Below are 46,135 nucleotides of genomic sequence, written 5' to 3'. Positions count from 1 at the left end.
TCGCGTAGTGACAACGGAAACGGACAGAATGCTATCGCTTCACCGCTGAGCAGTAATGCTCAGCAGTGTTCAGCGTAAATGTATCAGCTTCCCTGACTGGTTTCCGCCGTGGGTTGCACGGTGGCAGCATGCTGAGACAAGTCAGTGAAGCGTGAAGCCGGTACGCTATCGGTTCGCGCAGCGTGGCGTCACCCATGTTTGAGGGTCGGGAGTCATCCCCCACCTAGTTTGCAGGAACTGCTCAACGCTGAAAGGGATTTTGGTAGGGGTTGGGGTTCTGGCCCTTGTTGCGGTACTTGGGATTGATGGTCAAGGTGCCGGATCCCAGGCCCCGCTGCGCCAGAAACTCCAGGTTGCGGCGGCGCATGGTGGTGTCGTAGTCGTTCTTGACGCGATCTTCCAGGATGGCCACCTGCTGCAACGCGCTCAGCAAAATGGCAGCCGCCTGTTCGGAGGTGTAGCCATTTTGGGAGGCGTAGCGCACGGCAAACTCGTCGGCTGCCACCTGGGCCTTCTGGCCTTTCTCTGCTTTGCGCAAAAGAAACACCGCCGACGCCGCCAAGCCGGCTGCCAAGCCCACGCCCAGGTTATCCCCCATCTGCAACTCCACCAAAATGCCCATGCTGCCGGCCCCGATCAGCGCGGGATACAGCAACAGGGCCGACCAGTTATCCCCCAAGGCCAGCTCGGTGGCCATCACCGCTTCCCGCAAAAAGTAGATCTTTTGTTGGTCAGGGCTCAGCTTCTGCCAGCGGCTGAGGTCAATGGCGAAGCGGGTGTACTTCTGCCAGGGGAAGCGCCAGAGCGGCTGCACAACCCGAGATTGGTCAGGGGTGCCGATCTCGATCTGCACCTCGGGGCGGATCTCCACCGGGAGAAACTGGATCAGGCGATCGAACTCAGAGATAGTGTACATACTGGCACGGCAGAGTCGCGGCTGGAGATGGAGATCATCCCCATAGTAAGGGATCCTAGCTTTTTCTGCAGACTGGTTCCAAGAGAGGCTGTGGCGATGGGATGGCGAGAGCCGGGATCGCTCTGCACCAATCCTTATCATCAACCAGGGATCCCCCCGACTTTGTATCGGCTCTCTATCGGTAATTGACAAATTGGAGCGCCACCGGGTAATCCTGCTGCTTGAGCATTTGAATGACCGCCTGCAGCTCATCTTTGTCTTTGCCGGAAACCCGCACCAGATCCCCTTGAATGGAGGGCTGCACTTTTTTGAAGTTGTCGCGGATTTGTTGGGCAATCTGCTTGGCCAGCGCCGCATCGATGCCCTTTTTCAGCCGAACCACCTGGCGCACCCGGTTGCCGCCGGCACTCTCCGGAGGTTGAAAGTCGAAGATCTTTAGGGAGAGGCCCCGCTTGGCCGCCTTGGTGAGGAGGAGATCGCGAATGGAGTTGAGAGCCATCTCGCTGGCGGTGGTGATGGTCAGGGATCCCTCCTCCAGCTCGATTTCTGTCTGAGTATCCTTGAGGTCATAGCGCTGTTTGATCTCCCGCCGGGCTTGATCCACGGCATTCACCAGTTCCTGCCGGTCGAAGTCGCTGACGATATCGAATGAGTAGGTAGAGGCCATAAACTGTATCTTCGCTACCGCTCCGTATCTTAAGCCCTCAGGCCAAGCAGGGATCCCCAACCCCCAAAGAAGCTACAACAGGTAAAGGGATCCCAGTCCAGATTTGCGGAGAAGCAGGATGGCCGATGTTGTTTTAATTACAGGCGCTTCCGAAGGCATCGGCAGGGCCACGGCCTTTACCTTTGCCCGTGGCGGCTACCGCTTGGCGCTGGCTGCCCGTACCGCCGAAACCCTGAGACAAACCGCCATCGAGCTGGAGCAAAGCCTAAACGCCGAGGTCTTGGCCGTTCCCACCGATGTCACGCAGCCAGAACAGGTGCAAAACCTGGTGGAGAGAACCCTAGAACGCTATGGCCGCATCGATTGCCTGATCAACAACGCCGGCATCTGCCTGAAGGGCCCTTTTTTGCAAACCACCCTGGAACACTGGCAGGCGCTGATGGCGGTCAATTTTTGGGGCTACCTGTACACCATCCGGGCCGTGCTCCCCGATATGCTGAAGCGCAAAAAAGGTCAGATCATCAACGTGGGATCGGTCGGCGGCAAGATGCCCCTGCCCCAAATGAGCGCCTATTGTGCCAGCAAGTACGCGGTCAGTGGGCTGACGGAGGCGCTGCGGCTGGAACTGCAACCCCACGGGATCCAGGTGATCGGCGTCCATCCGGGCATTGTCAGCAGCAATTTTCTCAAGCGAGCCATTTTTTTGGATGAGGGGGGGCCGGAGTCCTCTCCCGATGGCCAATCGCAAGCCTCAGGTGGGAAAGCCCGCGAGCAAATGCAACAGGCGCTGGAGAGTTTTTGGGCCAGCCGGCCAGAAGAAGTGGCCGCAGCCATTTGGGACGCCGCTCGCCAGTCCAAGTCGGAGGTGGTGGTGGGCATGGCCCAATGGGCAGTAGGAGCCTATGCCCTTTTCCCAGAGCTGGTGGGCCCGCTGCTGCAAAGGGCCGCTGGCCGACCTTGAGATTTGGCAGGTCATCTTAGGCGATTCTGCAGCTCTGCCAATTCTGGAGTCGAGCTTCTATTCTATAGTATGGTGCTAAGGTTAGATTCGGGCAGTTGCAGCGGAAGGGATTATGGTTGATTCTGCGCCTTCTCCTCCGAGTGCTCAGCAGCACATCTTGGTCGTGGAGGATCGAGATGGCCGCCGCAGCCAGGTGCTGACCTCTGCGAAATACTTCATTGGTCGCGACCTGGCCAACGACATCTGCCTTAACTCCCAGTACGCCTCCCGCTACCACGCCATGCTGCTGCGCGTTCCTGCTGAGAAGGAGGGAGAGTACTACTACCGCATTCTCGATGGCGATCTGGAGGGTAGGCCCAGCACCAACGGCCTGCTGATCAACGGCCAGAAAATTTCTACCCACCAACTTAAGTCGGGGGATGTCATCAGCTTTGGTCCGGACGCCAAGGCCACCTACATCGTCAAGACCTCCTAGTTCGAGCTGGGTTGGCCTCCCTCTGGAAAGCGCAATTGCTGTCGAATTAGCAGCAGCAAGGCCAGCACCAGCGCCACTTCTGAGAGCAAGGTGGCCGAAGCCGCCCCTCGCCAACCCCACCTCGGGATCCAAACCGCATTCAAAAGCCCGTTGAGCCCCAGAGCCAGCAGTTGCAGGCGGCTGCGGGGCTTTTGCAACCCTGACCCGGTGAGCAGGTGAGACAGCAGCAGGTGGATCCCCTCCAGCAAGATCACCGGGCTAAGCCAGCGCAGGATGAGGGCCGTCTCTTGGTAAGCCGACCCCAGCACCCAAGGGATCCCGTAAGAGCCCAATGCCACCCCCAAGGCGGCCAAACTGCCGTAGCCCGCCACCCAAGGGGAAAGGTGCCAGGCGTAGCGGCAGCCCTGCGGCAGGCTTTTCTGTCCTTGGCGGCACAGCTCGGCAAAGTGGCTGGTGAGCAGAGCGATCATCGGCGTTTGCGAAAAGTTGATCACCCGGTAGGCAGCGCTGTAGAGCCCCCCCGCTGCTGCCGAGGCCAGGCGGGGCAAAAGCAGCTTGTCCAGGTCGGTGAAGGTTTTGGCCGCCGCCAGCCCCACGGCAAAGTCCCAGCCCGCCACCAGCCGTTCCCCCAGATCTCTCCAGGCCAGGGGGGGAGAAGGCTTGCTCCACCGTCCCATCCCCCGCGCCATCAGCAGCAGCACCGCCAGCACCATCAGCCCGTAGAGAATGGCCCATTGGGTTAGGGATCCCCAGCCCAAGGCCACCGCCAGCAGCACAGCCCCCAATCGCCCCAGCGCCATGCCGGTGTCGATGAGGGCCACGCCGGCAACTTGCTCTTGCCCAATCAGGATCCCTCGGTACACCTCAGGAATGGCGATAAACAGCAGGTCGCTGGCCAGCAGGATCCCTACCAGCAGGGGAGAAGTCTCCGCCAGCCAGAGGCTCAGGAGGGGCGCCAACAGCAGCGCCATCCCGCCGCAGCCCAGTCCGGCCAGCCACAGGCTGGGACTGATCTCCGGGGCAGCCGCGACAGATCTCCGGTTGCTTAGGCGCTGGATCAGCAATTCCGATTGGCCCCAGTAGCCAAAGGGGGCAGCTAGGTTGCTGCAGGCCAAAATCGCGGAGAACACTCCAAAAGCTTCCGGCCCCAACAGCCGCGCCAGCAGGATGAAATAGGCCCCGGACAACCCCAGGCGCAGGCCATTGCCCACCATCAGCCAGGCAGCCTGGCGCAGCCGTTGTCGTTGCCCTGCCCTATCCACGCGGCCCTCCTGGACGAAGCTTGCCGCAGCCGGGGATACTGGAGGGAGGCCGAGACGGCCCGCCCAGACGTGTGACGTTGTGCGCTGGGTGGATGAGTTGCAACTTTTGCAGCAATTCTTCATGGCCAAACTTTACCCTGTTGGCGGCCCCGCCTCATCGGCGGGACGGGATCCGAAGACCCTGTTTTCTCTCCACTCCAGGCCCCCCGACCCGCGCCGCGTCCTTCCCCCGCCGCCCAGGAGCCCTCGCTGGCTGGGATCCCCGCCAGCCAAAGCGGTGGGCCAGGGCTACCGAGCTGTTGTCTTGCTCCTGCTGGCCAGCGTGTTGCTGTTTGGAGGGCTGGGATCCCGCCTGGCCTACCTGCAACTGGTGCGCACCCAGTATTACCGCCAGTTGGCCGATACCAACCGCATTCGTCTCTTGCCCCAGCCGCCGGAACGGGGGCGCATTGTGGATCGCAACGGCGTGTTGTTGGCGGGCAGCCAGCTCTCCCACTCGGTCTTCCTGTGGCCGCTGGTGCAATCGCGGCAGGGCTGGCAGGAGACGATCCCCAAGCTGGCCCGGTCCTTGAACATGGCTCCCGAAGAGATTGCCCAAAAACTGGAGCGGGCGGGCTATCGCTCCCCGTTTCCGGTGCGCATCCTGCGCAACGCCAGCCCCCAGGTGGTCACTCAACTGGAAGAGATGAGCCGCGAGCTGCCGGGGGTGATGGTGGAGGCAGAGACGGTGCGGTTTTATCCCCATGGCGACCTGGCCGCCCACCTGCTGGGCTATACCGGCGAGATCTCGCAGGAACAACTGCGGGCCGATCCCAGCTATCGCCTGGGGGATATCGTCGGCCTGATGGGCGTGGAGGAATTGTTCGAGAGCCATCTGCGCGGCCAATGGGGCGGGCGCCAGGTGGAGGTAGACGCCATGGGAGAAGTGCTGCGGGTGCTGGGAGAGCAAGCGCCTCGACCGGGCAACACCCTGCAGCTGACTTTGGATGTACGCCTGCAGCAGGCAGCGGAGCAGGCCCTGGGCCAGCAGAAAGGAGCAGTGGTCGCCATGGATCCCCGCGACGGCTCGATCCTGGCCATGGCCAGCTATCCCACCTTTGATCCCAACCTCTTTTCCAGCCGCATCACCCAAGCCCAGTGGGAGAGCCTGCAACAGCGGGACTTCCCCTTCCTCAACCGCGCCCTGCGGCCCTATCCCCCCGCCAGCACCTACAAAATCATCACCACCGCCGCCGGGATCGAGTCGGGAGCCTTTCCCCCGGATACGGTGCTGCAGACCGGCCCCTACATCCAGGTGGGCGGGTGGAGGTTCTGGGACTGGAACCGGGCCGGTTTCGGGCGGCTGAACTACCGCCAGGCGATGGCCTACAGCAGCGACACCTTCTTCTACCAAATTGCCCTGGGCACCAAGGCCGCCCCCCTGCAAGAATGGTCGCGCCGCTTCGGGCTGGGGCAATTGACCGGGATCGGCCTCAAAGGGGAAGCTGCTGGGCTGGTGCCCGACGCCGAGTGGAAACAGCGCCACTGGCGCGAGCCCTGGTACATGGGCGATACGGTCAACATGTCCATCGGCCAGGGATTTATCACCGCCACGCCGCTGCAGATGGCGGTGGTAACAGCAGCGGTGGCCAACGGCGGCTGGCGGGTTCGCCCCTTGCTCTCGCAGCAGGTGATCCCGGAAAGCCCCGTGCCCCTGCGGCAGAAGGTGGGTCTTTCCCCCGCCACGCTGGAGATCCTGCAGCAGGGGTTGCGGGATGTGGTGGTCTACGGCACCGGCGGCAACGCCAACCTGGGGCCGGGCTTTCCCCCCACCGCCGGCAAAACCGGCACCGCCGAGGATCCGCCGCGGCGCTCCCACGCCTGGTTTGTCGGCTATGCCCCCTACGACCGGCCCGAATTGGTAGTCGTGGTCTTTCTGGAAAACAGTGGCGGCGGGGGTGGATCCCGGGCCGCCCCGATCTTCCGCGAGGTGATGCGGGCCTACTTCCAACGTGACTCGTGAGGCCCTGGGCGCGACTTGCCCCGGCATTCGAGGGGAGTGGATATTAGGATTATCGGTTGATCTCTCTTTGTTCCCAAAAAATTCCACTCAGCCCCCCTAAAATCCCTTCTCCAACCGGCTTCTGCCCTAACTTGGCTGTAGAATATGTCAGTGATTTGGAGCCAAACTGCCACAATCCTGCCATTCGCGCCAGCGGCGCCTTGGCGCAGTGCAGGGCAAGCCCCGCTCCTAAAAACTGAGAACACTCTGGGCCGTGGTTGCTTCGCAGCACCTCGCAAGTACGCGGCCAGAGTCTGTTTTAACCCTATTGCCTAACTCACGAGGAGATCAGGATGAACAAGGCAGAGCTTGTGGATGCCGTCGCTCATCGCGCCAACGTAACCAAAAAAGAAGCTGAAGCTGTCCTGACGGCGGCGCTGGAGATCATTGTCGAAGAGGTCGCATCCCGCGATGAAAACGGTGAACCCAAAGGAAAGGTGACCCTGGTGGGCTTCGGCTCCTTTGAGGCCCGCAAGCGCAAACAACGGGAAGGTCGCAACCCGAAGACCAACGAGAAGATGGTGATCCCAGCCAGCATTGTCCCGACTTTCACTGCAGGCAAAACTTTCCGCGATGCGGTGGCAGGTGGCCACAAGTCTTCGGGAGTTTGACGGGATCCCAGCCGTTCGCGCTCCTCAGGCGGAGTTCTCTCAGCGAACCTGGGCTTTGGGATGGACAGGCGTGCAACGGCCTCAGCATGGTGGCAATCGCGCTTGGGGGGCAGCCATTGCCGGCTGCCCTGCCGAGGCTATTTTGGATTTTTCGGCCAGCCTCAACCCCCTGGGTCCGCCGCAGTCGGTTTTGCAAGCTCTGGCTCGGGCCCTGTCGGCGTCGGATCCAGTTGCGATTAGCCGCTATCCGGATCCCGACTACCGCGAGCTGCGGGCCTGTTTGGCGCAGCGCTGGGCGGTCGATCCGGAGTGGATCTTCGTGGGCAACGGGGCGGCGGAATTGCTCACCTGGGCGGCCCGCGATGCCCAGGGACGGGAGGTTTGGCTGCCCCGGCCGGCTTTTGGGGACTATGAGCGGGCCCTGCGGGCGGCGGGTGTAACCCTCAGGGGTTTGGATCTTTTGCCCTCTCAGGGATCCCCCCCCTTGGCCTTGCTGCAGAAAGAGATCCGGGCGGACAAGACAGGCCGGGTGCTCTGGCTAAACAATCCTCACAACCCGACGGGCCGGCTTTTCCTCCGGCAAGACATCTTGCCCCTTCTGCCCCAGTTCGAGCAGGTGGTGGTGGATGAGGCTTTTATGGACTTTTTGCCAGGAGACGCCCCGCAGGAGCTGCCCCCTCTGGACGCCAGCTCAGAGGTGGGAGAGCTGCCCCGCAGCCAGACTTTGATCCCTCACCTGGAGGCCCACCCCAACACCATCGTCATCCGTTCGCTGACCAAGTTCTTTACCTTGCCCGGCTTGCGCATCGGCTTTGCTGTGGGGCATCCGGATCACTGGCGGCGCTGGCGGCAGTGGCGGGATCCCTGGAGCGTCAACGGATTGGCGGCGGTGGCGGCGGCGGCGGCTCTGGCAGATGAAGACTTTCGCCGGCGCACCCTGGCCTGGCTGCCTACGGCGCGGGAGCATTTGCTGAGAGGTCTACAGGGGCTACCCGGCTGGGATCCCTGGCCCGGCCAAGCCAACTTTGTGCTGGTGCGCTGCCCTGGCTCCGCTACGCAGATTCAAGAAAAGCTGTTGCGGCAGCACCGCATCCTGGTGCGGGATTGCCTGAGCTTTCCAGAGCTGGGGGATCGCTATCTGCGCATTGGCCTAAGAACCCTGCCGGAGCAGGAGCAGTTGCTATCGGCCTGTCGAGAGATCTTGGAAAATAGCTAGAGAGCTTCTTTCTGGCGAGAGGGATTATGGTTGAGGTGGTGACTCCCCTTTGGCGGGAGTGCGAGGCCTCTATCGTGAAGGGGGTGGCCCACCACAGCGATCTGGAACTGCTGCGAGCCTTTCAACGGCAGCCGCAGGCGGCGCGCTACTTCATCGCCCTGTTTTGCCGCTACTGCGCCTGGGTGGATGGGATCCTGGCCGAGCATCTGCCCCCGGAGCAGCGGGCTGCTTGGCGAGAGGAGGTTTGGCTGCGCCTGTATGCGCGCCTTCAGCATCTCGATGTCCGCACGCTCCAGAGCGAGGGGGGCGGGGATCCGGTGCTGGCACCCTGGCTGGCGGCGCAAATCCGCGAGCTGATCTGGCCTTTTGCGGGGCGGTCTGACGGCGCTGCTGAGGGTGAGGCTGCCCCTCCTCAAACTGCGAGCGCTGGTGCAGCGAAGCCCCCTCTTTCGCCGGCATTGGCCTGTTACCTGAGCGCGGCTCTGGACAACTTGCCGGGAGATATGCGCTTTATTCTGCTGCTACGGGATCGGTTTGGTTGGTCGCCGGAGCGCATCGCTGCCCAGCTCAAAGCTGACAGGTACTACCTCGCCCCAGAGGAGGTGGATGCCATTGTTGCCTCCGCTCGCCAGCTCCTGCTTCAGCATCTGCCGGCAGATGTGCGCGCCCTCTATCTTGCGGCCAATCCCTAGAAGAAGGCCTTCGGCTTGTGGCATGGTAGTGATGGCTTGCCTTTGTCCCTGGGGTTGGCTCTGTGGTTAAGCGGTTCTCGGGTTCAGCACCGGATCGGTTCTGCTGGCTTCCTAGCTCTTAGTCTAGCGAGGGTGAGTTGCCTATGAGTTTTTCTCCACTTCCCTCAGATGCTACTCGACCCCTACCGAGGGCCCCGCAAGCCCAGCCGACTCCTCAACTGACGCTTCAGGAAGCGCTGAGCTGCTTGCATCTGGATGAGCTCAAGGAATTGGAGCGATTTCGCCTCTGGCAACGTTTGCAGCGCAGGCCATCTGTCCCCTTGCCGTGGGCAGATCCCCTTGGAAGCGATATCCCCGTGGAGCGCTCTTCACCTGTGCTGATGCAAGAAGTCGTGGAAGACTTGGAGGAGGAAGAAACGCCACGGCCGGCGGGGGTGCTCTCCCCTCTTTGGGTCTTGCTGGTGTGGGCCCTCTCCTGCGCGGGGATCGGCTTTGGGGTGCGCTGGCTGATCTGGCCGGAAGAGCTGTCGCTTCCCCAAACCGCTGTCCTGGCCCACAAGACGGAAAAAGGGATCCCTGCCCAGGTGGATTTGGCCCGGTTGCCCTTGCTTCCCCTGGAGCCGCTGCCAGGACAGGTAGGGGAAGAGTTCTATTCAGGTGGGCTGGATCCCAGTCAGTTGGCGCTAGGGTTGGCCAACACTCCCAATCTGGAGGAGCTGCGGGTCGATCCCCTTCAGGATGTCGCCAACTTGTTGGACAGCCTACAAACCAACTTGGCCGCGGCTGCACAGAAACCTGCTCCTTCCCGCCCGAAAACAGTGGAGAAAGTGGCAGCCAGCCTGGAGCGCCCCTCCCAGCCCAAAGTGGCCACTGTTTCAGAATCTTTGCTCACGGTGCCCCTGCACAGCAACGATCTCGATTCCTTGGGGCCTAACCGCGGCGAAGGAACTTTTTTGGTGCTGACCACCTACTCCGGAGAGGAAAGCTTGGCGCGAGCTCGGCAAGTTGCCAATGACGCTTTTGTAAGAGATGTGAACGGCCAGAAGTTCGTGCAGTTGGCAGCATTTGAACAACTGGAATATGCCCGCTACCACGCTGAAACTTTGAAGAACAAGGGCTTCAACGTCACCATTGCCGAGCAGTAGCTTTGGCCAGCGGTCGGCAGGATACCCGAAGGTTAGTTACAGCCATTCATTGACAAGTAGCAGTGGAGCAGTGAGATGCCTAGTCCCCCTCTCCCAAAGGGAGAGGGTCTGGGGGTGAGGGCCTTTGGCAGAGCGGAACGGTCGGCAGCCCCCTCCAAACCGATGCAATCCCCTCCCCCTTCCCTTTTTTGCAACCTGACCTAGCTTTTGTAATAGGCAGTGCCTTTATTGACAAAGTCCAACGTGTAGGCGGCTTGGTAGTTAATGGTTGGCTCAAAGACACCCGCCACTGTCATGCTCTCGAAGAAGCTTTGCCAACGCTCGTGGGTCATGGCGCCAATGCCCTTTTCCAGGGCATCGCCAGACAAAATGATGCCGTACTCCTTCAGCTTCCCAAAGCTGTAGGCCAACTGCTCATCAGTCATCTCCGGGTTATCCTGCTTGATGAGGCGGTAGGCGGGGCGGGGATCCTCCAAAAAGCTGTACCAGCCCTTGATAGAAGCATCCACAAACCGCTGCACCAAGTCAGGCTTGCTTTCCACCAGTTGGCGCCGCGTCTCGATGGTGGTGGCATAGGGGTTGTAGCCGTAGTCGGCCAGGAGGAAGACCACTGGCTTAAAGCCTCCTTGTTTTTCAATGGCAAAAGGCTCAGAGGTGAGATACCCCTGCTGGGCCGAGCTGGGATCGGCCAAGAAGGGGCCAGGGTTGAAGTTGTAGGGGCGGGTTTGGTCGTCAGTAAAGCCGTACTTGGCTTTCAGGAAGGGCCAGTAGGTGGTAAAGGCCCCCTTGGATACGAAAATGGGTCGGCCCTTGAGCTCCTCCAGGCGCTGGGTGCCGGGATGGGCGAGGAGAACCTGGGGGTCTTTTTGGAAAATAGCCGCCACGCAGATAAGCGGGATCCCTTCCCGCACAGCGTTGATGACCCCTGCGCTTCCCCCCATGGCAAAGTCGGCGGCTCGGCCAGCCAAAATCTGGGTGATGTTGACGCCAGGGCCACCCATTTTGATGGTGACGTCTAGCCCATACTCGCGGTAAATGCCTGTGGCCACCGCCTGATAAAAGCCGCCATGCTCGGCCTGGGCATACCAGTTGGTAGCATAGGAAACTCGCTCGAGCTTGGATCTCTGGGCCACTATCAGAGTGGGGGAAGCCCGTCGTTGAGCCTGAGCCCCTGCTGCGGCCAGCCAACTGCCTCCAAGAGCGGCAGCTCCTGCTTTGAGCAGCTGACGACGGCTGAAGGTGCCGCCCTTGGGTCTAGAGGATCCAACCGAGGCCATAGGTAACTAAAGCGAAAGATGACGCAAGTATTATACATCCCGGAGGAGACCCTGTGTGCCTGGCTACAAGAAGATCTCGGCCACGGCGATCTCACCAGCGAGCTGACCCTGCCCCCCAGCGTTGAGGGGGAGGCGGTGATCCTGGCCAAGGAGCCAGGGATCCTAGCTGGCCTGGAAATTGCCAGGCGGGTTTTCCGGCTGGTGGATCCCCAGCTAGCGTTCGCCTCCCAGGTAGAGGAGGGAGCCTCTGTTGTCGCTGGCCAGGAGGTAGTCCAGATCAAGGGATCCCTGCGGGGCATTCTGGCGGCAGAACGGCTGGCGCTGAACCTTCTCCAAAGGCTTTCCGGCATTGCCACCCTCACCCGCACCTACGTAGAGGCGCTGCGGGGAACCTCAACCCAGCTTCTGGACACCCGCAAAACTACCCCCGGCTTGCGCGCCCTGGAGAAATACGCCGTGCGGGTAGGGGGCGGCAAAAACCACCGCTTTGGCCTCTTCGACGGCATCTTGATTAAGGAAAACCACATTCGCGGTGCCGGCGGCATCTTGGCAGCCGTCCAGCGGGCCAAAGCAGGTGCCCCCCACCACCTCAAGGTCGAGGTTGAGGTGCGCAACCTCCAGGAGCTGGAGGAGGCTTTGGCGGCAGGCGCCGATCTCATCCTTCTCGATAACTTCCCCTTGGAGCAGATCCGGGCTGCCGTTCAACGGGTAGGGGGGAAAGTTCCCCTAGAAGCCAGCGGCAACATGAACCTAGAGCGCGCCCGGAAAGCGGCGGAGGCAGGCGTTGACTACATCAGTGTGGGGGCCCTGACTCACTCGGCCAAGGCCCTGGATCTCTCCTTGCTCGTGGTGCGGCCCTGAGGTTTGCCCCAGGGAGCGCTGTTTCTAATGCTAGGCTAGGTAACGATCCCGCCTAAAGCAGGAAGGCCAGTTGCTGCCTGCTGGCAACTTCTCCTTAGCCCCGCACCAGTCCAGCTCTGCACCCGTGGCCGGCCCAGCCAAAACAGAAGGTTCACCATGACCCAAGAAACCCTTGTCCAGGAAATTGCTCGACTCAAGCAGGAAAGGCAGGCCGTTATCCTAGCCCACTCCTACCAACTCCCCGAGGTGCAGGAAGTGGCGGACTTTGTGGGAGACTCCCTGGGCCTGGCCCGCGAGGCCCAAAAGACAGATGCCCAGGTCATTGTCTTTGCTGGCGTCCACTTCATGGCCGAGACAGCGGCTATCCTCAACCCGGAAAAGACGGTGCTGCTGCCGGATCTGGAGGCGGGCTGCTCTCTGGCCGACAGCATCCGCCCAGAGGACGTTCTGCGCTGGAAGGAGGCCAACCCCGAGGGGCTGGTGGTGGCCTATGTCAACACGGCCGCCGAGATTAAAGCCATGGCCGATGTCTGCGTTACCAGCGCCAACGCTGTGCAGGTGGTGGCCAGCCTGCCGCCGGATCGCCCCATCTTCTTTGTGCCGGATATGTTCCTGGGGGCCTATGTAGCCCAGACAACGGGGAGGGAGTTGGATCTGTTCCCCGGCGAGTGCCACGTCCATGTGGGCATTCGCGAGGAGCACCTCAAGGCAATGGCAGAGAAGCACCCGGAGGCGGAGTTCCTCATCCACCCCGAGTGCAGTTGCGGCTCCAGTTGTCTATTTCTCAAGCCGGACGCCAAGCTCCTTTCTACCGAGGGGATGGTGCGTTATGCCAGAACTTCGGCCAGCCGCGAGTTTGTGGTCGCCACCGAAGTGGGCATTCTCCACCGGCTGCAAAAAGAGGCCCCCGATAAGACCTTTATCCCCGTCAAGGCGGACGCCGTCTGCGAGTATATGAAAAAAATTACCCTGGAGAAGATCTACCGCTCCCTAGTGGAGATGCGCTACGTGATCCAGGTGCCGGAGGCGGTGGCCGAAAAAGCCCGCAAGTCCATCCTGGCCATGCTGTCAGTGCCCGCCGGAGCCTAGAGGTGGAGGGGAAGAACGGGGCGCCGCCCTTGTTAGAAACAGACCTGTTGATCCTGGGAGCAGGGGTGGCGGGGGTGTACGCAGCCCTGTGGGCCGAAGCCCAGAGGGCGACAACTCTGGTGGTAAGCAAGGATCCCCTTCCCTCTGGCTCTACCCCTTGGGCGCAGGGTGGGGTGGCTTTTCCTGTGGATGAGGCGGACGTAGAAGCCCATATCCAAGACACCTTGCAAGCGGGCCGCGGCCTGGTGGAAGAAAAGGTGGCTCGCTCCATTGTGGAGGAAGCACCCTTGCACCTGGAGAGACTTTTGCGCTGGGGCCTTCCTTTCCATCCCCAACCTGTCCGGGAAGGGGGCCACTCCCAAGCGCGGGTACGCCATCTGGGGGGGGATCGGAGCGGACTGTGGCTTCTGAGAGGTTTGCTGGCTCGCCTCAACAGGCTGCCTTTGCAGGGCTACACAGCCCTAAGCCTTTTGCTGGCGGGGGACAGGGTAGGGGGGGCCTTGCTGCTTGGCCCTGAAGGGCCGGTGGAGGTGAGGGCCGGGGCAGTTCTCCTGGCTACGGGAGGATTTGGCAGCCTTTTCCCCGTCTCGACAGCTCCCCCGGGGGCCACCGGCGACGGAATGGTGCTGGCCTGGCGGGCAGGGGCCACTCTCAGGGATCTGGAGTTTGTGCAATTTCACCCCACGGCCTTGCCCAATGGAGCGCTGGTGAGCGAGGCAGTAAGAGGAGAAGGGGCTGTTCTCCTCAACGCCTTGGGGGAGCGTTTTATGCCTCGCTATGCGGAGCTGGGAGAGCTGGCGCCGCGGGATGTGGTAGCTCGGGCCGTTTTCTGGGAGCGGCAGCAGACAGGGGGAACCTACCTGGATCTGCGGGTCGTCGAACATCTGGAGGAGCGCTTTCCCACCGTTGTTGCCTCTGCCCGCGCCTTGGGGCTGGATCCCACGAAGGATCTGCTCTCAGTTGTTCCCGCGGCTCACTACGTGATGGGTGGGATCCGAACGGACACTTTCGGCTTCACCGGCCTGCCGGGCCTTTATGCTGCTGGAGAGGTGGCTTCCACGGGCCTGCACGGGGCCAATCGCTTGGCTTCCAACAGCCTCTTGGAAGGGCTGGTCATGGGCAAGCGGGCCGCCTTGGCTGCCTTGCAAGATTTGGGAGAGGTGAGCTTTCCCCGACAGCTGCAGAGGCTACCCGTTCTGGCGACGTCTCCCGACATCCTGCCGGCTCTCAGGCATCGAGTTGGGGAAGCTTTGGGCGTTGTGCGGGAGGGAACACGGCTGCGGGCTTTTCTGACCTTTGTCAAGGCACTTCCCCTGCAGGAAAAGCCTTGGGCCACCCGGGAAGAGGCCGAGGCAGGCAGTCTGCTTTTGCTGGCCCGTCTGGTAGCTCAGGGGGCGCTGCTGCGGGAGGAAAGCCGCGGGGCCCATTTCCGCGAGGATTTTCCTCAGGAAGGGGAGCCTTTCCATACGGAGGTGCGCGGTTCAACTTTTTTCCGGAGACCTCTTGATGCTACGCATTGCTAACGGCAACAGGCATTCCACTCATGGTGAAAGACGCCCGGCCTGTCGATGCGCTCGAAGGTGTGGGCCCCGAAGAAGTCCCGCTGGGCTTGGGTGAGGTTCTGGGGCAGGTTGGCGGTACGGTAGCTGTCGTAGTAGGCCAAAGAAGCGCTGATGGCCGGGAAAGTGCTCCGCACCACTGACGCGAACGGGATTCCCAAGGCAGCCGCTGTGGACACCACCCGCCGCCAGGATCCCTGCCGTTCCTGGAGGGCCTGCTTAAACTCCTCATCTGCCCAGTCTACGCGGGTGTAGTGTTTCTAGTATCGACGAAATCTTCAAGTAGAGCCAGTATAAGCTGCCTCGGTGAGGGAGGATTCCTGGTAAAGGCGGGTGGCAGGAGGAAATCCACAGGCGCTGCCATCTTTGTGGATCACTTTCTCTTCCCAGGGCAGGCGATAGGCCCCATTCACCAAATCCTGCATGTAAAATCCTGCATGTAGGTGTAGGGGCAATCTTGGGCTCCGCCTTTGACGGCCACATAGCCACGGTGTCCGAATTGATAAATGTTGTTTTCCACACCCCAATGGATGCGAGCTTCCCGCACCAAATCTGGGCGCACTTCGCCAGTAATGATTTCATCAGGGCGATGGGATCCCATGACCAGGGGGGTGCCATCAAAGTTGCAGATCATGCCCTCCCCCATAGAATCAAACGTGCCATCCGACCCACACATACACACCGAGGCCGTCACCATCAAATTGCAAAAGGCATTGGCCTGATTGGTAATTTGCCAACTGTGGCGAATGGGGGCAGTATATCCGGCAGTGCGCAACATAATCTCGGCCCCTTTGTAGGCACACTCGCGGGCCATTTCTGGAAACATGCCATCATGACAAATGATCAGGGCAATCTTTGAGCCATTCGGGCCATCACAGACAGGGATCCCTAAATTTCCCGGCTCCCAAGGTTCGACGGGAACCCAAGGATGCAGCTTGCGATAGTACAGTTGTAGGTTCCCTCGATTGTCGAGAATAATGCCGCTGTTATAGGGATTACCCTGCGGGTTGTATTCCATGATTGAGAAGCAGCCCCAAATATCGTTCTCTCAGCAGGCGGCACTGAAGGCAGCTACCTCTGGTCCATCCAGTCGGCACATGATCTCCGGATTAGTGTCCATCGACAGGCCGTGCAGAGAGTACTCCGGAAAGACCACCAAATCCATGCTGGGCATGCTGCGGCGAGCCTTCCCCACCATACTGACTATCTTTTGGGTTTGCGCCGCCAGATCATCGGGAGTAACCACATTGGGTAGCTGCAGTTGCACCAGTCCCAATACAACACCGTTGGGAGTTTTATTCAGGCCACCGAGTCCACTCATGATCAAATCCTTTGCTGATGAAGATGGAATGGGTTAGAGAGTTAGTCGAATGGATTTAAGAACTTGTAAAAGCCGATGTATCGATTTGCTATCTAGCAATCCCAGCTTAGGTAGATAATGGTAGGTAATGGGTGAACCTTGCTGTAACAAGATAAATTGGTAGTCTTCTCCATTTGTAGCTAATCCCCAAACAAATTCTTGATTTTTTATTCCTTTGTAAGCATAGGTCAATAATTGGGGGATGGCCAGGCTTGTAGCTACTGTTCCTCCCTTGGTTTCTATCACGAGGATCCAAAAGCTCTCTCTTGCTCCTCTTCTAATGGCGAGTAAGTCTACACGACCTTTGATGGCAACTTGGCCTTCTTCCTCCTCAACGATAATATCGGCAATATTTTCTTCTAGATTAATTTTGATGTCGCTCGATAGAAAGCCTGCCAGTTTGAGAAGTGGAGAAACAAACAGAAATTTGACTTGCCCTTCATTCAGAGTGTCATCGGCCAGATAGCTAAAATACAATTCCTGGAGTTGGGTCAGCTCCTCAATCTCCCGTTCAGTCAAAGGGGGTAAGTCCAGTTTTTCCTCGAACTCTAAAGAATCTCCCCGACACAGCCCTAAGAGCTCGTGAACCTCTCTCAGAGTCAGGGTATTGGCAGGTCGGGTTTGTACAGCGGTCATAACCAGGGATCCCTAAATCGGGTTCACTTCGACTATAGCCAGTCGGCTACTTCCCGGTGCCCAAGGCCCCAGGCATGCCTGCCAGGGTTCGCCGCGGAGAACTGGTCAGGATCATGATCCCCAAGGTCAGCACGTAGGGAGCGGCATTCCACAGGTAGTAGTTGGACTGCACACCCACCGACTGCAAGGCTGGCCCAATCGCCTGAGCTCCGCCGAACAAAAAAGCAGCCAATAAACACTGCAACGGGTTCCACTTGGCAAAGATCACCAGGGCCACGGCCATCAAGCCTTGTCCGCTGGAAATGCGTTCTGTCCAACTGCCGGGGTAGTATAGGGACAGGTAAGCTCCTCCCACGGCTGCCAAGAAGCTGCCTGCCATGATGCACAGAGCCCTTACCTTGGGCACCGAGATCCCCATGGCCCGTGCTGCATCGGGGTTGTCGCCCACAGCCCGCACGAATAGGCCCCAACGAGTGGAGCGAAAGAACCAGTGCATGACAAAGGCCAGGAGGATCCCCAGCAGCAGAAGTGGGCTCAGTTTTAGGGCAGCTTGAATGGCAGGACTGCTGCTCCAATTTCCCAACTCAAAGGCAGGTAGCCGGGGGGCTGCGGGCTGAATGAAGGGTTTGCCCAGGTAAAAGGCCATTCCACTGCCAAAGATGATCATAGCAATGCCCACCGCAACATCGTTAACCCGAGGTTGTTGGGCCAAAAAGGCGTGGATCCCTCCCAAGGCTAAACCGGCAAACCCGGCCACCAATACCCCTAACCAAGGCGCGACCACACTGCCTGCCGTGTTTTGGGTGAGGAAGGAGATGGCGTAGGCGCTCATTGCCCCCATCAACAGGGATCCCTCTAGGCCGAGGTTGATTTTGCCGCTTTTTTCCGTCAGACACTCCCCCAAGCTGACGAACAAAAAAGGCGCACTTCCCCGCAAGGTTCCGGCGATCACCGCCAAGGGGATCCCCCACCATCCTAGGGCTTCTGTTTCCATCTGAGTTTTTCTCCTGACCACTGAATTGGTTACTTGACCAAATCATTGCTACTTCGGGGGCCAGTTATCTAGGCTGGTTCTGAGGGTTCTCGATCCCGAAAAAAGTCGAAGCGCCCGTAGAGGGATTCGCTGTAGAGAATCAGCAAAAAGACAATGCCCTGAAACACCAACACAGTAGCATCCGGCAAATTGTGGGAGCGCTGCAAAATGCTGCCGCTGGCCAGGATCCCTCCCAGGAGGATAGCCATCGCCACTGCTGCGGCTGGGTTTTGTCGAGCGACAAAGGCCACCAGAACGCCGCTGTAGCCATAGCCCACAGTCAAGGACTCATTGACCCGCCCGTGTACGGCAGCCACCTCTACCATGCCCGCCAAGCCGGCACAGGAGCCGGCCAGAAAGGTGATTAACAGTGTGAGTTTACCGACAGCAATCCCCACCATTCGGGCCACCTTTGGGTTACCCCCTATTATGCGCACCGAAAAACCCAACGTGGTGTGTTGAATCAACACATAGGCAACCAGGCAGGCAACGATGCCATAGACCAAGCCGAAGTGGATGCGGGTGCCCCATAGCCGACCCAACATGTTGACCTCGTCAATGGCAAAGCTGGAGGGCTTGCTCAAGAAACTGGGATCCCGCAGCGGCCCCCCCACCCAATGGTTCATCAGGGCAATGGCAATGTAGTTCATCAACAGGCTGCTGATGGTTTCATTCACACCCCGGTAGTGGCGCAGTGCCCCCACCACCATGATCCACAGGCCACCGGCCACCATGCCCGCCAAGGCCATCAGGAAAACGACCACGGGTGGAGCCAGGGATCCCGCCCACAGCCCCATCGCCACAGCTGCCACCCCCCCCATCACCAGAGCTCCTTCATTGCCGATGATCACCAGCCCCATGCGGGCCGGCAGGATGGTACACAGGGAGGTGAGCATCAGGGGAGCCGCCCGTTGCAGAGTATTTTGCCAAGAGAACCAACTGCCGAAGGCAGCTCTATAGATGGAGCCATAGACGGCGAAGGGATTTGCGCCGGCCATGGCACAAAACAAGCCGAAGATCAACAGCGAGGCCAACAAAGCCCCAAAGGGCAGTAGGATCGGCTCAAGGCTGGAGCGCCACCGCAGCGGAACCGAGCGGGAAACAGCAGAAGAGGTGGTAGCCATCAGCTAGAGATACTCCCGATCACGCCTTCCACCAGGTAGTCCATGGATTCCAGCTCGATTGCCCGCTGGCCGTATTCCACTCCGGCAGGGATCACCTCTTTGCCGGTATTGTCTTTGAGAGGGCCTTTGTAAATGACCAACGAGCCAGCTTGCAACTGGGCAAGGGCCGCTTCTCCAGCTTTTTTGGCCTCATCGCTGGCTGCCGGTCCCCAGGGAGAAGTTTTAATGAATTTCTCTTTGATACCCCCCCGAATGAGGTGGGGGATCCCACCGTTCATCAGGGTTTTGCCCGCCTGGATGGCTTCGGCAAGCTGGGTATAGACGCTTGTCCAGTTGTATTCAGCGCCCGTCAAATAGCCCTTGGGAGCCAGCGCCGCTTGGCTGGTGTTGTGACCACAGCTCATCAGACCTCGCCGCTCTGCTGTTTCGATAACGATTTTGGGACTGTCCACATGGCAGGTGAGCACATCGATGCCTTGGTCGGCCATGCTGTTGGCAGCTTCTGCCTCTTTGACAGGTAGAGCCCAATCTCCCGTAAAGATCACCTGAGTGGTGATGTTGGGGTTGACACTCTTGGCTCCTAAGGTAAAGCTGTTGATGTTGCGCAACACAATGGGAATGGGTTTGGCGGCGATAAACCCAAGGCGGTTGCTTTTGGTCATGGAACCGGCCAGCACCCCGTTGATGTAGTGGCCTTCATCCAAGTAGCCGAAGTAGCTACCGACGTTTTTCGGATGCACTCCCTCAATGTAAAGTCCACCGGCGTGAAAGAATTGTACCTCTGGATATTCCTTGGCTACCCGCAGGATATGGGGATCGTAGTAGCCAAAAGAAGTGGGAAAGAGTACCGTTGCCCCATCTTGCTCGATCATGGCCCGCATGGTTTCTTCCACGGCCACCGTTTCCGGCACATTTTCTTCTTCAACGGTTTTCACCCAAGGTAGGCTGGACAAGCCAACTTTTCCCTCTGCATGGGCCTGGTTCCAGCCAAAGTCATCTTTGGGGCCAACGTAAATAAAGCCGATGGTGATCTCTTTCTTGTTCTGGGCCTGGGCACGCCACAACTGTGAGGTCAAGGTGATGGCAGCGGCGGCAGCACCAGAGCGAAGGAGCTGCCTACGAGTGTACAGATGACGAAACAATGGCCGGCTCATGTTGAGAATCCTATTCGTGAATAAGCTTTCTGGAAAGACGAGACCCAGCAGACTCGGTGAGGTTCTGAACCTCTGCTGAACCCCTGGCAGCAACTACTGGATTTATATAGCCTCTATCGAGAAGTTTTGGTAGTCTAAATTACAGTTTTCTCGATTCTTTGATGCTTCACTTTATGCTGGCAAAAGTCCTTCCCGCTCACCCAAAGTTCGGTTAGCCCGTTTTTGGCACTGATAACATTCTCAAGTCTGATGAGTTTTGCGAGTGGGTTTTATGGGTTTTCAATGGCAAGAGGTTGTTGTTCTGGCCGGCCCGGATCTGGTTCCCCATCGCTGCTCCCGCTTCGGGGTAGAACAAGACACCGTTACCTGCATGGAACTGGGGGATCCCATTGTTGGGTTGGGACAGGGATCCTGGGTGATTTTGCCGGCTTTCACCAACAGCCACACCCACATAGGGGATAGCTGTCTGCCGGATGGGGCGACAGGCCTGACTTTGGAAGAGGGGTTCTTCCGACCTGACGGCTACAAATATCGAGAGTTAGCCAAACAGTCGCCGCAACAGCACCTGGAACACATCGCCGCTCACCTGCGCTACATGGCGGCAACGGGCACCATCCGACACATCGATTTTCGCGAGCAGGGGGTCTACGGCTGCCAACTGTTGCGGGAAGCTGCAGCCCAAACCGGGATCCACTCAGTGATCTTGGGCCAGTTTGAGAGCCTCCCTTTCAGTGAGGAGCAATTGCGGCAAAATCGGGATCCCTTAAACCCCCAAGCCTATCAAGAATTGCAAGAGATTCTGGCAGTAGCAGATGGATTTTCCGAGAGCACCCTGAACGATTTGACGGAACCCGCCTGGCGGCAGATCCACGACCTGACCGAGAAAATGGGCAAGCTGCGGGCCATCCACTGTCTGGAAAATGAGGGGTATCGAGAGGTCAGTCTGGCCATCGCCGGACGGGGAGATTTGGAGCGTGCTCTTGATTTTTACCGTCCCCATTTGGTGATTCACGCAACGGTGGCCAACGCAGCGGAAATTCAATTGCTCTCCCGGCATCGGGTGAATGTCGTTTTGAACCCACGGGCCAATGCCAACTTGGGACTGCCTCTCCCGCCGATTGCCCGCCTGCTGGAGAGTGAGGCCAATCTCTTGCTAGGCACCGACAACGGACTTTTGAATAGCCCGAACCTTTTGGCAGAGCTGGATTTCACCTACAAAGTGGCCAAAAGCCAGTTTGGAGATGCGGTGCGCCCTGATCCAGTCGAGATTTTGAAGATGGTGACCAGCAACATCCGACATTTACGGCCTCTACTGGGATCCGATGTGTACGGCTATTTGGATGTGGGGCTGCCCGCCGATTTGGTGGTGCTGGACTTCACCCGTCCTCATTTGCGGGCCAGTCGTCATCTAATTGCGTCGATTCTCACTCGGGTTACCCCGGCAGATGTGGTGCTGACGATGCGGCAGGGCCAGGTACTGTGGCGGGATCCCCAGCGGGTCAACTGATGTCGAAGCTGCGACTGGGAAAAGCTGGTGAAATGCGATTATTCCTGTCTATTTCTGGAAGCGATGTAGGCTCGCCACCCCCCCCAAGCGGTGATGTCCAATTGCCCCTCACACAGGTAGGGTTCGGCTAGGATCCCCAGCACTTCCTCCCCTTCTGCCAAAAGAATGCGGCCCACTGACAAGCCTGGCGGCTCTTGCAAAAGGAGTTGACCCAACCCATGGGCAGGGATTTCCCAAATCTCCAGAGCAATTGCAGAACCGCCCTGGCAAACCCGTACCATGCCTGGATAAAGACCGTCGATGGACCAAAGCCGATAACAAGCGGCTGTTTGGGCTTCCCGCACAAAGCGACCCCCAATTTGCAGTAGGTTCTCATTGAGGGGTAGCCCCCGCATCAGGGTGCCATTCACGGCCAATTTAATGTCCATATCAAATCAAACTCAAACAGATTCTCCTTCGCCTCCAGATCCCCGGCCAGAGAGGGATCCCAAGACCTCCTCATGCTACCCGTTGCTAACGGGAACAGGTGCTCCACTCATGGTGAAAGACGCCCGGCCTGTCGATGCGCTCGAAGGTGTGGGCGCCGAAGAAATCCCGCTGGGCCTGGGTGAGGTTCTGGGGCAGCTCGGCGGTGCGGTAGCTGTCGTAGTAGGCCAGGGAGGCGCTGATGGCCGGGATCGGGATCCCCAAGGCTGCTGCAGTGGCCACCACTCGCCGCCAGGATCCCTGCCGTTCCTGGATGGCCCGCTTAAACTCCTCATCCAAAAGGAGGTTGACTAGCTCCGGATCCCTTTGGTAGGCCGACTGGATTTTGCCCAGGAGGCGGGCGCGGATGATACAGCCCCCCTTCCAAATGCGAGGGATCTCGCTGAAGGTGTACACATAGCCGTGGGCAACGGTGGCTTGCCTGAGCAGGGCCATCCCCTGGGCATAGGAGCAGATCTTGGAACAATAGAGAGCGGCGCGCAGATCCTGAAGGAAGCTGTCGGGATCCCCTTCCAAGGTTGTTCCTGGCCCTGGCAACTGCTGGGAGGCGGCCACCCGTTCCTCTTTCATCGACGAGAGGATGCGAGCCTGCACTGCCGCCTCAATGGTGGGCACCGGCACCCCAAGATCCAGGGCGTCCTTGACCGTCCACAGGCCCGTGCCCTTCTGCCCCGCCTTGTCCAAAATGAGATCCACCAGCGGCTTGCCCGTCTCCGGATCCAGCGTCCCCAAGATCTTGGCGGTAATCTCAATCAAAAACGACTCCAGCTCCGTCTCGTTCCAGGCCTGGAAGATCTCCTGCATCTGGGGGGCTGACAGCTTCAGCCCCCTGCGCATGAGGTCGTAGGCCTCGGCAATCAGTTGCATGTCGCCGTATTCGATGCCGTTGTGCACCATCTTCACGTAGTGCCCACCCCCTTTAGGCCCCAGGTAGGTGACGCAGGGGCCATCGGGCACTTGAGCGGCAATTTTGGTGAGGATGGGCTCCAGTTGCCGATAGGCTTCCAAGCTGCCGCCGGGCATGAGGCTGGGGCCGTTGAGGGCACCTTCTTCCCCGCCGCTCACCCCCATGCCGACAAAGTGGATCCCGCTGGCTTCTAGGACCTCGGCGCGCCGGTCGGTGTCCCTGTAGAGGGAGTTGCCGCCATCGATGAGGATGTCGCCTGGCTCCAGCAGGGGCTTAAGCTCGTCGATGATGGCATCCACCGGCGGGCCTGCCTTAACCATGATCAAGATTTTGCGGGGCCGCTCCATCAGTTGCACCAATTCCGGCAAGCTGTAGGCGGGGGTAATCTGCTTGCCTTGGGCCCTCCCTTGGATAAACTGCTCGGTTTTGGCGCGAGTTCGGTTGTAGACGACAACCGGAAAGCCATTGCGCTCGACGTTGAGGGCCAGGTTTTCCCCCATTACCGCTAGGCCAATGACCGCGAAGCTGGGCTTGCTCATGGTGGGGCAGGGTAACACCTCCCCCAATCTAAGGGGCGATCCGGCCAAGAGGGTTCAGGGATCCTGTTTTCTTCACCTTTTTTTGCCGGCTTTCAAGGACAGCCCAGACTCGCGCGGGTGGAAACCCCGGTTATGGGATGGGATCCCTCTGCTCGCTGGCACAGTTGCCGCAGGGCTGCCCTATCCACGTAGGCGTCGCTAAAGTCGGCGCCGGCAATCTGCGCCCCATCCCAAACGGCCCGCGCGGCGATTGCCCCCCTGAGGTTGGCCCCCCTGAGATCGGCGCCCGCTAGGTTGGCCAGATCCAGCAGGCTGTTGCTGAGATCTGCCCCCGCCAGCTTGGCTCCTGCCAGGTTGGCTTTGGTGAAGGCCACGCCGGCCAGGTTGGCCCCCTGCAAGTCGGCACCCTGCAGGTTGGCGCTGACAAAGCTACTGCCCCGCCAGTCCTGACCCGACAGATCCTGCCCCTGCAGATCGGCGTTGCTGAAGTTGAGACGGGTCTGGCCACCCGCCGGGGATCCCCACAGGCCCCACAGCAGCAGCGTTGCCCCCAGCAGGATCCCTAGAAGGATGCAAAGTGTTGACGGCATCTGGGATCCCCCCTTTAGTACCTCAGGACGCTTCAAAGGGCTCAACTCCTTCCGCAAGTTCTTATCAGAAAATCTAGGTCTAAAACCCTGCCCTCTAGGGCAGCTTTTCTTGGTTTTGGATGTAGGCCACTAAGAGTTGCAGAGGAGCACCCCCAACACTAGAAGCCAAGTAGCTGGGACTCCACAAGGCATTCTTGCCGCAAGGTTTAGGTAGTTTAGCTTGCCCGTACTTGCGACTCGAAACTCCCTTAAGCACATTCACCATTTGAGAGATAGACCACTTGGGCGGGTAGGCAATTAGAAGGCGGACGTGGTCTGCCTCGCCGTTAAACTCCAAGACCTCAAAGTCCATCTTTCGGGCAACACTCTTAAACGCCTCCGCAATCAAGTTCAAACTCTCTTGAGTGAATATCTTTCGCCTGGATTTGTGACAAACACCAAATGGGCCTGCAGGCTAGAAACACTGTTGCGGTCTCTCCTTAATTTCATGTGCTATCTTGGAAATGCCAACTTGACTCTAGCCCATGAAAGCTCGATACAGGTATAGGTTCTACCCCACAGACCAACAGCGGCAGAAGCTTGCCAAGTTGTTTGGCTGTGTCAGGTACGTCTGGAATGAAGCCTTAGCCCACTGCCAAGCCGTTGGGAAGTATCCAGGGTACAACGCTTTGGCCAAGCGCCTAACCGAGCTCAAGCAATCGATTCCGTGGTTGGGCGAAGTTTCAAGTGTTGCTTTACAGCAATCTCTCAGACATTTGGACAAAGCTTACCAGCGTTTCTTTGCCCAGGAAGGAGGTGCGCCGCAGCTCAAAAAGAAAGCAGCCAAGCAGTCAGCAACGCTAACTAGGGGAGCTTTTTCTATCAACGGTAAGCGGGTTTACTTGGCCAAGGTGGGAGCCATTAAGCCTATTTGGAGCCGACCTTTGCCGAGTACCCCTAGTTCCGTCACTGTAATTAAAGACACTGCCGAGCGTTACTTTGTCAGCTTTGTGGTGGAGACGGAACCTGTTAGCATCCCTGCTCGCTCACCCAGTATTGGAGTGGATTTGGGGATTAAGACCTTCGCCGCCACAAGCGATGGGGCCAAGTTCCCCAGTCCCAACTATAGGCCTCTGTACAACCGTATTGCCCAGCTGCAAAAGCAGCTTGCCAGGCGGGTGAAGGGATCCCATCGGTGGGAGCGAACCCGGCTGAGGATTGCCAAGCTGCACAACCGCATTGCCGACATGCGGCTCGACTTCCTGCACAAGTTGTCAACCCAGCTCACGGTCGAAAACCAAGTCGTGTGCTTGGAAGACCTCAACGTTAGCGGGATGTTGAAAAACCGTCGGTTGTCCAAGGCGATTAGTCAGCAGGGGTGGCATACCTTTCGGGCTCTCTGTGAGGGCAAAGGTGAGAAGTACCAGAGGGAAGTGCGCCTCATCGACCGGTGGGAGGCTACAAGCCAGTACTGTTCGGCTTGTGGCTGGCACTGGGGCAAGTTGGATTTGGCTACCCGTGTGGTGGTCTGTGACGGTTGCGGGGCAGTGCATGACAGGGATGTGAATGCCGCCAACAACCTAAAGCAAGTCGGGATGGGGCATCGCCCGACTCTAAAACGGACGTGGAGACTGCGTAAGACTGGCTAGCCAGCAGCAGTCTGTGAAGCGTCAAGAATCTCTCGCCTTTAGGCGAGGGGAGTATGTCAAGTCAACATGCTTTGGTATGAAAGTAGCTTACTTTGACTGCGCAGCGGGCATTGCCGGCGACATGTGCCTGGGGGCGCTGCTGGATTGCGGGGTGCCCCTGGAGTATCTCAACCAGCAGCTCCAGGCCTTGGGCATCGGGGGAGAATACAGCCTGCAGGTGAGTCGCGTGCAGCGCTGTGGGCAGCCTGCCCTGCAGGCGGTGGTGGAGGTGCTGGACGGATCCCCGCCCCCCCGTTCCTGGTTGGAGATCCAGGCTTTGATTGCCGGATCCCACTTGGCCCCCGCAGTCAAGGCCCGCAGCCTCAAGGTCTTTGAGAAGCTGGCCCAGGCGGAGGCAAAGGTTCACCAGGTGCCCCTGGAAAAAGTGCATTTCCACGAGGTGGGGGCCGTCGATGCCCTGGTGGATATCGTCGGCACCTGTGTTGGCCTGGAGTGGCTACAGGTGGAGCGGGTGATCTCCTCTCCCCACCCCATTGGCGGCGGCTGGGTGGACACTGAGCACGGCAAGCTGGCCGTGCCGGTGCCGGCGGTGATTGAGCTGTGGGAAATGGGACGGGTGCCAGTGTTTAGCAATGGCGTAGAAGCCGAGCTGGTCACCCCCACCGGCGCGGCCTTGGCGGTGGCGCTGGCAGAAGCGTTTGGGCCCTGTCCGCCGCTGCGGTTGGAAAAAGTGGGGCGTGGGGCCGGCAGCCGCGAGCTGCCCATTCCCAACATCTTTCGTCTCTGGATTGGCCAGTCCCAGGGGGAAGAGCCGACCGAGATCGTCTCGGTGTTGCAAACTCAGATTGACGATCTCAACCCTCAAGTGATTGCCTATACCTGCGAGCAGTTGCTGGCCCTAGGTGCCTGGGACGTGTTTACCCAGCCCATCACCATGAAGCAAGGGCGGCCGGGAGTGTTACTGACGGTGATCTGCCCGCCGGAGCGGGTGCCGGAGTGCCAAGATCTCATCTTCCGGGAAACCACCACCCTGGGCATCCGCCACTCCCAGCAGCAGCGCACCGTCCTGGAGCGAAGGATCGAGCGGGTGGAAACCCCCTACGGCCTGGTGGACATCAAGGTGGCCTGCCGCCACGGCCACATCGTCAACGCCCAGCCGGAGTTTCGCGACTGTGTGGCCCGCGCCCAAGAGTTCCGCGTGCCGGTCCAGACGGTGTGGCTGGCAGCCCAAGCGGCCTGGCAAAAGCGGCTGCAGGGGGATCCCGCCTAAGAAGGTTGGGCCTTGGACAAGCGCATGCTCGTGCATAAGATCTGGCTGGATATAAGGATTTATGGAGCCAGATCGGAAATGTTCCAGAGTAGGCAACGGGGCTCTTCCTCAGATTCCCGATGGATTGGCTCCTGTTGGACAGAGATGCGGATCCCTGACCTGCTAGCCTGAAAAATATCAATACCCCGCGCTCTTGCCGACAACCGCAACCATGGAATCCCAAGCCGCCCAATTTAACTTCGACCGCCAACTCTGGGATCGCTTTATCAGCGTAGCGCAACCCTACTTCTACCCGCGGGTGCGCTACGGGGGCTGGATCTTCTTCGGCTTGCTAGCAGCATCCATGGTGTTTGTGGTTGCCCTCATGTTTTTTGTCGAGATTGGGGTAACCCTGGTTGGACAGGCTCTTTTTCCAGAGTTCTTCCGCACCCTAGCAGCAGGCTTGGTCGAGCAAACAGAGAGGAATTTAGCCTCGCCGGTGCTATGGGTGGCCGCAGCCAGTTTGGCCCTGAGCAGCCTGGCCTTTGGGCTGGTGTGGCGCCAGATTTGCCGCCGTTGGCTGCAATGGGTGCTGCTGACCTTTTTGCTGTTCCTGTCGCTAACGGTAAACCGGCTGAACGTGATGATCAGCTTTATCTTCCGGTTTATCGACACGGCTCTGCAGCAAAAAGAAGAGAGCACCTTCTGGCAATTTTTGATCATCTATGGCGTGCTGATCATCTCCGCCATCCCCATTTTGGTTATTTACCGATATACACGGCTAAAGCTGGCCCTGTTTTGGCGGGAATGGCTGACCGACTACTTTCTGGATCGCTACTTTGATCGGCGGGCCTACTACGAGCTGGATTCCAACGCCGCTAACACAGAGATCGATAACCCTGACCAGCGCATCTCGGAAGATGTACGCTCGTTTACCGGCACCACTCTTTCTTTTTTGTTGGATATTCTTGACTCCATCCTCACCCTCTACGCCTTTACTGGGATTCTCTACAGCATTTCCCGCCCCCTAGCGGTGGGGCTGGTTATCTATGCTACCATCGGCACCGGGATCGCCATTTTGGCCGGCCGCAAGCTGATTAAAATTAACTTCGATCAACTGCGCTACGAGGCCGACTTCCGCTACAGCCTAGTCCACGTGCGGGACAACGCCGAGTCCATTGCTTTTTACCAAGGGGAAGACCTGGAGCTGAGACAGATCTTGAACCGCTTTGCTGCCGCCTTGCGCAACTTTAATTTGCTGATCATCTGGCAGGCCATTATCGACATTTTTCAGTACGCCTATAACTATTTCACTCGCATTGTGCCCTACGTAATTGTGGCCCCCCTTTACTTTAGCGGCGTGCGCGATTTCGGCACCATTACCCAGGCTACCATCGCCTTTAGCCAGGTGCTGAGCGCCCTTTCGATTGTGGCCAACCAGATCCAGAGCATCTCCAGCTTTGCCGCCGGGATCAACCGCCTGGGATCCTTTTACGAAGCTTTGGAGAATCCTGCCCTGCGCCAGCTGCGCCCTCGAGAAAGTACCATCCAAACCCGCATTGCTCCCCAACTGGCCCTGCAGCAGGTGACTTTGCTAACGCCTAATTCGGAACGAACCCTGGTGCGGGATTTGTCCTTGACTTTAGAGGCGGGCCAACGGCTGCTGATTGTGGGAGCCAGCGGCAGCGGCAAGAGCTCCCTCCTGCGGGCCATTGCCGGCCTGTGGAACAACGGCCAGGGATCCATTGCCCGCCCCGATACCACCGAGATGCTCTTCCTGCCGCAAAAGCCCTACATGCTGCTGGGATCCCTGCGGGATCAACTGCTCTACCCGGGCCGCCGCCGGGATCTTAGCGACGCAGATCTCCTCCGGGTTTTGGCCCAGGTGAACCTGGCCGATTTGCCGGAGCGGGTGGGCGGCTTCGACGTGGAGAAAGATTGGGCTAGCACCCTCTCTTTGGGCGAACAGCAGCGCTTGGCCTTTGCCCGCATTTTGATTACTCAGCCCCGCTACGCCATTTTGGACGAGGCCACCAGCGCCCTGGATGTGGCCAACGAAAAGCTGCTCTACCTGCAACTGCAGCACCTCAACACCACCTACGTCAGTGTCGGCCACCGACCCACTCTCCTGGCCTACCACGATCTGGTCTTGGAGCTGCAGGGCAACGCTGCTTGGAAGCTCTGGTCGGCGGCAGACTACGGCGCCCGCCTGGCGCTGGCCGGCTAGAGATGCTGCCGCAGCTCTCAATCTGCGGCGGCACCCCTCACCCCCATCCCCTCTCCCTCTGGGAGAGGGGGGCAGGCTGTTCTAACCCCAACCCACAGAACTGGACGCGACCCAGGGGAGATGCTACCCTGTTTCACAGGTATTCCGACCGGATTACTGGAGAATCAGATGACTCCCTTTGCCGCCTCTGAGGCCAAGCGCTCCAAGGTGGAGCAGATCAAAGCAGATAGCCACTTCCTGCGGGATCCCTTGCGGCAGGAGCTGGCCCAGGACACCACCCACTTCAGCGAGGCGGCGGTGCAGGTGCTCAAGTTTCACGGCGCCTATCAGCAAGACGACCGGGATCTGCGGCAGCAGCGGAAGCAGGAAGGTCTGGAGCGGGCCTACCAGATGATGTTGCGCACCCGCATTCCAGGGGGGCATGTGCCGCCACAGCTTTACTTGACCCTGGATCGGCTGGCGGAGGAGTACGGCAACGGCACTTTGCGGGCCACCACCCGGCAGACCTTTCAATTACACGGGATCTTGAAGCAAAACCTCAAGGCCACCATTGGCAGCATCATCCGGCAGATGGGATCCACCCTGGCCGCCTGTGGAGACGTCAACCGCAACGTCATGGCGCCGGTCGCCCCCCACAAAAACCGGCCTGCCTACCGCTATGCCCAGGAGTATGCCCGCAAGCTGGCGGATCTCTTGGCTCCGAAGACTTCTGCCTACTACGAGCTGTGGGTGGATGGGGAGGCGGTTCCCATCCCGCCGGTGGATGCGGAAGTCCGGGAAGCGGAGCAGTTTGTCGGCAACGGGGTGAGGCTGGAGGGGCCAGAACCTCTGTATGGCCCGGTCTATTTGCCCCGCAAGTTCAAGACGGCCATCGCCGTAGCTGGGGAGAACACCGTCGATGTGTACTCCCAAGACCTGGGTTTGATCGTGCTCACCGACCGCAAGGGCAACCTCAAGGGCTTCAACATCGTGGTGGGCGGCGGCATGGGGCGCACCCACGGCAAGGAGGAGACCCAACCCCTTTTGGCCCAGAAACTCTGCTTTGCCCCGCCGGAAGCGGTGTACCGGATTTGCCAGGCGGTTTTGGCGGTGCAGCGGGATCACGGCAACCGCTACGACCGCAAGCAGGCGCGGCTGAAGTATCTGGTGCGCGACTGGGGGATCCGCAAGTTTCGCCGCGTGGTCGAGCAGTACCTGGGGGAAAAGCTATTGCCCTTCCGACGGATGCCCAAGTTTGTCCCCAATAGCGACGACTACCTGGGCTGGCACGAGCAGGGGGATGGCCGTTGGTTTTTGGGCCTCTCCATTGAAAATGGCCGCATCCAGGATACGCCGGAGCGGCAGCTGAAAACGGCCCTGCGCAAGATTGTGGAGGAATTTTCCCTGCACCTGCGGCTTACCCCCACGCAGGACGTGATCTTCATCGACATCGAGGAGGGCCAGCGAGAGGCCATTAACCAGATCCTCAAGTCCCACGGGGTGCTCTCCAAAGAGGAGATCCCGGAGCTGGTGCGGCTTTCCATGGCCTGTCCGGCGCTGCCCACCTGTGGCTTGGCCATTACCGAGTCGGAGCGGGCCCTGCCCACCCTGATCCGCCAGTTGGATCAGGTGTTGCGGGAGCTAGATCTGCAGGATTCGCCCTTTTTGGTGCGCATGACCGGCTGTCCCAATGGCTGTGCCCGCCCCTACTTGGCAGAGCTGGGACTGGTGGGATCCGCTCCCGATCACTACCAGATTTGGCTGGGGGCCAGCCCGCAAGGGGATCGCCTGGCTCAGCCGTTTCAGGATCGGGTGCACATCAGCCAAATTGTGCCTTTGATGAGGATTCTCCTGCAGCTCTACAAACAGGAGCGCCACCCCCAAGAGCGCTTTGGCGACTACTGCCACCGGGTGGGGATCCCCTACCTACAGGCCCAGGTGCAGCGGCTCCAGCAGGTTCAAAGCTAAGGGGACTGCCCCTCCCTTCCTCACTGAGGGCAAAGTGGGTCACTGGTTCAGGAGGCTGCTAGGCTTCCAGGGGAGCGAATGATAGAGTACAAAGAGGTTTTGTGCGAGCCCCTTCATGCCTCAGTCCAAACCTGACGAACCTTTCGTCCGCAAGGTCTTCAAAGCGCTGGTGCTGGTGGTCGGCGCAGCGATGTTCCTAAGCTTCTCCTTTGGCCCCATCCTCCAGGCGCTGGGGCCTTCGGACTCGCAAGACACCGCCAACTTGGTTACTGAGCAACTGCGGGCCCAGGCGGACGGCTACCGGGCTGTGCTGGAACGGGAGCCGGATAACCCCATCGCCCTGCGGGGGTTGATCGACACGCAACTGCAGCTCAACGAGCCGCAAGGGGCCATCGAGCCGCTGAAGAAGCTGGTGGAACTGGAGCCGGAAAATCGGCAACTGCGAGCTTTTTTGGCCCAGATTCAGCAAGATACAGGGGATCTGGAAGGGGCATTAGAGCAGCTCCAGATCCTTCACGAGAAGGATCCCAAAGATAGCCAAGTCCTGCAGGAGCTGGCCGACGTTCAACTAGCGCTGGGCCACCCTTCTCAAGCCATTGAACTACTGGAGAACTATCTGAAGGAAGTCCCGGAAGATAACGATGTCCGTCTGCGCTTGGCCTTTATCTACGTCCGCAATAACCAGACGGAAAAGGCTGTCGCCCTCTACGACGAGATGATTGCGGCGGATCCCAGCGACTTTGCGCCCGTGTTGGGCAAAGCAATAGCCCTTAGCTCCGCCACCGATGAAAACCTACGGGCAAAAGCCCCGGAGCTATTTGAGCAAGCAGCCCGCCTGGCCCCACCCAAGCTGCGGGAGCAGATCCGGCAAGAGGCCGAGCTCTCTGCCCAAAGAAACCAGCCTCAGGCTGTTGAGAGCCAGGAGACTGCTCCCTGAGGAGAGTCGTCCCCCTCAAGACTCGGAGACCTCCTTGAGGGCCGCTTCCACCGAGGGATAGATCTCGAAGAGGGAATCTAGGTGGGTAACCTTGAGAACCAGCTTCGCTTGTTCTCCCAGGCTGCAGAGCTTGAGAGGACAGCCGGCAGCGGAACAGAGGCGTCTTGCCCACACCAAAGCCGACACCCCCCTACTGTCGATCAGCGGAACCTGACTTAGATCCAGCAAGAGATGTCTTGGTTTCTCGGCGAGAACCGTGCCCAGCTTTGGCGCACCAGAACCGGATCCAGCTTTCCTGGCGGAAGCTTGACGAGGGTAACAAGGGATCCCTTGGGGCTGAGCCGGGTGGAAACATTCACAAAAGGCTGAGAAAGTCAAGGGCGGGAGCCACATTGATTCTGAACCAAAGCCGCCGGGTTGGGTTCCGCCGGGCAACTTTTATTTGAGATGTGGGAAGGTAGCTCTAATGGATACGCACGGGATCCCGGATTGGTTGGGGGATGCGGCTGCCCTGGGTTTGTTGGCCCTGCAGATGCCGATGGCGGCGGTGTTGCTGGCGCGGCTGCTGCCCTCTTTGTGGCGCCCTTCCCCTCTGCCCCCTGGCCAAGCGGGGATCCCCTTCCCGACGGGCCTGGTCAGCGTCTTGCTGCCCACCCTCAACGAGGCCGAGCGCCTGGATCCCTGTCTGGAAGGGCTGCACCGCCAGGGAGCGGTTGTGCGCGAAGTTCTGGTGGTGGATAGCCGCTCCCAGGATGGCACCCGCGAAAAAGTGCTGCAAATGGCCGCGCGGGATCCCCGCTTTCGCCTCGTTACCGACGATCCCCTGCCCAGCGGCTGGGTCGGTCGCCCTTGGGCGTTGCACTATGGATTTCTCCAGTCGGATCCCGCCTCTGAGTGGATCTTGGGCATTGATGCCGACACCCGCCCCCAGCCGGGCCTGGTGGAGCGGCTGCTGGAAACTGCCCAGGCCAAAAAGCTGGATCTCATCACCCTGGCGCCGCAGTTTATCCTGCAGCACTGGGGGGAAGGCTGGCTGCAGCCAGCTCTTTTGACAACCCTGATCTACCGCTATGGGGCGGCAGGGGAGACTCCCCACTTGCCGGAGCGGACGATGGCCAATGGGCAGTGTATGTTGGTGCGCCGCTCGGTGCTGGAAGCCATGAACGGCTATACCCTGGCGCGGGCCTCCTTTTGCGACGATGTCACCCTGGTGCGGCAGATCGCGGCAGCCGGCTTTAAAGTAGCTTTTTGTGACGGTCGGCACCTGCTCAAGGTGCGCATGTACACCTCTTTGGCCGAAACTTGGCGGGAGTGGGGCCGATCCCTGGATTTGAAAGACGCCACCCCCAGGGCCCAACTGTGGGGGGATATGGCCCTGCTGGTGCTTACCCAAGGGATCCCACTCTTGGCAGTGGGGGGGCTGGGGATCAAGGCCGGGCTGGGGTTCCCCTTTTCCCTAACAGAGCAAGTGTTGTTGGGGCTCAACCTGGGCTTGCTGGCCCTGCGACTGGGGGTGCTGATGGGCATTCGCGGCTCTTATCAGGATCCCCCCTGGACGTTTTGGGCTTCGCCGCTGGCGGATCCCTTGGCTGTCCTGCGGGTGATCTTGTCAGCCCTCAGCCGCCCCCGCTCTTGGCGCGGGCGCACCTACTAGTCGACTGCCTCAGGATCTCACCTGCCCCGCGAAGCGCAGCGGAGTGACAGCAGGCGCAAGCGAGTGTTGGGTGGCCCTCAAATAAGGCAACCCCTGATCGAGTAAGCCTAGCTGCACCGCTCTTTCAACAGGGTAGTTTGTGATCACTAGCTCCGTGATTTTGCCTCGTTTTGTCCCCTTGCAGTTGATAGCCCGGTTTGCTTGAACTTCATCAATAGCAAAGAAGGGCATAGCGTACAAAGAGCGAATGATTGCGGTGTCAGAATTAGAAAGCATGATGTACACCTTATTCTTGCTTAAGTCAATGCAAATGTCTCGTAATCGCTCTTGATCCTCTAGGCCGAAGCCACTGGCATGATAGGAGGTAAAGTTTGATGTTTGCGAGACAGGAACGTAAGGCGGGTCGAAATACACCCAGTCGCCTGGCTTGGCCCTCTCAACAACCGTATCAAATGGCACGCACAAAATTTCAACATTTTGTAGAGCAAGGGATGCAGCTAAAAGATTGTCCTTGTCTAGATACTTTGGAGCTTTATATCGCCCAAAAGGAACATTGAACTTTCCTTGCCGATTGACGCGATACAAACCATTATAGCCTGTCTTGTTCAGGTAAATCATGCGCGCTGCTCGTCCTACAAGACCCATTGACCAAGGATCTTTCTCTCGAATCTGGTAATAAAAACTTTCATTGTGTGGAAATTCGGAGAGTAGTTGAATAACTTCCCAAACATGATCGCGAATAGCCAGGTAAGTATCTATCAGCTCAGCGTTGATATCGGAAAGGATCGCCTGTTTGATTTTGCATTCTCTATACAGGCGAAAGAAAAGCGCGCCACTCCCAACAAAAGGCTCGTGGTAAGTTCTGAAATAGACCGGCATCCGCTCTAATAGGGCGTCTGTCAGTTGTGTCTTGCCACCGGCCCATTTTAGAAAAGGTCGCGGAAGAAGCAAATCGCTCATGTTACAATCCAAAATACAAACGTAACCAATCTTCTAAATCGCTGAACCAAACCACTTTCTCAGTAGACATCAGTTATCCTTGCATGTTCTTTGAAAACCCTTCGCCGTCAATTACCTCGATCCCTGGAATAGGCCAGTGCTCCATATCTTGAATGGTTGCAGGGATCTTCTCTTCCGCTGTGCCTGACGTCGCCTGAAACTTACACTCCACTCCCAGTCGCTTGCCGCTTTTTTCATCGCTAATGACCACATCAATATACCGCTGTTGCCCCCACAGCCTTCGTGCTGGTCTTCAATCCAAGAGATTGTGCCAGAGCAACAACTCGCTGCTTTAATTCGTCACCACTTTTAGGCGCTGTTCTTTTTCCTGACATAGAGAAAACTCCTCACAGACAATCAGCTTCGTTTGTTTTCACCACCCCTGCGCTCTCCCATCGCCACCCAACTCCCGAAGCTTTGCGGCTAGGCGCTGCTGTTCCTGACGGACTTGGGCGAGGGCTGCTACTGCCGCTCCTGCCCTACTTGTTCAATTCCCCCAGAAGCAAATTCCCGTCGGCAGTCCACCACTGCAAGTAGGTGGCTGTGGTTTCTACTTTTTGTCGGTGCCACACCCTCAAGAACCAGCCGATCTCCGGAGTCCAGTAGCAGTGGTTTTCATCTGCTGTTGCAGAAGCACATAGCAACCTTAATACAGATTAGTGATCGGGGGCAAGATGGATTTAATGCAGGGGCTCGTGGATTTCGTAGACAGCAACCCCGATCTCCGAGAGCTGGGGCAAGCCTTAGCTGTCAAAACAACACTCCAAGGCCATACTCACCCCTAGGTCTGTGACGTGTTGCAAGTGTCATCAAGCTTTATCAGCAACCGGAACTTATACTCCCAAACCAAGGAGCTGCTGGACTTGCTCTAGCTTATCGAGGCTCAAAGCCCTATCTCTCTCCCGAATAAAAAGCTGCTGCTATTGCGATGAGCTGAAGGAAAGTTTAGAAGAGGCAGTCCCAGAAGAATGAGGAAGCAGTTGCTCAAAAAAAGAGATACGGCATAAGGCAAAAGAGTAGAAGCTCCTGATGGACAAGGGGGAGCTAACAGTGTTTATGGTAGATGAGCGTCACCCGCTATGAGGTTACCTTTGTGGATAGAGGTGGGGGGTAAAGGAGAACAGATTGCGGCCGATATTAAGAATATCAGGGGGAGGCGAAGTTACTTTGGGGCATTAGATTATGACAAGAGAGAGTTTCTGTTGCAAGTATATAATAAGGCAGATTCTCAAAGCATGAGAGCGTTTATAGAGTACTTAAGACTTGAGAAAAAAGAACAAAGGATAGCGATTTTTTGGGATGGGGCGGACTATCGTTGCTGTAAATAGGTTAGGGCGTATTTAGAAGAAGTGAGCCAGAGGTTAAGAGAAGAGGAGTGGCCAGTCAGGTGCATTCTTTTTGTTCCTTATACAACGGAACAGAATTTTGATTTTCCTATCATGAATATCTTAGGAATGCTACGATCAGCAGGGAAGTTACAGGAGCTATGCTATGCTGGGGTGTTAGTCATCGAAATCAGCATGCGTGTCCATTACTTACAACATGTGCCCTTTGAAGGTCTGGGCTATATAGAGTCCTGGCTCAAAGCCAAGGAATACCCTGTAACGGGCACAAGGTTTTTTGAATCGACGAGATTGCCGAGCCTAGATGAATTTGACATGCTCATCGTCATGGGTGGCCCCATGAGTGCCAATGACGAAAGTGCATTTCCTTGGCTAGGTCAGGAGAAGGAGTTTATCCGCAATGCCATCGAGGCCGGCAAGTCCATTTTGGGCATCTGTCTGGGGGCGCAACTGATTGCCAGCGCAATGGGTAGCCGAGTGTTTCCAAATCGTGTTAAGGAAATAGGCTGGTGGCCGGTACGAGGGGTACAGCCCCCTGATGAGCTAACCTTTCGCTTCCCGCCCTCGATTGAGGTTTTTCACTGGCACGGGGAAACCTTCGAGCTGCCCCCTGGTGCAATTCACCTTGCCAAAAGCGAAGGCTGTGAGAATCAGGCCTTTCAGCTTGGACGCTCAGTGATCGGCCTCCAGTTTCACTTGGAAACCACGCCAGAATTGGTGCAAGGGCTTGTCTCCCACTGCCGCAACGAACTGTTGCCATCTACCTATGTGCAGTCGGAAGCAGAGATCCTCTCAGCCTCCCCTGAGAAGTACCAAGCCATAAACCGTCTAATGGGCGAGGTTCTCTCCTTTCTCTGTCGCTCCGATCCCTAGGCCCCGCGCTGCGCTCTAGAGAGCGGCCAAAGCCGTAAGATGCAGATCTGCAAGCCAAAGTTCCAAGAGGATAGACGTGGGCCATCAGGTTTTGGGACTGGGGATCGCGGGTTGGTCGGCTGCACGGCTGCTGCGGGCCCAGGGAAAAGAGGTGTGGGTCTGGGACGAGCAGGATTCGGAGCTCTTGCGGCAACGGCAGGCGGAGCTGGAACGGGAAGGGATCCCTGTCCACTTGGGCCAGCCTTTTCAACTGCTGCCAGGGGTGGAGCAAGTGGTGGTTAGCCCCGGCATTGCCTGGGATCACCCGCTGCTGCAAGAGGCGCGGCGGCAAGGGATCGAGGTGGTGGGAGAGGCGGAGCTGGCCTGGCCGTTTCTTGAGCACCTGCCTTGGGTGGGGATCACGGGCACCAACGGCAAAAGCACCACCACGGCCCTGGTGGCGGAGATGTTCAAGGCGGCAGGGCTCGAAGGGATCCCCTGCGGCAACATCGGCTTACCTCTGTCGCAAGTGGCTCTAGAAACCTGGCAAGGGCGGCGGCAGCCGGCTTGGATCGTGGCAGAGCTGAGCAGCTACCAACTAGAAGCCAGCCGCCACCTGATGCAGAGCTCCCCCGGCAGCCCGCCCCGCATTGGGGTGTGGACAACTTTCACCCCCGATCACCTAGAGCGGCACGGCACCCTGGAGCGCTACGCCGGCTTTAAGGCGCGGCTGCTGCAGCGGGCCCAGTGGCGGGTGGTCAACGGCGAGGATCCCTACCTCTTTCGCCGCCGGCAGGACTGGGAAAACACCTACTGGGTTTCGCTGCAAGATCCGCAAGCGGATGTTTTCCTGCGGGGGAGCACTCTTTACATCCAGGGAGAAGCGGTAGCCGAGCTGGAGGATTTTGCCGAGCGCTGCCCTGGCTCGCACAACTTGCAGAACCTGCTCCTAGCGGCAGCGGCTGCTCATCTGGCCGGGATCCCCAACACTGCCATTCAAGGAGCCATCCGCTCTTTTGCCGGCATGCCCCATCGCCTGGAGCGGGTAGCCCAAATCCAGGTGGGATCCACCCCCATCCGCTTTGTCAACGACAGCAAAGCCACCAACTACGAGGCCGGCTGGGTCGCGCTCAACGCCCTCTCCCCGCCCATTATCCTCATTGCCGGTGGAAGGGCCAAACAGGGGGACCCCTCAGCCTGGCTGCGGCTTATTCAGGCTAAGGTGGCCCGCGTGTTGCTCATTGGGGAGGCTGCCCCTGCCCTGGCCCAGGCCCTCCAGGAGATCCGCTATACTGACCTCGAGATCCTGCCAACGCTAGATGTGGCGGTGGAAAGGGCTTTTGTAGCTGCTTGCTCCCTAGCGCAAGCCCTGGACAATCTGGCCCAGCCCATCACCGTCTTGCTCTCGCCTGCTTGTGCCAGCTTTGACCAGTACTCCAGCTTTGAGCACCGTGGCCACCACTTCCGCGCCTGCTGCCAAGCCCTTGTGGGATCCCTGGAATGCTGAAGCCCGCTGGCTGCGCTGGCTGACGCTGGTCTGGTTGGGGATGGGACTAGCGATGCTGTTTTCCGCCTCCTACCCGGTGGCGCAGCAGACTACCGGCGATGGCCTCTATTTCTTTAAGCGCCAGGTGCTCTGGTCAGGGCTGGGGCTGGTCTGCTTCACCATCCTAGTGCGCATCCCCTTGCAGCGCTGGTTCCCCTGGGCGGGGATCCTCTGCCTGCTGGGCATTGGCTTGGTCTGGGCCACCCACGTGCCAGGGCTGGGGGTTTCCCGCCTGGATGCCAGCCGCTGGCTGGATCTAAAGGTGATCCCGATTATTCAGCCTGCGGAATTGCTCAAGCCCCTGTTGGTGCTGCAGGGATCCTGGGTGTTTGGCCGTTGGTTTTACCATCCCCTCTTGTTTCGCGGCGTCTGGGTCGGGCTCTTTGCTTTGGCGCTGCTGGGGATCCTCATCCAGCCCAACTTGGGTACCACCGCCATCTGCGGCCTTACCCTCTGGGTCATGGCCTGGACGGCTGGGCTCCCCCTTTTTACCCTCTTGGCTACCGCGGGACTGGGGATCTTGGCGGCTGGGGTGAGCATTCTCAGCAAAGACTACCAGCGGCGGCGCATCTTAGCCTTTTTGGATCCCTGGGGGAATGCTCAGGGGGACGGCTACCAGTTGGTGCAGAGCCTTTTGGCTATTGGCTCAGGTGGCTGGTGGGGCAAAGGCTATGGTCTTTCCCTACAAAAGCTGTTCTACCTGCCCATCCAGTACACGGACTTCATCTTTGCTGTGTATGCAGAAGAGTTTGGCCTGGTGGGATCCCTTTTCTTCCTGGGGCTATTGAGCGCCTACACCTGGGTCAGCTTGCGGGTTATGCGGCGCTGTCTCGACCTGCCTGCCCGGCTGGTGGTCTGCGGCTGTCTGATGTTTTTGGTAGGGCAGGCACTGCTGAATATCGGCGTGGTCAGCGGCCTACTGCCGACTACAGGGGTGCCCTTGCCCCTGTTTAGCTACGGCGGCAGCTCGATCCTGGCGGGGCTGATCATGGCGGGGCTGTTGGTCCGGGCCGCCCGCGAGGTGGGCTAAGGCCTGTAAGCTTCTCACTCGGCAGCCAGTAGATAAGGACTTGGGGGTTCAGAGGGGATCAATCGGTAGGGATCCGCCTGGTTAAACTCTCGACAGAGGTGAGCAAAAGACTGGAGACCTTCGAGGCGCTCCGTGAGCTCGCTGAGGATATCCAAGTATTCGGCCAGGGCAGCTTGGGCAAGATACCAAGATTTGTCCAGCTCTTGGAAATAGGTCATCTGGAACTCGACGGAGAGGTTCTTTTCTCTGAGGAAGCGCTGCTCCGGCGTAAGGGCTCGGTCGAAGGGAGAAAGACGAGCAATGCGCTGGATGCGCTCGCTAGAGATGCGGCCAGCAAAGCCGGGAGCTTTGTACGTGTAGGCCGTCCGGAGCTGAGGCCGATCCGCTGGCAAGAGAGCTGCACACCACCTTTCGCTCAGTTCCCGGAAACGAGGGACCTCGAAGTTTAGGACATCAACAGCATCTTGAAGGTAACCATGTTTAAGCAGAAGCTGGGATTCCGCCGCTAGGGAAACTGCCCAACCCTTGAGAGCAATATCGCTGAGCAATAGGCAGTGGGCCTGGCGCTCAACAGAGATCTGATGGGCTGGGTCAGAGAAAAAATTCGGATATTTCCTGTCCTCCCTCGATGCTGTTCTCGAGGTTAAGTAGCCACGACCTCAGCTCCTTATCACCTCTCGTAGAGGCTTTAATGAAGTTATAGCAGTCTTTAATAAAGAGAGCTGACCATTCACCGCCTGGTACTGGGATCTACATCCGACGCTTCAGAAGAGTTAGCTCCCCAGGCACATTGAGCATAAAAGAGTGCAATAGCAGAAAGAGGAACGATGCAAGGCGGCTCTGGAAGAGCCAGAATCTCCTGAATTTCCTCCCTCAGCTCCTCGATCCTTTGCTCTAGAGGGTTGTCGGTTTGATTCCGCATGTCAACCCTGTTGAGCAAGAAGACCATCAAACTGGTTTGACCTCTGAGAAACTCTACGACATCCTTTAGCTCTCTCAAGAGAGTTTCCCGTCCTTGCCAATCTGTCTGAGAGTAATCCAGTGCAACAAAGCTAAAGCACTTGCTGACATGCTCTTGGATAATCCTAAGGCTTGTTTATCTTGAATTGAGTTTAGGCCAGGCAAGTCATAAATCTCGACCTGTAAGCCCTCAGGCAGGCCTAACAGAAAAGGATTTCTGACCGGCAGCAGCGGACACTCAACGTCTACCTGAGGGATGCCCACCTCCGCTTCATCCCTCTTCTTCCTCTTCTTTCGCCGCTCTTGGTGGTAGGCCTCCATCGTCAGCTTGAGCCGGCTGTAGATTTCTTCGTCCCTCTGGTCTTCCCACGTGCCGCATTCCCAGGTAGCTCCTTCGGTATTGTGGATAACTAGCCTGCTCCGCTCGCTGTGCCTAATCCGCAGGATCCCGGCACTCATCTCCTGGGCCTCAATAGGCGCGATTTTCCGGCCAATGAGGGCGTTCACAATAGTGGATTTACCCGAAGAGGTGGTGCCAATGGTGGCAATCTGGAAGGAGGGCTTCTGTAGGCGGGCAACAGCCTCTTCGTAGACAACCCGAAAGGCCTGCAGCTTTTCCAGCAGCACAGAGCTGCTAATGACGTCGTGGTATTCGCTGAGGATCCCGGCAGTGAGGTTGCCAAGGGTGAACAGTGACTCTCCTGCGATCCGCAGGGCTACCGAGGGATCCGTAGAATCAAGCCTGTGATGCGCTCCTTCAGATAGAGTTAAGATGACATGCCGACAGCTCTCAAGCCGCTTCGCCGGCATCATAGTCCTTTCGCTAGTGCCGTGGTTCGTTTTCTTCGCATTTTTTCAGCGTCCTTCTTGCCAGCAATGCTGATTTAGTAGCATAAAGAAATGGCTCTAAAATGCACATAGCCGCCGGCAGTTCTGGGGTCAACAAGAGGTAGTTTGCGAATGATGGATGGCTCTTTGCAATCTTTCTTCGCCTCTGCCAGCCAGGTGGGGCTGGGGGTGGCGGGTCTGCTGGCTTTGGTTACTCTGCTGGCCTGGATCCGCAACTGGCCTTGGAAGTTTTCGCTGGTGGGCTACACGGCCTTTACCTTGGTCCTAACGGCAGGCTGTTTTGCTCTGAGCCTAGGGCCCATTTTCCGCTCCCGCATCCCCGGGGCTGCTCCCTACACCACGGTTTACGACCAAGGGGCGGAGCGGGCGGTCATTGCCGTTAGCCCAGATATCACCCCGGAGCAACTGATCCTTACGCTGAAGCAGGCAGCTAGCGATCTGGCCTCCCCAGGTCGCTTCTCTACCGGCTCGCCAGTGTTTACCCTGCAAGCCCGCACTGTCATCCACCCCGAGCCGGGGGTTTCCGAGCCCTTGCTTTTGGGCACGCTGCAACAGCCGCTGGGAAAACGCCTGCGCACCCCGGAGGAACAGCAGCAGCAGCAAATCCACCTGGACGAAGAGGCCTTTGCCCGGCTGCGCAAGCTGGCCCAGGTTCAGGCTGCGGCTTCTTCCGCTGAGGGTGGGTTGGGAGAGTCCCCCTTGTCCCAGTCTTGAGCGCTAAGCCAGCGCCGCAGATCCCGTCCTACCTGGTCAGGGATCTCCCAGGGAAAGAGGTGGGCCACGTTGGGATAGACAATGCAGGTGCACTGAGGGAGAAGGCGGGCCGTGGCTAGGCTGCTGGCAACAGTGATGTGGCCATCCAGCTCCGCAGCCAGAATCAAAACCGGTAGGTGCAGGCGGTGCAGCTCTCCCTCGCGGTTGTAGCCCTGTCGAAGGGCAGCGCGTAGGGCTTGGCGAGCCTGAGGAGAGGTATGCAGGTAAGCCGGCAAAGCTGCCTGGGCCAGGTAGCGATAGGTTCTCGGGGTATGTCTCTGGATTAGGTAGCGGTAGAGAGAGCGGCGGCCAAAGGTGTTGATGTTCCAACTCCAGCCGGGCCAAAGCCAGTTGAGCAGCGAAGCAATGCCGGTGTTGAGCTGATCCCAAAAATCGGTGGGGGGATGGTTGCTACGGGGACAGGCGGCGCTGGCCACCAAGACCAAGCCTTTGACCCGTCCCGGCAGCCGCAAGGCCAGCTCCAGGGCCAGGATCCCGCCCAGCGACCAGCCCAGCAGCAGGCACTCCCGCCAGCCCAGGCGATCCAGCAGCTCCTGCAAATCCTCCAGGTGGGCCGACATCTCAAAGGGATCCCGCACCTGCGAACGCCCGTAGCCGCGCAGATCCGGCGCCACACAGGGGTGCATCCCCGCCACCGCCTCGGCAAAAACTTCCATGCAGTCGGCATTGCCCGGATGGCCGTGGAGCAGCAGGATGGGCAGCGAAGGGATCCCTTCTCCCCAAACACGACAGTGGAGCTGTAGGCCCATCGGCTTACCAGAGCACTTTGAAATTGCACTGAAATCGCAGGGTCAGGCGCTGGCCGCCTTTTTTGGCGTCGGCTGCAGCTTCACCCCGTTGGGGATGCAGATTAAGTTTTGATCCAGCACCTGCACAAACCCCTTCGAGCGCAGGGATCCCAGCAGGCGAGTAACCGTCACGCGGGTGGCACCAATGGCATCCCCGATCTGGGCGTGGGTGAGGGGCCAGGGGAGGTACATCCCCTGCTCACAGGGCTGCCCATACTCGTCGATTAACAAGGTCAAAAAGCCCTTCAGGCGGTCGATGGCGCGACGCTGGCCCAAGTTGCCCAGCCAGAGCAACTTGCGTTGCAGTTGCTGGCGGAAGCTTTCTTGAATTTTCTGGTGCAGATAGGGCCACTGCTCCAAATCCTGCCAGTAAAACCACATCACCGTCGTGCGATCGACATGGGTGCAGGCTTTTAGCTCAAAGCGCTCCGGGTTGCTCAGCTCAAAGGGCACCCCGGGCGTGATAAACCCGACAAAAACCTCCCGCCGCTCCGGCGTTTGGCTGACCAGGCGCACCACGCCCTCTTGGGGGATGTACACCAATCCCGGACGAGTTGGAATGCGCACATCTTTAGGAAACGTACGAGAGCGGTAGTGCTCTTCGGCCCACTGGCGGAGTTCCCGCCATTCCTGAGCCTCTGCTGCCGATGTGATGGAAACAAGTGTCATGGGATCAACTTCCTGTCGCTCGAGCAACCTGATGGGTTTTACAGACTCCCCAGCTTTACCTGGCTACTGTTGCAACACAACGCTTTCGCCTTCGCGTCCGCGGAACGGAGTCGTGAGAGGATGGGGAAACCGCAAGGGGGCAAAACAAAGAGGAGAGAACCTACAGGCTTACTTTACCTTAGCTTCATAATGGCACTGAACCCTATGGGGCGACATCGGGTTTCTACTGATATTGTTCAAAAGGCTACGTCCAATAATAACCTCAAGAAGCCGTAAATTTTCAGAGCTTGTCGCCGAACTCAGCCAGCTAGGGGGTGGCGCAGAATGGGGTCAGACTGGTGGATGTCTGAGTACAGGTGTGGGGTGGCTGCGATGAATATCCTTATCAGCAACGACGATGGCATCCAGGCGGCGGGGGTGCGATGTCTGGCCGCTGCGCTGGCTCAGGTGGGTGGACATCAGATCACGGTGGTCTGTCCGGATCGGGAGCGCTCGGCTACCGGCCACGCCTTGACGTTGCACAAGCCGCTGCGAGTGGATCCGGTGCGGGAGGGGTTTCCGCCAGAGGTGCAAGCTTGGGCCTGTTCGGGCACGCCCTCGGACTGCGTCAAGTTGGGCCTGGACGGTCTGCTGCAGCAGCCCCCTGACTGGGTCATTGCCGGCATCAACCAGGGAGCCAATCTGGGCACTGATGTGCTCTATTCCGGCACCGTCTCGGCAGCCATGGAAGGGCTGCTGGAAGGGATCCCCAGCCTAGCCGTGAGCCTGGCCAGCTTTACCCACCAGGATTTTCAGCCGGCGGCCCAGGTGGTGCTGATGCTGCTGGAGAAGCTGAGCCTGAAGCCTTTAGAGAAGCCGATGCTGTTGAACGTCAATGTCCCCCCGCTAGGGTTGGCTGAAATACGCGGCATGGTCTTGGCCCGCCTGGCCTGGCGCAAGTACACGGATCTCTACGAGAAACGGGTAGATCCCCGCGGCAAGGCCTACTACTGGCTGGCAGGAGAGGTGGTGGAAGAGGAGGTGGATCCCTGTTCCGATGTGCGGGCGGTTGCCGAGGGGTATGTGTCGATTACGCCCCTGCAGCCGGATTTAACGGCCTACGCCGCTTTCGAGAGCTTGCAGCGCTGGGGCCTCTCAGCCTTTGGCTTTTGAAAGCAAAAATGGCCTAGGGCAAGCAGGCTTGGCCGGGATCGCAGCCAGGGGAAACCCTAGAGGGGAACGGCTGCCAAGGCCAGCAGCCGTTCTGCCACAGCCTGGGGAACAGGCATCACCGACAGTCGCGTGCCTCGCCGCACCACTTCTAACTCCGCAGGGGTAAAAGTGGCCCTTAACTGGGCCAAAGGGATCAAGCGCCCAAAGGCGGCAACGAATTGCACCCGCACCGTGTACCAGCGGGGAGCTGCAGGGGTTGCCTTGGGATCGTAGTAGGGGCTGGTGGGATCAAACTGGCTGGGATCCACCACCTGGGTTTCCACGATCTCCATTAAGCCGGCTATGCCGGGAGGGTTGGCGTTGGAGTGGTAGAAAAAGGCGCGATCCCCAACCTGCATGGCCTTCAAGTAGTTGCGGGCTTGGTAGTTGCGCACGCCGTCCCAGAGAGTTTGGCCCTCCCGCTGCAGATCCCAGATGCTGTAGACGCTGGGCTCCGATTTCATCAGCCAGTAGTTCATGAAACGCTAGGCGCCGGCAGCAGGCAAGCGACGGGCAACAAACTCGACAAAGTTTTGCAATATCTTCAAGCCTACAGGGCCGGACTTTTCGGGGTGAAATTGGGTGGCAAACAAGGTGCCGCGGGCAATGGCGGCCACACAGGTTTGGCTGCCGTGCTGGGTGGTGGCGACCACCCAGCTTGGATCCTTGGGCACCGCGTGGTAGGAGTGGACAAAGTAAACCCAGCTTTGCTCGGGGATCCCTGCCCAAAGGGGAGAGTCGGGCTGGGTAAGGTGCAACTGGTTCCAGCCCATGTGGGGGATGCGCAGGCCCGGCTCCGGTCGAAAGCGCTGCACCCGCCCCGGCACGATGCCCAGCCCCGGCTCTGTCCCCTCTTCGCTGTCTTCGAACAAAACTTGCAAACCAATACAAATGCCCAAGAAAGGCTGCTGCCGCTCGATGGCTTGTCGGATTGCCTCCCCAAAGCCGCGCGCCCGCAACTGCTGCATGGCTGGGTCAAAGGCCCCATCGCCGGGCAGGACAAGGCCATCAAAAGCCGCTAGCCCAGCCGGCTCTGTGACTAGCTGCACCTCGGCCCCGGCCCGCTCCAGCCCTTTGCAAGCTGAATGCAGGTTGCCGGCATCATAGTCGATCACCGCCAGGCGCACGGCTTTCATGGCTTTTCCTGAAACCTTCAAGAGCCTATCAGTATAGTGGTTTTAGCTAATCCGCCGTTCGCGCTAGCGGGACGTAGTCCTGGAAGCCCCGCTCTGTACCCCCCTATATCCCAGCCCCCCAGTCCCCCAGTCCCCCCGTATACGGAGGGATGTAGGGGGGCGGGCCGGCCAGAGTCAGGATGAGAGGCGGGAGCGTTCAACAGGTACAATGCATTCATCATGAGAACCGCTTACCAGTACCGCTTGCG

At 58.8% G+C, this 46,135-nt stretch carries 44 protein-coding genes and 2 pseudogenes; 22 read left to right on the top strand and 24 right to left on the bottom strand.

Going from position 1 to position 46,135, the window contains the following annotated elements; translation table 11 throughout:
* Positions 1-241 precede the first annotated feature (241 nt).
* Positions 242-916, bottom strand: coding sequence for a DUF3318 domain-containing protein (locus SYN60AY4M2_RS03540; RefSeq protein ID WP_011429819.1), 675 nt, complete (start codon positions 914-916; stop codon positions 242-244).
* 175 nt (positions 917-1,091) lie between these two features.
* Entirely contained in the window at positions 1,092-1,583 is a 492-nt protein-coding gene (locus tag SYN60AY4M2_RS03535) for a YajQ family cyclic di-GMP-binding protein (RefSeq protein ID WP_099812298.1), read from the bottom strand.
* Between the two features lie 118 nt (positions 1,584-1,701).
* On the opposite strand from SYN60AY4M2_RS03535, the gene SYN60AY4M2_RS03530 reads away from it, so the two are divergent.
* A complete protein-coding gene (locus SYN60AY4M2_RS03530) occupies positions 1,702-2,544 on the top strand; it encodes an SDR family oxidoreductase (protein ID WP_011429821.1) in 843 nt (280 codons plus the stop codon).
* Between the two features lie 112 nt (positions 2,545-2,656).
* Positions 2,657-3,019: an FHA domain-containing protein gene (locus SYN60AY4M2_RS03525; protein WP_011429822.1), complete on the top strand. Its 363-nt coding sequence runs from the start codon at positions 2,657-2,659 to the stop codon at positions 3,017-3,019.
* Here SYN60AY4M2_RS03525 and SYN60AY4M2_RS03520 read toward each other — a convergent pair.
* Positions 3,016-4,281, bottom strand: a complete 1,266-nt coding sequence (locus SYN60AY4M2_RS03520; RefSeq protein ID WP_240527712.1) for a lipopolysaccharide biosynthesis protein — start codon at positions 4,279-4,281, stop codon at positions 3,016-3,018. The genes SYN60AY4M2_RS03525 and SYN60AY4M2_RS03520 overlap by 4 nt on opposite strands.
* Before the next feature lie 121 nt (positions 4,282-4,402).
* Between SYN60AY4M2_RS03520 and mrdA the strand changes: the two genes are divergently transcribed.
* The 5 genes from mrdA to SYN60AY4M2_RS03495 all read left to right on the top strand — a co-directional run bounded on the left by mrdA (position 4,403) and on the right by SYN60AY4M2_RS03495 (position 9,986).
* On the top strand, positions 4,403-6,283 hold the full coding sequence (mrdA, locus tag SYN60AY4M2_RS03515) for a penicillin-binding protein 2 (protein WP_099813224.1): 1,881 nt from the start codon (positions 4,403-4,405) through the stop codon (positions 6,281-6,283).
* 332 nt (positions 6,284-6,615) lie between these two features.
* On the top strand, positions 6,616-6,933 hold the full coding sequence (locus tag SYN60AY4M2_RS03510; protein WP_011429825.1) for an HU family DNA-binding protein: 318 nt from the start codon (positions 6,616-6,618) through the stop codon (positions 6,931-6,933).
* Positions 6,908-8,149: a threonine-phosphate decarboxylase gene (locus SYN60AY4M2_RS03505; RefSeq protein ID WP_346426044.1), complete on the top strand. Its 1,242-nt coding sequence runs from the start codon at positions 6,908-6,910 to the stop codon at positions 8,147-8,149. The genes SYN60AY4M2_RS03510 and SYN60AY4M2_RS03505 overlap by 26 nt, the downstream gene beginning before the upstream one ends.
* Positions 8,150-8,175: 26 nt before the next feature.
* The gene (locus SYN60AY4M2_RS03500) at positions 8,176-8,841 is read left to right on the top strand and encodes a hypothetical protein (RefSeq protein WP_011429827.1); all 666 of its coding nucleotides are present in this window, start codon (positions 8,176-8,178) and stop codon (positions 8,839-8,841) included.
* Between the two features lie 380 nt (positions 8,842-9,221).
* Positions 9,222-9,986, top strand: coding sequence for a hypothetical protein (locus SYN60AY4M2_RS03495; protein WP_240527877.1), 765 nt, complete (start codon positions 9,222-9,224; stop codon positions 9,984-9,986).
* 200 nt (positions 9,987-10,186) lie between these two features.
* Here the strand turns inward: SYN60AY4M2_RS03495 and SYN60AY4M2_RS03490 are convergent, their stop codons facing one another.
* Positions 10,187-11,263 carry an ABC transporter substrate-binding protein gene (locus SYN60AY4M2_RS03490; protein ID WP_099812296.1) on the bottom strand — a complete coding sequence of 359 codons (1,077 nt, stop codon included), beginning with the start codon at positions 11,261-11,263 and terminating at the stop codon, positions 10,187-10,189.
* Positions 11,264-11,281: 18 nt separating this feature from the next.
* On the opposite strand from SYN60AY4M2_RS03490, the gene nadC reads away from it, so the two are divergent.
* The 3 genes from nadC (at position 11,282) to SYN60AY4M2_RS03475 (ending at position 14,736) form a co-directional block, all read left to right on the top strand.
* Positions 11,282-12,124 (top strand): carboxylating nicotinate-nucleotide diphosphorylase, encoded by an 843-nt coding sequence (gene nadC, locus SYN60AY4M2_RS03485; RefSeq protein ID WP_099812295.1) that lies wholly within the window; start codon positions 11,282-11,284, stop codon positions 12,122-12,124.
* A 156-nt stretch (positions 12,125-12,280) separates the two neighbouring features.
* Complete coding sequence (gene nadA / locus SYN60AY4M2_RS03480) at positions 12,281-13,213, top strand: quinolinate synthase NadA (RefSeq protein WP_011429831.1); 933 nt, start codon at positions 12,281-12,283, stop codon at positions 13,211-13,213.
* 29 nt (positions 13,214-13,242) lie between these two features.
* Positions 13,243-14,736 carry an FAD-binding protein gene (locus SYN60AY4M2_RS03475; protein ID WP_099812294.1) on the top strand — a complete coding sequence of 498 codons (1,494 nt, stop codon included), beginning with the start codon at positions 13,243-13,245 and terminating at the stop codon, positions 14,734-14,736.
* Here SYN60AY4M2_RS03475 and SYN60AY4M2_RS03470 read toward each other — a convergent pair.
* The 8 genes and pseudogenes from SYN60AY4M2_RS03470 to SYN60AY4M2_RS03445 all read right to left on the bottom strand — a co-directional run.
* Positions 14,733-14,999: pseudogene (locus SYN60AY4M2_RS03470) on the bottom strand (NADP-dependent phosphogluconate dehydrogenase); the annotation flags it as partial. The gene SYN60AY4M2_RS03475 and the pseudogene SYN60AY4M2_RS03470 sit on opposite strands and share 4 nt — an antisense overlap.
* Positions 15,000-15,050: 51 nt before the next feature.
* Positions 15,051-15,197, bottom strand: coding sequence for a hypothetical protein (locus SYN60AY4M2_RS14355; protein ID WP_240527711.1), 147 nt, complete (start codon positions 15,195-15,197; stop codon positions 15,051-15,053).
* Positions 15,182-15,790, bottom strand: coding sequence for a nitrilase-related carbon-nitrogen hydrolase (locus SYN60AY4M2_RS14350; RefSeq protein ID WP_240527710.1), 609 nt, complete (start codon positions 15,788-15,790; stop codon positions 15,182-15,184). Before SYN60AY4M2_RS14350 ends, SYN60AY4M2_RS14355 begins: the two co-directional genes overlap by 16 nt.
* A 30-nt stretch (positions 15,791-15,820) precedes the next feature.
* Positions 15,821-16,093 (bottom strand): hypothetical protein, encoded by a 273-nt coding sequence (locus SYN60AY4M2_RS14345; RefSeq protein ID WP_240527709.1) that lies wholly within the window; start codon positions 16,091-16,093, stop codon positions 15,821-15,823.
* Positions 16,094-16,126: 33 nt separating this feature from the next.
* Positions 16,127-16,768, bottom strand: coding sequence for a restriction endonuclease subunit R (locus tag SYN60AY4M2_RS03460; protein WP_099812293.1), 642 nt, complete (start codon positions 16,766-16,768; stop codon positions 16,127-16,129).
* Between the two features lie 46 nt (positions 16,769-16,814).
* Positions 16,815-17,762, bottom strand: a complete 948-nt coding sequence (locus tag SYN60AY4M2_RS03455; protein WP_099812292.1) for an ABC transporter permease — start codon at positions 17,760-17,762, stop codon at positions 16,815-16,817.
* Positions 17,763-17,830: 68 nt separating this feature from the next.
* The gene (locus tag SYN60AY4M2_RS03450; protein WP_099812291.1) at positions 17,831-18,925 is read right to left on the bottom strand and encodes an ABC transporter permease; all 1,095 of its coding nucleotides are present in this window, start codon (positions 18,923-18,925) and stop codon (positions 17,831-17,833) included.
* Positions 18,925-20,079 (bottom strand): BMP family ABC transporter substrate-binding protein, encoded by a 1,155-nt coding sequence (locus SYN60AY4M2_RS03445; protein WP_099812290.1) that lies wholly within the window; start codon positions 20,077-20,079, stop codon positions 18,925-18,927. The genes SYN60AY4M2_RS03450 and SYN60AY4M2_RS03445 overlap by 1 nt, the downstream gene beginning before the upstream one ends.
* Before the next feature lie 271 nt (positions 20,080-20,350).
* On the opposite strand from SYN60AY4M2_RS03445, the gene SYN60AY4M2_RS03440 reads away from it, so the two are divergent.
* Positions 20,351-21,586: an amidohydrolase family protein gene (locus tag SYN60AY4M2_RS03440; RefSeq protein WP_099812289.1), complete on the top strand. Its 1,236-nt coding sequence runs from the start codon at positions 20,351-20,353 to the stop codon at positions 21,584-21,586.
* Between the two features lie 38 nt (positions 21,587-21,624).
* Here SYN60AY4M2_RS03440 and SYN60AY4M2_RS03435 read toward each other — a convergent pair whose 3' ends face one another.
* From SYN60AY4M2_RS03435 to tnpA, 4 genes and pseudogenes are all read right to left on the bottom strand, one after another.
* Positions 21,625-22,014, bottom strand: coding sequence for a gamma-glutamylcyclotransferase (locus SYN60AY4M2_RS03435; protein ID WP_099812288.1), 390 nt, complete (start codon positions 22,012-22,014; stop codon positions 21,625-21,627).
* An 85-nt stretch (positions 22,015-22,099) separates the two neighbouring features.
* Complete coding sequence (gene gndA, locus SYN60AY4M2_RS03430; protein ID WP_099812287.1) at positions 22,100-23,518, bottom strand: NADP-dependent phosphogluconate dehydrogenase; 1,419 nt, start codon at positions 23,516-23,518, stop codon at positions 22,100-22,102.
* A gap of 92 nt (positions 23,519-23,610) precedes the next feature.
* Positions 23,611-24,108 carry a pentapeptide repeat-containing protein gene (locus SYN60AY4M2_RS03425; RefSeq protein ID WP_099812286.1) on the bottom strand — a complete coding sequence of 166 codons (498 nt, stop codon included), beginning with the start codon at positions 24,106-24,108 and terminating at the stop codon, positions 23,611-23,613.
* A gap of 94 nt (positions 24,109-24,202) precedes the next feature.
* A pseudogene (tnpA, locus tag SYN60AY4M2_RS03420) lies at positions 24,203-24,597 on the bottom strand (IS200/IS605 family transposase).
* 35 nt (positions 24,598-24,632) lie between these two features.
* On the opposite strand from tnpA, the gene SYN60AY4M2_RS03415 reads away from it, so the two are divergent.
* From SYN60AY4M2_RS03415 to SYN60AY4M2_RS03395, 5 genes are all read left to right on the top strand, one after another.
* Positions 24,633-25,736: an RNA-guided endonuclease TnpB family protein gene (locus SYN60AY4M2_RS03415; protein WP_099812285.1), complete on the top strand. Its 1,104-nt coding sequence runs from the start codon at positions 24,633-24,635 to the stop codon at positions 25,734-25,736.
* A gap of 76 nt (positions 25,737-25,812) precedes the next feature.
* Positions 25,813-27,006 carry a nickel pincer cofactor biosynthesis protein LarC gene (gene larC / locus SYN60AY4M2_RS03410; RefSeq protein ID WP_099812284.1) on the top strand — a complete coding sequence of 398 codons (1,194 nt, stop codon included), beginning with the start codon at positions 25,813-25,815 and terminating at the stop codon, positions 27,004-27,006.
* A gap of 211 nt (positions 27,007-27,217) precedes the next feature.
* Entirely contained in the window at positions 27,218-29,212 is a 1,995-nt protein-coding gene (locus SYN60AY4M2_RS03405) for an ABC transporter ATP-binding protein/permease (protein WP_011429836.1), read from the top strand.
* A 168-nt stretch (positions 29,213-29,380) separates the two neighbouring features.
* Complete coding sequence (locus SYN60AY4M2_RS03400) at positions 29,381-31,159, top strand: NADPH-dependent assimilatory sulfite reductase hemoprotein subunit (protein WP_099812283.1); 1,779 nt, start codon at positions 29,381-29,383, stop codon at positions 31,157-31,159.
* Positions 31,160-31,274: 115 nt separating this feature from the next.
* Entirely contained in the window at positions 31,275-32,096 is an 822-nt protein-coding gene (locus tag SYN60AY4M2_RS03395; RefSeq protein ID WP_099812282.1) for a tetratricopeptide repeat protein, read from the top strand.
* A 15-nt stretch (positions 32,097-32,111) separates the two neighbouring features.
* Here SYN60AY4M2_RS03395 and SYN60AY4M2_RS14610 read toward each other — a convergent pair whose 3' ends face one another.
* Entirely contained in the window at positions 32,112-32,489 is a 378-nt protein-coding gene (locus tag SYN60AY4M2_RS14610; RefSeq protein WP_099812281.1) for an STAS domain-containing protein, read from the bottom strand.
* Between the two features lie 73 nt (positions 32,490-32,562).
* Here SYN60AY4M2_RS14610 and SYN60AY4M2_RS03385 point away from each other — a divergent pair, with 73 nt between their 5' ends.
* The gene (locus SYN60AY4M2_RS03385) at positions 32,563-33,750 is read left to right on the top strand and encodes a glycosyltransferase family 2 protein (protein ID WP_049749723.1); all 1,188 of its coding nucleotides are present in this window, start codon (positions 32,563-32,565) and stop codon (positions 33,748-33,750) included.
* Positions 33,751-33,759: 9 nt separating this feature from the next.
* On the opposite strand, the gene SYN60AY4M2_RS03380 is transcribed toward SYN60AY4M2_RS03385, so the two are convergent.
* Entirely contained in the window at positions 33,760-34,710 is a 951-nt protein-coding gene (locus SYN60AY4M2_RS03380; RefSeq protein WP_011429841.1) for a DNA adenine methylase, read from the bottom strand.
* 1,478 nt (positions 34,711-36,188) lie between these two features.
* On the opposite strand from SYN60AY4M2_RS03380, the gene SYN60AY4M2_RS03370 reads away from it, so the two are divergent.
* The 3 genes from SYN60AY4M2_RS03370 (at position 36,189) to SYN60AY4M2_RS03360 (ending at position 39,520) form a co-directional block, all read left to right on the top strand.
* The gene (locus SYN60AY4M2_RS03370) at positions 36,189-36,965 is read left to right on the top strand and encodes a type 1 glutamine amidotransferase (RefSeq protein WP_240527708.1); all 777 of its coding nucleotides are present in this window, start codon (positions 36,189-36,191) and stop codon (positions 36,963-36,965) included.
* A gap of 76 nt (positions 36,966-37,041) precedes the next feature.
* Positions 37,042-38,451, top strand: a complete 1,410-nt coding sequence (gene murD / locus SYN60AY4M2_RS03365; protein ID WP_099812280.1) for a UDP-N-acetylmuramoyl-L-alanine--D-glutamate ligase — start codon at positions 37,042-37,044, stop codon at positions 38,449-38,451.
* Positions 38,396-39,520: a putative peptidoglycan glycosyltransferase FtsW gene (locus SYN60AY4M2_RS03360; RefSeq protein WP_240527707.1), complete on the top strand. Its 1,125-nt coding sequence runs from the start codon at positions 38,396-38,398 to the stop codon at positions 39,518-39,520. Before murD ends, SYN60AY4M2_RS03360 begins: the two co-directional genes overlap by 56 nt.
* A 14-nt stretch (positions 39,521-39,534) precedes the next feature.
* Here the strand turns inward: SYN60AY4M2_RS03360 and SYN60AY4M2_RS03355 are convergent, their stop codons facing one another.
* The gene (locus SYN60AY4M2_RS03355; protein ID WP_099812278.1) at positions 39,535-39,912 is read right to left on the bottom strand and encodes a hypothetical protein; all 378 of its coding nucleotides are present in this window, start codon (positions 39,910-39,912) and stop codon (positions 39,535-39,537) included.
* 604 nt (positions 39,913-40,516) lie between these two features.
* The gene (locus SYN60AY4M2_RS03345; RefSeq protein WP_099812276.1) at positions 40,517-41,293 is read right to left on the bottom strand and encodes a dynamin family protein; all 777 of its coding nucleotides are present in this window, start codon (positions 41,291-41,293) and stop codon (positions 40,517-40,519) included.
* Positions 41,294-41,440: 147 nt separating this feature from the next.
* Here SYN60AY4M2_RS03345 and SYN60AY4M2_RS03340 point away from each other — a divergent pair, with 147 nt between their 5' ends.
* A complete protein-coding gene (locus tag SYN60AY4M2_RS03340; RefSeq protein ID WP_240527706.1) occupies positions 41,441-42,043 on the top strand; it encodes a Ycf51 family protein in 603 nt (200 codons plus the stop codon).
* On the opposite strand, the gene SYN60AY4M2_RS03335 is transcribed toward SYN60AY4M2_RS03340, so the two are convergent.
* Both SYN60AY4M2_RS03335 and SYN60AY4M2_RS03330 read right to left on the bottom strand, forming a co-directional pair.
* Positions 41,983-42,852: an alpha/beta hydrolase gene (locus SYN60AY4M2_RS03335; protein WP_099812275.1), complete on the bottom strand. Its 870-nt coding sequence runs from the start codon at positions 42,850-42,852 to the stop codon at positions 41,983-41,985. The two genes, SYN60AY4M2_RS03340 and SYN60AY4M2_RS03335, sit on opposite strands and share 61 nt — an antisense overlap.
* Before the next feature lie 42 nt (positions 42,853-42,894).
* Positions 42,895-43,560, bottom strand: a complete 666-nt coding sequence (locus tag SYN60AY4M2_RS03330) for a Crp/Fnr family transcriptional regulator (protein ID WP_011429850.1) — start codon at positions 43,558-43,560, stop codon at positions 42,895-42,897.
* A gap of 372 nt (positions 43,561-43,932) precedes the next feature.
* Between SYN60AY4M2_RS03330 and surE the strand changes: the two genes are divergently transcribed.
* Positions 43,933-44,712, top strand: coding sequence for a 5'/3'-nucleotidase SurE (gene surE, locus SYN60AY4M2_RS03325; RefSeq protein WP_011429851.1), 780 nt, complete (start codon positions 43,933-43,935; stop codon positions 44,710-44,712).
* Positions 44,713-44,768: 56 nt separating this feature from the next.
* On the opposite strand, the gene SYN60AY4M2_RS03320 is transcribed toward surE, so the two are convergent.
* Positions 44,769-45,230 carry an EVE domain-containing protein gene (locus SYN60AY4M2_RS03320; protein WP_099812274.1) on the bottom strand — a complete coding sequence of 154 codons (462 nt, stop codon included), beginning with the start codon at positions 45,228-45,230 and terminating at the stop codon, positions 44,769-44,771.
* Between the two features lie 6 nt (positions 45,231-45,236).
* Entirely contained in the window at positions 45,237-45,887 is a 651-nt protein-coding gene (hisH, locus tag SYN60AY4M2_RS03315) for an imidazole glycerol phosphate synthase subunit HisH (RefSeq protein ID WP_011429853.1), read from the bottom strand.
* Positions 45,888-46,135: the final 248 nt, after the last annotated feature.

The organism is Synechococcus sp. 60AY4M2, assembly GCF_002760375.1.
Classification (GTDB): Bacteria; Cyanobacteriota; Cyanobacteriia; order Thermostichales; family Thermostichaceae; genus Thermostichus.
This window is presented reverse-complemented; position numbering and strand designations above follow the sequence as displayed.

Bases quoted from the DNA above. Each gene is read 5' to 3' on its own strand.
- mrdA (WP_099813224.1), top strand. From the start codon at position 4,403: ATGGCCAAACTTTACCCTGTTGGCGGCCCCGCCTCATCGGCGGGACGG.
- SYN60AY4M2_RS03535 (WP_099812298.1), bottom strand. From the start codon at position 1,583: ATGGCCTCTACCTACTCATTCGATATCGTCAGCGACTTCGACCGGCAG.
- SYN60AY4M2_RS03335 (WP_099812275.1), bottom strand. From the start codon at position 42,852: ATGGGCCTACAGCTCCACTGTCGTGTTTGGGGAGAAGGGATCCCTTCG.
- SYN60AY4M2_RS03445 (WP_099812290.1), bottom strand. From the start codon at position 20,079: ATGAGCCGGCCATTGTTTCGTCATCTGTACACTCGTAGGCAGCTCCTT.
- SYN60AY4M2_RS03540 (WP_011429819.1), bottom strand. From the start codon at position 916: ATGTACACTATCTCTGAGTTCGATCGCCTGATCCAGTTTCTCCCGGTG.
- SYN60AY4M2_RS03395 (WP_099812282.1), top strand. From the start codon at position 31,275: ATGCCTCAGTCCAAACCTGACGAACCTTTCGTCCGCAAGGTCTTCAAA.
- SYN60AY4M2_RS03385 (WP_049749723.1), top strand. From the start codon at position 32,563: ATGGATACGCACGGGATCCCGGATTGGTTGGGGGATGCGGCTGCCCTG.
- SYN60AY4M2_RS03345 (WP_099812276.1), bottom strand. From the start codon at position 41,293: ATGATGCCGGCGAAGCGGCTTGAGAGCTGTCGGCATGTCATCTTAACT.
- SYN60AY4M2_RS14350 (WP_240527710.1), bottom strand. From the start codon at position 15,790: ATGGAATACAACCCGCAGGGTAATCCCTATAACAGCGGCATTATTCTC.
- SYN60AY4M2_RS03455 (WP_099812292.1), bottom strand. From the start codon at position 17,762: ATGGAAACAGAAGCCCTAGGATGGTGGGGGATCCCCTTGGCGGTGATC.
- SYN60AY4M2_RS14355 (WP_240527711.1), bottom strand. From the start codon at position 15,197: ATGCAGGATTTGGTGAATGGGGCCTATCGCCTGCCCTGGGAAGAGAAA.
- SYN60AY4M2_RS03320 (WP_099812274.1), bottom strand. From the start codon at position 45,230: ATGAACTACTGGCTGATGAAATCGGAGCCCAGCGTCTACAGCATCTGG.
- SYN60AY4M2_RS03340 (WP_240527706.1), top strand. From the start codon at position 41,441: ATGATGGATGGCTCTTTGCAATCTTTCTTCGCCTCTGCCAGCCAGGTG.
- SYN60AY4M2_RS03380 (WP_011429841.1), bottom strand. From the start codon at position 34,710: ATGAGCGATTTGCTTCTTCCGCGACCTTTTCTAAAATGGGCCGGTGGC.
- hisH (WP_011429853.1), bottom strand. From the start codon at position 45,887: ATGAAAGCCGTGCGCCTGGCGGTGATCGACTATGATGCCGGCAACCTG.
- SYN60AY4M2_RS03460 (WP_099812293.1), bottom strand. From the start codon at position 16,768: ATGACCGCTGTACAAACCCGACCTGCCAATACCCTGACTCTGAGAGAG.
- SYN60AY4M2_RS03370 (WP_240527708.1), top strand. From the start codon at position 36,189: ATGAATATCTTAGGAATGCTACGATCAGCAGGGAAGTTACAGGAGCTA.
- SYN60AY4M2_RS14345 (WP_240527709.1), bottom strand. From the start codon at position 16,093: ATGAGTGGACTCGGTGGCCTGAATAAAACTCCCAACGGTGTTGTATTG.
- SYN60AY4M2_RS03435 (WP_099812288.1), bottom strand. From the start codon at position 22,014: ATGGACATTAAATTGGCCGTGAATGGCACCCTGATGCGGGGGCTACCC.
- nadA (WP_011429831.1), top strand. From the start codon at position 12,281: ATGACCCAAGAAACCCTTGTCCAGGAAATTGCTCGACTCAAGCAGGAA.
- SYN60AY4M2_RS03400 (WP_099812283.1), top strand. From the start codon at position 29,381: ATGACTCCCTTTGCCGCCTCTGAGGCCAAGCGCTCCAAGGTGGAGCAG.
- SYN60AY4M2_RS03510 (WP_011429825.1), top strand. From the start codon at position 6,616: ATGAACAAGGCAGAGCTTGTGGATGCCGTCGCTCATCGCGCCAACGTA.
- SYN60AY4M2_RS03500 (WP_011429827.1), top strand. From the start codon at position 8,176: ATGGTTGAGGTGGTGACTCCCCTTTGGCGGGAGTGCGAGGCCTCTATC.
- SYN60AY4M2_RS03525 (WP_011429822.1), top strand. From the start codon at position 2,657: ATGGTTGATTCTGCGCCTTCTCCTCCGAGTGCTCAGCAGCACATCTTG.
- SYN60AY4M2_RS14610 (WP_099812281.1), bottom strand. From the start codon at position 32,489: ATGTGGCTCCCGCCCTTGACTTTCTCAGCCTTTTGTGAATGTTTCCAC.
- gndA (WP_099812287.1), bottom strand. From the start codon at position 23,518: ATGAGCAAGCCCAGCTTCGCGGTCATTGGCCTAGCGGTAATGGGGGAA.
- SYN60AY4M2_RS03490 (WP_099812296.1), bottom strand. From the start codon at position 11,263: ATGGCCTCGGTTGGATCCTCTAGACCCAAGGGCGGCACCTTCAGCCGT.
- SYN60AY4M2_RS03495 (WP_240527877.1), top strand. From the start codon at position 9,222: ATGCAAGAAGTCGTGGAAGACTTGGAGGAGGAAGAAACGCCACGGCCG.
- SYN60AY4M2_RS03415 (WP_099812285.1), top strand. From the start codon at position 24,633: ATGAAAGCTCGATACAGGTATAGGTTCTACCCCACAGACCAACAGCGG.
- SYN60AY4M2_RS03440 (WP_099812289.1), top strand. From the start codon at position 20,351: ATGGGTTTTCAATGGCAAGAGGTTGTTGTTCTGGCCGGCCCGGATCTG.
- larC (WP_099812284.1), top strand. From the start codon at position 25,813: ATGAAAGTAGCTTACTTTGACTGCGCAGCGGGCATTGCCGGCGACATG.
- SYN60AY4M2_RS03530 (WP_011429821.1), top strand. From the start codon at position 1,702: ATGGCCGATGTTGTTTTAATTACAGGCGCTTCCGAAGGCATCGGCAGG.
- surE (WP_011429851.1), top strand. From the start codon at position 43,933: ATGAATATCCTTATCAGCAACGACGATGGCATCCAGGCGGCGGGGGTG.
- SYN60AY4M2_RS03405 (WP_011429836.1), top strand. From the start codon at position 27,218: ATGGAATCCCAAGCCGCCCAATTTAACTTCGACCGCCAACTCTGGGAT.
- nadC (WP_099812295.1), top strand. From the start codon at position 11,282: ATGACGCAAGTATTATACATCCCGGAGGAGACCCTGTGTGCCTGGCTA.
- SYN60AY4M2_RS03425 (WP_099812286.1), bottom strand. From the start codon at position 24,108: ATGCCGTCAACACTTTGCATCCTTCTAGGGATCCTGCTGGGGGCAACG.
- SYN60AY4M2_RS03330 (WP_011429850.1), bottom strand. From the start codon at position 43,560: ATGACACTTGTTTCCATCACATCGGCAGCAGAGGCTCAGGAATGGCGG.
- SYN60AY4M2_RS03450 (WP_099812291.1), bottom strand. From the start codon at position 18,925: ATGGCTACCACCTCTTCTGCTGTTTCCCGCTCGGTTCCGCTGCGGTGG.